Origin of the sequence: Ferdinandcohnia sp. FSL W7-1320 (assembly GCF_038050315.1) — a bacterium.
Taxonomy (GTDB): domain Bacteria; phylum Bacillota; class Bacilli; order Bacillales; family Bacillaceae_L; genus Ferdinandcohnia; species Ferdinandcohnia aciditolerans.
Window position 1 is genome coordinate 312,501 of record NZ_JBBPAM010000001.1, and the last position, 57,671, is coordinate 370,171.

Genomic DNA, 57,671 nt, shown 5'->3' on the forward strand with positions numbered 1-57,671 from the left:
AAGGCTCGTCCGCTCAGGGTTAGTCGGGACCTAAGCCGAGGCTGAAAAGCGTAGGCGATGGACAACAGGTTGATATTCCTGTACCACCTCTTTACCGTTTGAGCGATGGAGGGACGCAGGAGGATAGGGTAAGCGCACTGTTGGATATGTGCGTCCAAGCAGTTAGACTGGTAAGTAGGCAAATCCGCTTACCGTAAGGTTGAGCTGTGATGGCGAGGGAAATATAGTACCGAAGTTCCTGATTCCACACTGCCAAGAAAAGCTTCTAGCGAGGTAAATGGTGCCCGTACCGCAAACCGACACAGGTAGGCGAGGAGAGAATCCTAAGGTGATCGAGAGAACTCTCGTTAAGGAACTCGGCAAAATGACCCCGTAACTTCGGGAGAAGGGGTGCTTTTTAGGGTGCATAGCCCTGAAGAGCCGCAGTGAATAGGCCCAGGCGACTGTTTAGCAAAAACACAGGTCTCTGCGAAGCCGCAAGGCGAAGTATAGGGGCTGACACCTGCCCGGTGCTGGAAGGTTAAGAGGAGGGGTTAGCGCAAGCGAAGCTCTGAATCGAAGCCCCAGTAAACGGCGGCCGTAACTATAACGGTCCTAAGGTAGCGAAATTCCTTGTCAGGTAAGTTCTGACCCGCACGAAAGGTGTAACGATCTGGGCACTGTCTCAACGAGAGACTCGGTGAAATTATAGTACCTGTGAAGATGCAGGTTACCCGCGACAGGACGGAAAGACCCCGTGGAGCTTTACTGCAGCCTGATATTGAATTTTGGTACAGCTTGTACAGGATAGGTAGGAGCCTTGGAAGCCGGAGCGCCAGCTTCGGTGGAGGCATCGGTGGGATACTACCCTGGCTGTATTGAAATTCTAACCCGAAGGCCTTATCGGCCTTGGAGACAGTGTCAGGTGGGCAGTTTGACTGGGGCGGTCGCCTCCTAAAAAGTAACGGAGGCGCCCAAAGGTTCCCTCAGAATGGTTGGAAATCATTCGTAGAGTGTAAAGGCACAAGGGAGCTTGACTGCGAGACCTACAAGTCGAGCAGGGACGAAAGTCGGGCTTAGTGATCCGGTGGTTCCGCATGGAAGGGCCATCGCTCAACGGATAAAAGCTACCCCGGGGATAACAGGCTTATCTCCCCCAAGAGTCCACATCGACGGGGAGGTTTGGCACCTCGATGTCGGCTCATCGCATCCTGGGGCTGTAGTCGGTCCCAAGGGTTGGGCTGTTCGCCCATTAAAGCGGTACGCGAGCTGGGTTCAGAACGTCGTGAGACAGTTCGGTCCCTATCCGTCGTGGGCGTAGGAAATTTGAGAGGAGCTGTCCTTAGTACGAGAGGACCGGGATGGACACACCGCTGGTGTACCAGTTGTTCTGCCAAGGGCATAGCTGGGTAGCTATGTGTGGAAGGGATAAGTGCTGAAAGCATCTAAGCATGAAGCCCCCCTCAAGATGAGATTTCCCATAGTGTTAAACTAGTAAGATCCCTCGAAGATGACGAGGTTGATAGGTCAGAGGTGGAAGCATGGTGACATGTGCAGCTGACTGATACTAATCGATCGAGGACTTAACCAAAATACTTCGAAGATGAATGCACGTACGTTATCTAGTTTTGAAGGAATGAATCCTTCAACATAGTCTAGTGGCGATAGCGAAGAGGTCACACCCGTTCCCATACCGAACACGGAAGTTAAGCTCTTCAGCGCCGATGGTAGTTGGGACTTTGTCCCTGTGAGAGTAGGACGTCGCTAGGCTTATATATTATTATCGCGGGGTGGAGCAACGAGCGTTGCATCATCGAAGTTACTGCGAGTTGTCCCGACGGATTAAGCTTCTTGATTTAGCTTGCAGAGGAAGGGACAGTCAACAGCTAACTATGCGCATAACAAAAACTATATATTTTCTATTATCGCGGGGTGGAGCAGTCTGGTAGCTCGTCGGGCTCATAACCCGAAGGTCGTAGGTTCAAATCCTGCCCCCGCAACCAAATGGTCCCGTGGTGTAGCGGTTAACATGCCTGCCTGTCACGCAGGAGATCGCCGGTTCGATCCCGGTCGGGACCGCCATATATACAAACACACGAAACTTTGTAGTTTCGTTTTTTTTATGCGGAAATTTAAACCATTTGAGAAAACCACAGCTACTGATGCTGTGGTTTTTTCTATTTATGGTGTGAACATCTTATTACATTATTTATGTTTGATAACAACCTATAAAGTAAAACCTAATTGAAGGAGTAATGGATTTAAGAAAAAGATAAAATATAGAATTACTAGCCGGAACTTTCCGTAAAGCTTTTATCTAAAGCAATGAAAGGGAAAACTACGACTTAATACTGTTGGAATCCTCTTCATAAGGGTTATGAAGGGGAAAGTGAGCAAAGAAAACTCTGGAAATCCTCTTCATAAGGGTTATGAAGGGGAAAGTGAGCAAAGAAAATGGTGGAAATCCTTTTCATGAGGAGTATGAAGGGGATAGTAAGCAAAGAAAACGGTGGAAATCCTCTTCATAAGGGTTATGAAGGGGAAAGTGAGCAAAGAAAATGGTGGAAATCCTCTTCATAAGGGTTATGAAGGGAATAGTGAGCAAAGTAACCTATCGAAATCCCCTTCATGAGAAATGAAGGACCGAACACAGTAAGAATCCCAATCGAAAGTCCTTCATCAAGCAGATGAAAGCCCGAAAACAGTGTAACGCCCTAGGTAAAGTCCTTCATGAAGCGAATGAAAGCCCGAAAACAACGTGTAGCCCTAAGTAAAGTCCTTCATCAAGCAGATGAAAGCCCGCCCGCAGCGCAACCCCCAACGAAAAGTCCTTCATCGAGCTAATAGTCTAACCCCAATCGAAGATCCATCATCAACTCAACACCAATAATAAATATTACCATCCGATCCGTACATAACCACCTCCGCACCTATCTCACTTAACAACCAATTTTTTATTTCTTTTTTGCTGATTTTGTTGAAATACGGTAAACTTATAATGATGTACTAAGGTCCTTAGGAGTTGTCCTAAGGCTTTTTTTACTACTTGTGTTTTATAGTTTCTTTCGACTTAATAGGAGTGACTTTGATGGCTTTGCAGGACGAATTTCACTTTATTGATCAAATTAAACCAAAACGTGTTGCCCAATCCGGACTAATTGCAGGTATAGGTGACGATGCTGCGCTGTTTCGTCCAACACAAGATATGGAACAAGTCATTTGCATGGATACGATGGTAGAGGGTGTTCATTTTACTTCTCAAACAATGGACCCATTTCAAGTGGGTTATAAGGCATTGGCTGTTAATATTAGTGATATTGCAGCGATGGGTGGAATTCCAACCTACTATTTAGTGTCGATTGCAATTCCAAAAGAATGGAATGAAACAGATTTGTTATCGATTTATGAAGGTATGGCAATGCTAGCAGATAGGTACAAAATGGATTTAATCGGTGGCGATACGGTTTCGATTGCTGAGACGTTGGTTATTACGGTGACTGTTCTAGGTGAGGTTGAGAAAGATACTCATTTATTACGAAGCCATGCACAGCCAGGAGATATTGTTTTTGTCACAGGATCGGTAGGGGATTCTGCTGCTGGTTTAAATTTATTATTACATAATGGTAAGGACCATTCTTTTACTGAGCCAGAGAAAACTCTTATCCACAAACATCAGTATCCGAAACCGAGAGTGGAAATGGGGAGATTACTATCAACTTTCCAAAGAGTTTCTTTGAACGATATTAGTGATGGTCTAGCAAGTGAAACAAATGAGATTGCAAAAGCGAGTGGTGTCACTTTAACAATAGATTTTGATAAAATTCCATTCAGTGAAGCCATATTAGATCAATATAAAGACCGTGCACTTGAGTTTGCGTTATATGGTGGAGAGGACTTTGAATTGATCGGCACTATGGCTGCATCGGATTGGGCTATACTAGAGAAAAAAGCAAAAAAACATGGTTATGTCCTTTCAAAAATTGGGACTGTCTCGGAAGGTGGTCCTGCTGTATTTTTGAATCGAGGCAAGGAACTTCAAAAGCTTGAGATGAAAGGGTATAATCACTTTAACTCTATTCAGCAGAATCCCAACTCAGAGAAGTAGTATGTAAAAAGTGTACGATTTTAGGTAGGGATTTAACTCAGCTGAATAAAGTTATGGCCTCCGGCGGATGCCACGATTTTTCAAAGGAAATTTTTTGAGCTTGCTCAAAAAAAATCGGGCGCAAATACGCCAAGGCGCATTTGATGAAATAAGGTGGAATATATGGATAAATTTGAGTTTATTACAAATACACCCGATGAAACGGGGAGTTTTTCATATCGTTTGGCCGAAAAGCTTGGGCCAGGTGATGTGATAACTCTTGAGGGTGATTTAGGGGCAGGAAAAACTACGTTTACTAAGGGCCTTGCAAAAGGAGTTGGCGTGACAAGAACGGTGAACAGTCCAACATTTACGATAATCAAGGAATACCAAGGGAGAATCCCGTTGTATCATATGGATGTATATCGTTTGGAACACAGTGATGAGGACCTGGGATTTGATGAGTATTTTGAAGGTGAGGGTGTGACTGTTGTTGAATGGGCTCATCTGATTGAAGACCGATTACCTAAGGATCGACTCACTATTAGGATTGAACACCAAGGGGATACGAGACGTAAGATTACGGTGATACCAATAGGGGAAAGGTATCAACATTTATGTGAGGAGTTATTTAGCGAATGAAAGTGTTAGCTATAGATACATCCAATTATGTATTGGGAGTTGCGATTGTGGATCAGGAAAAGGTGATTGGTGAGGTGATTACAAATCTGCCAAAAAACCATTCTGTCCGCGTGATGCCTACAATTGAACAGTTAATGGAGGAATGTGGGATTAAGCCAAAGGAGCTTGATAGAATCGTTGTCGCGATGGGCCCTGGTTCTTATACGGGTGTCAGAATCGGTGTAACGATTGCGAAAACACTGGCATGGTCATTGCAAATACCTTTAGTGGGAGTTTCAAGTTTAGAAGTCGTGGCGGCCAATGGTCGGCATTTTAATGGATCCATTTCGCCAATATTTGATGCAAGACGTGGCCAAGTTTATACAGGGCTTTATAGATATGAAGAAAAAAGGCTAACCTGCGTTGAAGAAGATAAAATTATTTTATTAGCAGATTGGCTAGAAGAACTTAGAAAGAGGGAAACACCGGTTCTTTTCATCGGTAATGATCTAGTTATCCACAAAGAACAGATAGAAACAGATTTAGAGCAATTCGCATATGTTGCACCATATACAGATTGGAATCCGAGACCAAGTGAGTTGGCCATATTAGGGATGGAGAAAGCGCCTGTAGATGTTCATACATTTGTGCCAAATTATATACGTTTGGCAGAGGCGGAGGCGAATTGGTTAGGGAAGAGGCAGGGGTAAGAATGGAAGAGATCATTAAACAACAAATTTTGTTTCGTTTCATGACAATAGAAGATATTGATGGTGTGATGAAGGTTGAGAAATCAGCATTTACAGTACCTTGGAAGAGGGAAGCCTTCTATAATGAGCTTGTTCATAATCAGTTTGCCAAATATATTGTCATGACTGATAACGATCAAGTGATTGGATATTGTGGAATGTGGCTTATTTTGGATGAGGCTCATATAACCAATATCGCAGTTCTTCCTGAATACAGAGGGAAAAAGCTTGGGGAAGCCTTACTTATGCAGGCAAAGCTTTTAGCGATGCAGCACCAGGCTGCTACAATGACGCTTGAGGTTAGAGTATCTAATCATGTCGCCCAAAACCTTTATAAAAAATTAGGGTTTAAGCCTGGTGGGATCCGAAAAAATTACTATACTGATAATAACGAAGACGCGCTAGTTATGTGGGTGAATTTAAATGAGTGATAACCAAATAATCATGGGAATTGAAACAAGCTGTGATGAGACGGCTGTTTCAATCGTACAAAATGGACGAGAAATATTATCAAATGTTGTAGCATCTCAAATCGAAAGTCATAAACGCTTTGGCGGAGTCGTTCCAGAAATCGCCTCAAGGCATCATGTTGAAGCTATTACACTGGTAATTGAAGAAGCTTTAAAACAGGCAGATAAGAGTTTTGAGGATATTGATGGTATTGCAGTGACGGAGGGCCCTGGTTTAGTAGGAGCATTGTTAATAGGTGTTAATGCTGCTAAAGCAGTAGCATTTGCCCATGATATTCCGCTATTAGGAGTCCACCATATTGCAGGTCATATTTATGCAAATCGATTGGTTGAGGAGCTGGAGTTTCCATTATTGGCATTGGTTGTTTCAGGGGGCCATACAGAGCTTGTCTACATGGAGGAGCATGCATCTTTTAAAGTGATTGGGGAAACAAGGGATGATGCTGCTGGTGAGGCATATGACAAGGTGGCTAGAACTCTTAACCTTCCATATCCAGGTGGGCCACACATTGATCGACTTGCACATGAGGGAACAGCAACGATTGATTTACCGAGAGCTTGGCTAGAAGAGGATTCTTACGATTTTAGTTTTAGTGGATTAAAATCTGCTGTTATTAATACCCTTCATAATGCTGAACAACGAGGAGAAACCATTGATCCGAAGAATCTAGCAGCAAGCTTTCAGGAAAGTGTGATCGATGTCTTAGTGACTAAAACAGTGAAGGCAGCTAAAGAATATAAGGTAAAACAAGTATTACTAGCTGGTGGGGTTGCCGCAAATAAAGGGCTTCGTGCAGCTTTAGAGCATGCATTTTCTGATATGCCAGAGGTTAAACTCATTATTCCTCCATTTTCATTATGTACAGATAACGCCGCAATGATTGCTGCAGTTGGTAGTGTGTTGTACGAAAAAGGAAAGCGTTCGTCTTACGCATTGAATGCTAATCCTGGGTTAGACATTGAAAGATAGTCAAAAAGTCCTCTTTTATTAAAGAGGGCTTTTTTGTTGATAAATAATCCACATAATCACAGGTTTTGTGGAAAACTTATAAAAAGTACCGAAATAACTAATATGTATTTGTGGACATTTTTTGTGGATAAGTCTGTTGATAAGTGTGGATTATGTGGATAACGTGGATAAGATAGTGTATAACTATATTTTTTTGTGTAAGTAATCAAAAAAATTCCCCATTCTAAAAATTAGAGATGGGGATATCTTTATTTTGTTGATAGGTGTAAAGTTCTAGGATGTTAGTTATCCACTGATTTCGTGGAGAGATTCCCATTCTTCCATAAGCGCTTCAAGTTTTGCTGAGGATTTTTCGTTTTCTTCATTAATTCGTTGAACTTCCTCATGATTTTGATAGACTTCTGGATCACAGAGAAGCTGTTCATTTTCTTCGATTTTTTCTTCGATTGTTGAAATTTCCAACTCGATTTCTTCGATTCTGCGTTTTCTTTGACGCTCAAGCTTCTTTAATTGTTTTTCTTGTTCATAGGATGTCTTTTCTTGGACCACTTCACGTTTGGTGTTCTTTGACTCTTGGGCTTCTAGCCTTGCGAGTTCCTCCATTTCAAACTTCTTTTCAAGGTGGTAGTCATAATCACCTAAGTATTCTGTAAGTCCTTCATTAGATAACTCAAACACTTTTGTTGCAATGCGGTTAATAAAATATCGGTCATGGGAAACAAAAAGGATTGTACCGGGATAATCAATTAGAGCATTTTCAAGTACTTCCTTACTATCAAGGTCTAAGTGGTTGGTAGGCTCGTCAAGAATGAGAAAATTAGATTTCTCCATCATTAGCTTCGAAAGGGCAAGTCTTGCTTTCTCGCCACCACTTAAGGTTGAAACGGTTTTTAACACATCATCCCCTGAGAAGAGAAAGTTTCCAAGAACCGTACGGATTTCTTTTTCAGTTTTAAGAGGGTATTCGTCCCATAATTCATTTAAAACTCGCTTGTTCGAGTTGAGGTCCGCTTGTTGTTGATCATAGTAACCGATGGTCACATGTGAACCAAAGCGAAATGTTCCCTCTACGTTGTCGAGTTTTTCAATAATTGCTTTTAGTAAGGTTGATTTTCCGATTCCGTTTGGACCCACTAAAGCAATGCTATCTTCACGGTAAATATTGAAATTAATATTTTTGATAATCGGTTTGCCTTTTTCGTACGAAACGGTGATATCTTTTGCACTTAGTACGTCATTTCCACTTTGCCTCTCGATTTCAAATCGGAAGGAAGCTGACTTTTCATCACCTAACGGCCTGTCCATTAGCTCCATTCTTTCAAGTTGCTTTCGTCTACTTTGGGCACGCTTGGTGGTTGAAGCTCGAACTAGGTTTTTTGCGATGAAATCCTTTAGCTTTTCCACTTCTTCTTGTTGTTTTTCATATTTTTTCAACTCAAGTTCATAGTTTTCAGCCTTGAGTTTTAAATAGTTGCTATAGTTACCGACATATCTGGTGCTTGTGTGTCTTGAAATTTCATAAACTTGGTTGACCACTTTATCAAGGAAGTATCGGTCATGGGATACGATTAATAGTGCTCCAGGATATCCTTGTAGATATTGTTCTAGCCACGTAAGTGTGTTGATATCAAGGTGGTTAGTTGGCTCGTCCAAGATTAACAGATCAGGCTTGGTTAGTAATAGTTTACAAAGGGCAAGGCGTGTCTTCTGACCGCCGCTTAAGCTGGATATTTTGGTTTGGTAGTCTTCTTCTGTAAAATTAAAACCATGTAGAATGGATCGAATATCAGCTTCGTATTGATAGCCTCCCTTTTCCTTAAAATCAACCTGTAGCTGATCATATTCTTCAAGTAATTTTTGGTAGTCAACCGGATTTTCAAAGAGGGATGGGTCTCCCATTTTAACCTCTAAGTCTCTAAGGTCTTTTTCAAGCTTTTGTAAGGAGGCAAAAACAGTTAGCATTTCCTCCCAGATGGTCAAACTCGATTCAAGTCCGGTGTTTTGAGCGAGGTAATCAATGGTAACACTTTTCGGTTTGATAATTTCACCGCCATCATGAGACATATGGCCAGCAATAATTTTTAAAAGTGTTGATTTTCCAGCACCGTTTCGTCCAACGATGGCAATACGGTCGCGAGTTTGTACTTCTAACTTTATATTCGATAATATAAGATCAGCAGCAAAATACTTTTTGAGCTGATTTACTTGTAGTAAAATCATGTTATTTCACCTCTTGTTTCTATCATCAGTGTATCTTATATTGTCTAATTAGAGCAACTGCAATGATATTGTTCACAGATGTATCAAAGACAGATGTGTTAAAATAGTGTATAGTTTATGGGAGGGTTTGTTTATGTCATCATTTACCCATTTTAATGAGCAAGGTCGTGCCAAGATGGTCGACATTACGGAAAAAGCAGATACTGTCCGTACAGCAATTGCAAAATCAAGTATTACTGTAAATAAAATCATTTATGAGCAAATAATAAATAATGAGGTTAGTAAGGGTGATGTCCTTGCTGTTTCTCAGGTTGCCGGGATTATGGCAGCCAAAAAGACGTCAGAGTTAATTCCGATGTGTCATCCATTGGCATTAAAGGGCGTTGATATACGTTTTAGCTGGACAATCCAAGATGAATATATTTTAAATATCACGGTTTCAGTTAAAACAAAGGGCAGTACAGGTGTCGAAATGGAAGCACTTACTGCTGCATCTGTTTGTGCGCTAACTGTCTATGATATGTGTAAAGCGGTTGATAAAGGAATGGTCATTGGACCAACTTATTTGGCTGAAAAAACAGGTGGAAAGAACGGAGATTTTATAAGGGAGCTATAGTTAGTTCCAAGTTAGTGGAGGAATTAAGGTGAATCTTGAACAATCAAAAATACCACAAGCAACTGCCAAAAGGCTGCCACTTTACTATCGATTTTTGAAAAATTTGCATGCCTCAGGAAAACAGAGGGTTTCATCTGCAGAACTAAGTGATGCGGTTAAGGTTGATTCCGCAACAATTAGGAGAGATTTTTCTTATTTCGGAGCATTGGGAAAAAAGGGGTATGGTTATAATGTCAATTATTTATTATCCTTTTTTAGTAAGACCTTAGATCAAGACGAGTTAACGAAGGTTACTTTAATCGGTGTAGGGAATTTAGGTACAGCATTTTTACATTATAATTTTTCAAAAAATAATAATACAAAAATTGAGCTTGCGTTTGATGTGGATTATAATAAGGTAGGTAGTAGTATTGGTGGAGTAAAGGTACACCATCTTGATGACCTGGAAAAAGAATTGCCTGATGATGTAACGGTGGCTATTCTAACGGTGCCGGTTGGGGCAGCTCAGTCGATTACAGACCGCTTGGTTAATAAAGGGATCAAGGGTATTCTTAATTTTACCCCAGCACGAATCAATGTGCCTGAACATATTCGGGTTCACCATATTGATTTGGCCGTAGAACTACAAGCCCTTGTATATTTCTTAAAGCATTATTCAAATGATTCAAATGATTCAAGTGAAGAATAATAATAGATCTTATAATTGTAGGGAGGTGACTTACAGTGGGAAGTCTTGGATTCGGTAGTATTTTATTGATTGTATTTGCAGCGTTATTAATCTTTGGACCGAAGAAGTTGCCTCAACTAGGAAAAGCAGCGGGTAATACATTGCGTGAGTTTAAAAACGCAACAAAAGGTTTAGCAGACGATGACGATGATGATGTTAAGAAGAATGAAACTCAAGATGTGAAGTAATGATAGGATGAGTCACATGAATGAAAAAGAAATGTCCGTCTATGATCATATTGGAGAGTTACGAAAACGACTGATCTACGTAGTCGTTTTCTTCTTCATTGTTGCATTAGGAAGCTTTTTTCTCGCAGAGCCAGTTATTCTCTATTTGCAAAATGCAGAGGAAGCAAAAGAGCTGACAATGAATGCTTTTCGTATGACAGATCCAATTAAAATCTATATGCAATTTGCTTTTATCATTGCCCTTGTTATCTCATCTCCTTTTCTACTTTATCAACTTTGGGCCTTCATCAGTCCTGGCTTATATGAAAAGGAAAGAAAGGTAACCTTGAGTTATATTCCGCTTTCGGTAATCCTTTTTCTAATAGGAGTTTCTTTCTCCTACTTTATTTTGTTCCCGTTTGTAGTGAACTTTATGACAAGGTTAGCGGAACGCCTTGATATAAATCAGGTGATTGGAATTAACGAATATTTTCAATTCCTGTTGCAATTGACTTTACCGTTTGGCTTTTTGTTTCAACTGCCGGTTATTGTGATGTTTTTAACAAGATTGGGAATAGTAACACCAATGTTTCTATCTAAAATACGAAAGTTCGCGTATTTTATTCTATTAGTCATCGGAGGTTTAATCACACCTCCTGAAATAATCTCGCATTTAATGGTTACAGTACCGTTATTCGGATTATATGAAATCAGTATTCTTGTATCAAAAAGTGCCTACAGGAAGGCACTAAAAGCAGAAATGGAAGCGGCAAATTCGATAGAGTAGGGAAATCTATAAAAAAAATAACCTCCGTTGTAATCTGTACCCCTTGTAAAGGACATTTTAAAAAAAGCTAGGCTACTTTAAGAAGATGATCTCTGTATTGAACAGGGGTCATCTTTTTCATATTCCATTGATATCTGTAGTGATTGTAGTAGTGGATGGCAGCTTTCACTTCTTGCTTAAGTTCTTTTAAAGTTTCACATGATTTTATATCAGCCAGGTCCTTAAAATGACCAAAGAATGATTCCTGTGGGGCGTTGTCCCAACAGTTACCTCTCCTAGACATTGATTGTTCCAATTTGAATTTTTTCACCAGCTTTTGATAAACAGGGCTGGTATAGTGACCTCCCTGATCAGAATGTATATAAGCTCCTTTAGCCAGTTTGATTCTCCTGTTTTTCTTTAACTTCTTAAGTGTATCCGTAGCGATATCTAAAGTAATTCGATCAGAGACCTGATGAGCTAAGACTTCATTGGTGGAAGCGTCAATAATGGTTGATAAATAAGCTTTTTTACCTTTTCCGAAATATAGGTAGGTTATATCCGTAAGAAGGACCTTGTGTGGGATTCCTTGTTTGAATTCCCTGTTAAGTAAGTTCGGGACGACCTTGTGCTCCTGCGTAGCCTTAATGATGCGCTTGTAGGGGTTCGCTCTCCTAAAAGGGCTCTCAATCCCGTATTTCTTCATGATTCTTCTGATTCGCTTAAGATTGAAAACAACACTAAACTGACCTGCCAATACCATCTTAATTTGACGAGCCCCTTTCTTACGGTTCTTGAAATTGTATGCTTTTAAAACCAGGTCCCGAAGGGATTCATCCTTTTTCTCCCGATCCTTCCTTCTCTGAACTTGTTTAGCAGAAAAGTAGTTATAGTATCCCTGACGGGACACACCAGCTACTTTACAGAGGTGGGTTACCATCCTTGTTAGATTGTATTTCTCGATAACGGAATGAATAAGGTTAAATTTCTGGTCAGCTGACAATTTTATTTCTTCTTCATCCCCCTTTCTGCGAATCGTATCTTTTTTAATAGTTCATTCTCTGCTTTCAACAGGTTATTTTCGGCCTCTAACCTTGCATATTTTTCTTCAGTGGAAAGCTCTCTTTCCCTTGGTCTACCTGAGTTTCCTGATCTTGTATCACGAAGTCCTAGAATTCCGTGCTTACGATAAGCTTCTCGCCATCTTTTTCCAGAAGACTCAATCCGTTTCATACCTAATACCTCAGTATCGAACCCACAGTCCTCAAATATCTCTCTAGGAAACTTCCCCAGGTCATTTTGAGTTATAAAGTGCTCCTTAAACTCATCTGAATAGGTAATACCTTTGGGACTTACTGATTTTACATATGGATTTTTAGCTAGTAATTCGATCTCTTTTTCCGAGAATATTTTTTTACTCATACTATCTCTCCCGCACTATTTTTAATCTATTGTACATAAAAAGACCCTGTGCAGCAGACTTTTTTTAATGTGTCTACTACACAGGGTACAGTTTATTGTGAGGTTATTTTTTTGTTTTTGAGATCTTTTTTATTTTACTGTGAAGGACAAACATTCGGATAGCCACACCAAAGTCGAATGTTGCGACAAGTGCTAGAAGGATGGTAGAGAAGTTCCAAACGGTCTCTGTTGCACTATTAATCGCAATATAGGTAAACAGAATCCCCATTAGCGTGTAAATGATGCCCATTACAAAAGGTGAAGTTCTTCGCATAAATTAAAAGCCTCCAATAAATGTCTGTTGCAGCTTCTCGGCTTGCTTCATGATCCTTTCTATATCATCTGCAAAAATCGTTTGAACCACTACAACAAAAGTATTCATTGCAACATGTGCAAAGATTGGAACGATAATCCGTTTTGTCCGTACATAAAGGAAGGCAAAGGTAAAGCCCATCGCTGTATAAATCAGAATATGCGTAAAGTCCATATGCACTACTGCAAAGATTAACGAACTAATCAGGGCAGAAATGAAAAAGTTAAATTTTTTATATAAGGAACCAAAAATAATTTGGCGAAAGATAATTTCCTCAAGGATTGGCCCAATAATGGAAACTACGATTATAAGCAGTGGTAGGGATTTTACCAAGGCCATAATTTCTTGGGTGTTCTCAGAACCAGCCTCAATACCAAGCAAATGAATCTCAATATTAGCTGCAATAACCTGAGCAGTCATTGCCATGAATATACCTGCTATTGCCCATCCAATCGCTTCTCCTTTTGAAGAACGATGAAGATTTTGATGTCTTTCATTAATATCTTGTCTTAATAAAAATAAAACAATCGGAAGTGCCGCCACAAAACTAATAACAGTCCAAAGGGCAATAATCGTATTCGGGTCAACATCATCTCCGATGCCTAAAAGCAATAGAAGCGGGATACCTAAAATTCCAGAGAACTGCATGATAATGTAAGTTAAAATGACATACCAATAACGAGCTTTCATGAAAATCTCCTTTAGTAGTTGGAATAAATATCAAGTTTTTATACTTTTGTCCACTTTTTGTATTGTATCATATATTCGCTTATATCCATTAGTATTATGCAAATTCAAATTTTCATTGAAGAAAGTAATTTGTTGGTTTATTTTTCCTGCCAATAACATAGGATAGATAGGTGGGCCAAGTTTCGCATGATAAAATTGAACTTTTTTGTAAATTTCTATCTCAAATGACTTGCAAAATAAGTAGAGATTATTTAATATAATAATTGTGTTAGCACTCAGATGAGTTGAGTGCTAATAAGAAGACGAAACTAATTATCTATATTATTTGAGGAGGTTGTTTCACTTGTTAAAGCCATTAGGTGATCGCGTTGTTATTGAACTAGTTGAATCAGAGGAAAAAACTGCAAGCGGAATCGTATTACCAGATTCTGCAAAGGAAAAGCCTCAAGAAGGTAAAATAGTTGCTGTAGGTACAGGTCGTGTATTAGACAGCGGTGAAAGAGTAGCTTTAGAGGTTGCGGTTGGTGATCGCATTATCTTCTCAAAATATGCTGGTACTGAAGTGAAATTTGAAGGTACTGAATACTTAGTATTACGCGAAAGCGACATTTTAGCTGTAATCGGTTAATAGAAAAACAGCATTTTATATCATAGATTCTTAATTTTTTGAGGAGGGCTTAAGAATGGCAAAAGAAATTAAATTTAGTGAAGACGCTCGTCGCGCTATGCTTCGTGGTGTTGATGCTTTAGCAAACGCTGTAAAAGTAACATTAGGACCAAAAGGACGTAACGTTGTTCTTGAGAAAAAATTCGGTTCACCTCTTATCACAAATGACGGTGTAACAATCGCTAAAGAAATCGAATTAGAAGATGCATTCGAAAACATGGGTGCAAAACTAGTTGCTGAAGTTGCTAGTAAAACAAACGATGTAGCTGGTGACGGTACTACTACTGCAACAGTTCTTGCTCAAGCAATGATTCGTGAAGGCTTAAAGAACGTTACTGCTGGTGCAAACCCAATGGTAGTTCGTAGAGGCATTGAAAAAGCTGTAACAACAGCTGTTGAAGAATTAAAAGCTATTTCTAAACCAATTGAAGGTAAAGAGTCTATCGCACAAGTTGCTGCTATTTCTTCAGATGACAAAGAAGTTGGTCAATTAATCGCTGAAGCAATGGAGCGAGTTGGTAACGACGGTGTTATCACAATTGAAGAATCTAAAGGTTTCTCTACTGAACTAGAAGTAGTAGAAGGTATGCAATTTGACCGTGGATATGCTTCTCCATATATGGTAACTGATTCTGATAAAATGGAAGCAGTTCTTGAAAACCCATATGTGTTAATTACTGACAAAAAGATTTCAAGCATTCAAGAAATCCTACCAGTATTAGAGCAAGTAGTTCAACAAGGTAAGCCATTATTACTAATCGCTGAAGATGTTGAAGGTGAAGCACTTGCAACTCTAGTTGTGAACAAGCTTCGTGGTACATTCAATGCAGTAGCTGTTAAGGCTCCTGGATTTGGTGACCGTCGTAAAGCAATGCTAGAAGATATTGCTATCCTAACTGGTGGTCAAGTAATCACTGAAGATTTAGGTTTAGACCTTAAATCTGCTGACATCACTCAATTAGGTCGCGCTTCTAAGATTGTAGTAACAAAAGAAAATACGACTATCGTTGAAGGTGCTGGTGAATCTGACAAGATCGCAGCTCGCGTTAACAATATCCGTGTTCAAATGGAAGAAACTACTTCTGAATTTGACAAAGAAAAATTACAAGAGCGCCTAGCTAAATTAGCTGGTGGAGTTGCAGTTATCAAAGTTGGTGCTGCTACTGAAACTGAACTAAAAGAACGCAAACTTCGTATTGAAGATGCACTTAACGCAACTCGCGCAGCAGTTGAAGAAGGTATCGTTTCTGGTGGTGGTACTGCACTTGTGAATGTATACAATAAAGTAGCTGCTATCGAATTAGCTGGAGACGAAGCAACTGGTGTGAACATCGTACTTCGTGCTCTAGAAGAGCCAGTTCGTCAAATCGCTCACAACGCTGGTCTTGAAGGATCTGTAGTTGTTGAACGCTTGAAAAACGAAGAAATTGGTATTGGCTTCAACGCAGCAACTGGCGAGTGGGTAAACATGATCGACGCTGGTATCGTTGACCCAACTAAAGTTACTCGTTCTGCACTACAAAACGCAGCATCTGTATCAGCTATGTTCTTAACAACTGAAGCAGTAATTGCTGACCTACCAGAAAAAGATGCTCCTGCAATGCCTGACATGGGCGGCATGGGTGGAATGGGCGGCATGATGTAATCATGTCCTCCAGCCCTTGATATATAAGGGTTTTTGAGTAAGATGAGAGTGGAATGCTAACATTTTGCTAACATTGAGGCGAAATAATAGAGGCTTCTCATGAGTTCGTTGGAACTTGTGGGGGGCTTCTTTTTCATTTCTTTGGTTATATTACATAAACGTATAGGCAAAAAACGAATTCCTTGTATGGAATTCGTTTTTTATGGGGCCCTTTTGGAAAACTGGACCATGCCAGTGAGGCAAACTTTTTCTTCACCTAAATACTCCTTTGAGAGTTTATTTGTTAAAAGTAATTTCTCTTTATAAAAAGTTATACTAAAACTAAATTGCAATATAGCAGAGGAATTGCTAATTACAAAAAACATTTGACACATGCTTTTTTATGTTATATTATTATCTTGAATTCAAGATAATTAAATCTGAGATATTATCTTTTAGGAGGTGTTAGTGTGGCAAGAAAATGCACAAACCAACCATTTTTGATTTTAATGCAAACGTCAAGAGCACTCCAAGAGAGAATTAGAGACGATATGATGAAAAATAACTTAAGCATAACTGAGTTTTCAGTTCTAGAAGTTCTTTTTCACAAAGGTAAACAAACAATTCAACAGATTGGTAAGAGTGTCCTGATAACAAGTGGTTCAATGACATATGTAATAGATAGGTTAGAACAAAAAGGGTTTTTAAAGCGAAGTGCTTGTCCGGATGATCGACGTGCTATACATGTAACGTTGACTGATGCTGGATTTGAAATAATGAATAAAATAATGCCTGAACATGAGGATTTTGTAGATCGGGTTTTTGATTCACTAACCTCTCATGAGGTAGATACTCTGGTAGATTTTTTAAAAAGAGTAAAAGAAAAGGTAGAAAAGTAGTTCAAAGTAGTAAGGATATATTTTTTTGTCATATGTCTTGGGATAAAGATACTTTAATTGAAGATTATATATAAATAGAATGGTTTTATTTTATTAGTAAAACATGATAGTAAATTAGTCAAAAAACAAAAAGTAGGAGTGGTAAAAAGTGAGTAAAAAGACAATGGGGATTCACCACATTACAGCAATAGTTGGTCATCCACAAGAAAATATAGATTTCTACGCAGGAGTTTTAGGGTTACGTTTAGTAAAGCAAACAGTAAATTTCGATGATCCAGGTACGTATCACCTTTATTTTGGAAATGAAGGTGGAAAACCAGGGACAATCATTACGTTCTTCCCTTGGGCAGACGCTTATCAAGGAAAAATTGGGGACGGTCAAGTAGGTGTAACTTCTTATGTTGTTCCTAAAGGAGCATTGGATTTTTGGGAATCGAGGTTAGAAAAGTTTGATATTCCTTACACTAAAATCACACGATTTGGAGAAATATATTTGGAGTTTGATGATCCACATGGACTTCACCTAGAAATCGTTGAGAGAGAAGAAGGCGAAATCAATACGTGGACGTTCGGAGATGTAAGACCTGACGTTGCAATAAAAGGTTTTGGCGGCGCTACATTATTTTCAGCAAAGCCAGATAAAACAGCTGAAACACTCGAAAAAGTAATGGGTCTTGAAAAAGTAGATGAAGAAGGAGATTTTGTTCGTTATCGTTCTTCTGCAGATATTGGAAATATCATCGACCTTAAAGTTGTTTCAACTGGCAGAGGCCAAATGGGTGTTGGAACAGTTCACCATATCGCATGGAGAGCTAGTGATGACAAAGACCAATTAGATTGGCAAAAATATGTTGCCCAAAATGGCTACGGTGTAACTCCAGTACAAGACAGAAATTATTTCAATGCCATTTATTTTAGAGAACATGGAGAAATCCTATTCGAAATTGCAACAGATCCTCCTGGATTCGCACATGATGAATCACACGAAACAATGGGAGAACAATTAATGTTACCTGCACAATATGAGCAATATAGAGAGCAGCTCGAACACAGTTTAATTCCTATTAAGGTGAGAAAACTAGATTAATTTGAAAAGGAATGAATCCCATGCGTTCAATTGACCCTACTTCCATATCAGAAAGAGAAAATTATAAGTTTCTAATAGGAAGTATTATTCCGAGGCCTATTGCATTTGTTACAACTCTATCTGAAGAGGGAGTCTTAAATGGTGCACCTTTTAGTTATTTTAATATTGTCTCCTCAAATCCTCCGATGATTTCATTGTCAATACAACGTACAGAGGGCAGACAGAAGGATACTGCTAGAAACATTGCATCGTTAAAGGAATTTGTAGTCCATATGGTGGATGAACAAAATGTTGAAAAAATCAATAAAACAGCTGCAAGTTTACCACCAAATCAAAGTGAGATTGAATTAGCGGGATTAACATCGATTGAAAGTGTAAAGGTCTCTGTTCCTGGAGTGAAAGAAGCAAAGGTTCGATTGGAGTGCGTATTGGAACAATCTTTAGAACTGGGTGGGGTTAATTCTCCAGGTTGTGATTTTATCATAGGAAGAGTTGTTCAATATCATATTGAAGATGATATCTACGCAAAAGGGAGAATTGATCCTCGAGGGTTAGCTGCCGTGAGCCGGTTGGCTGGTGCCAACTATGCAAAAATCGGAGATCTGTTTGAGATAGAACGACCTAAGTAAAGTCTAGAGGACAGGTAAGTTTAAAACCATCGATTCTAAAAACGGGGACGAGGGACCTGTCCCTCTGTCCCTATTGAATGGAGGGAATGAGATGCAAAGAACAGCGGGCATTCATCATATAACAGCAATGGTTAACGATCCACAGAGAAATATTGATTTTTATGCAGGTGTACTTGGGCTAAGGCTTGTTAAAAAAACAATTAATTTTGATCGCCCAGAGGTTTATCATCTGTATTTTGGAAATGAAATGGGAGAACCAGGAACTGTTATTACCTTTTTTCCATGGCCTAAACAGCTAAAAGGTCGCATTGGCATGGGGCAAGTAGGGGTTACAAGCTATTCTATTCCTCCTGGCTCGTTACAATTTTGGGAAGAACGTTTGCGTAAGTTCGGTGTTGAATTTAAGTCTTCTATTCGCTTTGGAGAAAGTTATGTAACATTTAATGATCCAGATGGGCTTGAACTTGAACTAGTAGAGAGAAGCGAAGGACAAATCAACAATTGGAGTTCTGGCGGGGTTAAACCTAAGGATGCAATTAAAGGATTTGCTGGTGCAACTTTAATCTCCGCACAACCCAATAAGACTGCAGATGTACTTGAGAATGTATTAGGTCTCACATGCATTGGTGACGAAGAAGGTTTTCTTCGATTTAAGTCTGATGCATCGATTGGAAATGTCATAGATATTAAGTTAACTCCATCAGTTAGAGGTCTAATGGGAGCAGGAACTGTTCATCATATCGCATGGAGAGCAAAGGATGAAGAAGAACTTTTCAGATGGAGAAATCTTCTTCAAGAGAAAGGGTATCACCCAACTGAAGTACGGGACCGAAACTACTTTAAAGCTGTGTACTTTCATGAAGAGGGAGGAATCCTTTTCGAAATAGCGACCGACCCACCAGGTTTTTCAGTAGATGAGCCAACTAATGAGCTAGGTAAAAAGCTCATGCTTCCTACATGGTTAGAGTCAAAACGAGAAGAATTAGAAGAAAGCTTACCTTCTGTTGAGGTTCGCGTATTGGAAGGAGATAAATAATGAAGCACATATTTAATAAGGGTACAAATCCAGAAAAACCTACTTTATTAATGCTTCACGGTACAGGAGGAAATGAATTAGATTTGTTACCTCTTGCAGGAAGGATTGATGATGAGGCATCTATATTAAGTGTTCGTGGAAATGTTTTAGAAAATGGCATGCCACGTTTCTTCAGAAGATTGGCTGAAGGAGTTTTTGATATAGAAGACCTTATATTCAGAACAAAAGAATTAAATGAGTTTCTTGATGAAGCAGCTGACAAATATGAATTTAATCGCAATAACATTCTTGCAATTGGATATTCAAATGGAGCAAATATAGCAGCTAGTCTTTTATTTCATTACCAAGATGCAATAAAAGGGGCAATTCTTCATCATCCAATGGTTCCTCGTAAAGGAATTGAACTTCCTGATTTAACAGGGAAGTCCGTATTTATTGCTGCTGGAACGAATGATCCAATTTGCTCTCCTATGGAATCTACTGAGCTACAGTCTTTATTAGAAAAGGCAAATGCGAATGTAGAAATTCATTGGGAAAGTAGAGGTCATCAGTTGACAGTAACAGAAGTAGAAGCTGCTGCACAGTGGTATAAAAAATTATAATCTAAAAAATATTTTATAGGAGAAGAGAAAATGACACAAAAAAACGAAGTTGGAGCACTAATTTTACGACTTACACTGGGAATACTATTTTTTATACATGGTTTAGTAAAATTCCAAGGAGGAATTGAGAATACTGTCGGATGGTTTGAGAGTATTAATATACCTGGATTTATGGCATATGTAGTTGCTTTAATCGAACTAGTTGGAGGTATAGCACTAATTATTGGATTTGCTACTAGACTGGTATCTGTTTTAATTGCTCTAATAATGGTTGGAGCAATCATTACGGCTAAACTTCCTGTTGGTTTATTAGGAAATGGTCAAATGGCAGGATATGAATTAGATTTAGCCTTTCTAGCAATAGCTATTTATCTAGCGATTAATGGTAGTAAGTTACTATCACTAAATCGCGTACTGTTTAATCAAAATTCAAATGAACTAAAAAGTGCCGCCTAATAAGGAATGTAAATTTTAGAGAGTGGAATAATAGGAGGTGTATTAAATGGGTTTTTTATCAAAAATATTTGGTAAATCCTCAGAAAAGGAGATAGTGAATATGTCGAATGTTAAATTAGCAGTTATTTTTTACAGCATGGGTGGTACAAACTATCAATTAGCAAAATGGGCTGAAGAAGGTGCAAAAGAAGCTGGAGCAGAAGTCAAAGTTTTAAAAGTACAAGAATTAGCTCCTGAATCCGTAATCGAGGGAAATGAAGTATGGAAAGGAACTGTTGAAGCAACGAAAGACGTTCCAGTGGCAACATCGGCTGATCTAGAATGGGCAGATGCTATTATATTCAGTGTACCAACACGATTTGGTAACATGCCATCACAAATGAAACAATTCCTTGATACCCAAGGTGGACTTTGGGCTACTGGAAAAACGGTTAATAAAGTTGTAAGTGCAATGACTTCTGCACAAAATCCACACGGTGGACAAGAGGCAACACTTCTTTCGTTATACACAAGCATGATGCACTGGGGTGCTATTATTGCAACACCTGGTTATACCGATCCTGTTATATTCGGAGCAGGCGGAAATCCATACGGAACAAGTGTTACTGTGGGTCAGGATGGAAAGATGATTGAGGATGTACAGGCAGCTGTAAAACACCAGGCAAAACGTACTGTTAATGTTGCTGAATGGGTTAAAAAAGGAAATCAATAATGTAATCCTAGGAGCTAATCAGGTATAGCTGATTAGCTCTTTTTTAATCATTTTAGAAAGGAAAAAACATCTTTTGTGAGTAGGGCAGACCAGAATGAGGAATCCGTATACAAGAATGGCGATCGGCTTATATACAAATTACTTCAATTTAAAAATGATTAATATTCTTTTTTCCTCAGGTATGAGCTTTCTTACTGAGCTTTTTCACCATTTTTGCAAAAATGATGGTTATTCTTTAAGGCATTGAGACAAAAGAGGATTTGGAAATTGCACAAGTCTATTTTGAAAAGTTCATTAGATATGACTATAAGATTTTTTATGTAGGAATCACTGCAATCCCTATAGTATATAATGGTGAGCCGGTAGTAGTTCAGCTACTGATTCGAGAATGGTTTTATTTAGAGAGAAAAAGACTAAGTAATGCTAACATAAGATAATAAGGATAAACGTAGGCTTCTCTATGTAAACTAGACTTTGTGAGAGGCCTTTTTTCTTTTGATAAAGTTACTAGGTGATGCATTGGCGTAATAATGGTGGAATAAACTAGTCCATATAATTATTTTGCTAACTTATCCCATAGTTCATAAAAATAGTAGATTTCTTCTATAATTGCTTTGTCATCTTTCACTTTTATGCCACCTTTTATTCGTGAAAGGGTCTCATTTATCTGGAATATATATTCCTTTTCTACGCTAAATTGAATTCTCCGGACAATCTTTTTCCATGCAGTTTCAGCATAATTGATCTTATTATTGGCTTTATCCCAATTCTTTTCTTTTACGTCAGCTTCGATTTGCTGTATGGTTTCATATAATCGGTCATCTTCTCCTAAAGGTTTTTTTAATAACGAGCCACTATTCATAATCAAAATAAAAAGTACTAATGTTAGAAGAGGGATAAGAAATAATAAAAACTTTTTCAATGTCTTCACCTCAACTATTTTAAAATGGTCCCTCATAGTCACCAATATCTGATTTTTTACTAACATGGTCTTCGTATACATCAATATATAATTTATCATTGGGTAAAATTAACGCATAAAATACTTGTTGAACATCATCTATACCTTTTGACCGTAATTGTTGCAATAACCAATTTCGATCTTTTTTTCTCTGCAATAAATTTTGATCAATAACTATCCCATCCTGTATGACCTCGGTGGATAGACCGCTTGGAGAAACGGGAATGTTTAGATCCTTTGGAGTTACGGGAAGATAATCGGATTTTTGTAGAACCGACAGTTTTCCATTTATTTCGAATATCGCTAAATCAACCTGTGTAATATCAAAAACTCCTCGATCACGAAGGAGCATTGTTAACTCGCTAATTTTAATTCGCATTTTCACTAAATTTTTTTCTAAAATCTTTCCATCCTCGATTACTACAGTTGGCTCTCCATCAAGAACCCTTCCTATGTAGCGATTTTTTACAGTTATAAATTGTAATAGAAAAGTAAATAGGGCAAAACCGGCTAAACCGACCCAGTGTGCCCAAGCCTTTGAAGATAAGTCAGTGGCTAATGAGGCTGCAATGGAACCGATTGTAATACCGTTTACATAATCAAAAAAAGTCAATTGTCCTACTTCTTGTTTCCCGAGAATTCGAGTGAAAATTAAGAGAGTAAAAAAAGAAATAATAACTCTTACAAAGACAACAAGAGCTTCATCAAACATATATATCCTCCTCTAAAAGTACCTCCCTTATAATATTTCCAAAACTAGGAGATTTAGCATAATTGAAGAGTGTCAGTAAATCGTGCCCATGATAAATGACTCTTGTTACATTATGTAAATTATAATAATGTAAAAATGCCATCAGTGTGCTAATTTTATATTTGCTTTGGATATGCAGAGGCTTACAATAGATTGATTTATTAGGAATGGTGAAGAAAAATGCTATATATGTGGCATATCGAGAAAATAATTATAGATACGTTATTAGAACTCAATCTAAAAATAAATGTTGAATCTAGCGATAATCTCAAAGTTCCGATGAGTTATAATGTAACAACAAATACGATAAAGTTTAATTACTTACAAATTAACGGATATAAATCTAAAATTAATTTTAAAGTAAAAGAAACAGATGTTAATTTCGTAAAGCTTATTCTATATCGTCAGCTTGGTTATTACTTAGAATTTAGAAAAAATACACGAGTTTTAAAGACTCTTATTTATGGAGAGGAAAAAGAGAAGGAACAGCTTTTAGCAGAAATCGAAGAGAATGCCTGGGATTATGGGAGATCACTGGTACCTGAATATCTATCAAAAGCATATGATCAAGTACGTGAGTTAGATAAATTACTTTTAAAAGATTGAAGGATTCTAAGAATTCTCTATGAATAGTTCTTTTTTCTTTCGTATCGCTGGGCGATATAACACTTGCAAATATACTTAAAAACCTTCATATTAATAGAAAGGAGGTGCGATATGAGACGCGATATACAACCTAATGAACAAGCTTACTCTTCCAAGGAAGTGGCGGAAAAGGTGGGGATAGCAACACCTACTGTCCGAAAGTATGGTCAAATCTTAGAACAGAATGGATATGAGTTTTTAAAAGATGGCGATCGGCGTATATTTGTTCAATCTGACATCGAAGTGCTTATAGCGCTACGCGATACGGACAAGTCTCTAGACGATACAGCTAAAGACCTTGTGGAACAACAAAAAGCGAGATTAGTAGAATCCAATGAAACAAATATTGCGATAACCAATACATATGAAAATCTACCTCAAGATCCTAATCAATTAAAAGAGGTGTTAATGTTTTTAGCAAATGAACTTGCGGCCACTCGAGAAATGAATGTTCAACTGACTAATGAAATGGTAGAGCTTAAAACAAAGGTATCTCGACTTCAGCAAGATCATCATATTATAAGTTCTACGATTGGAAATTCAGCGCAAAAAACGAATGCTAAAATTGAAAAATTAACTGAACAACAAAAGAACCATTATGAAACATTGCTGGAACAAGAAAAACAAAAATCTGACCTTTTACAAAAAGAAATACAGAGTATGCGGGACGAACAGAAAAGAGAATGGAATTCACAAAGTGAATTTAATAAACGCTTGGAAGAAGCAATACATAAACCAAAAGAAAAATGGGGAGGAATCTTCTCGATATTTCGAAAATGAGTCCTCTTGAATAGCGTAATCTAGAAAGGGTTGAAGGACTCTTTTTTTTTGTATCGCTTGGCGATATATCCAACGATTTGGTCCTTCATGTATGATGTGAAATCATTTATTAAGCGATACGTTCAGTTGTAAAAAAGATTCCAGTAAATCATTAATAGTATTCAATAGGCAAGGGGGCTGTCCGCTATTCTTTTATTCATATCGCCAGGCGATATATGAGATTAGAAGAGAAGATAAATTGGAAAAAGCACCCCTAGTAATTAGCACTATATTTCAAAATTCTACAAATTCCCGGGAAATATCTACAAATTATGAGCATGTCATTGACAAATTAAGATAAATAACAACATAGAGGTGACAACATGAAAGGCCGAACACATTTAGCAATAGGGTTAGGAATAGGAGCGGTGGCGTCAGTAAACCAACCGCTTGAAATGATGCCTGTCATTTTAGTTGCATCAGGTGTAGCTTCCCTTGCTCCTGATCTAGATGGAAATAATCTATTAAATAAACGTGTAACTAAGACGGCTAAACTAATTAAGAAGAGTGGCGTATTTGTCGGTGGAATATTAATGGTCCTGGCTTTAGTTACATATTTCTTAGACGTCAATTACTTGTCCTTCATAAATGATAAATGGTTTAGTCAACAAAACAGTCTTTTACTTTTTGGATGGGGAGCGGTAATTTTAGGACTTTCCTTTAAAGGTCAAGAAACATTGAAAAATATTCTAATGAGCATTTTAAGTTTGATCTTATTGTACTATGCAGCTACGAACGAATTGTGGTGGTTGATTATGTTTGCCTTATATATAGGGGGTGCGGGGTGGTTCGCTCATAGAGGGCCAACACATACGATATGGGCATTGATTTATTGGTGGTATATGTCGCATCTATTGGAAGTTAACACGAAGGTAGACGGTTTGGCTCTAATTTCAACGATTGCTTATCTTTCACATATCTTAGGAGATATGCTAACAAAAAAAGGGGTTAAATTTCTCTATCCGGTAATTAATAAAGTATTCCGATTCCGGTTCTAATAGTTGGACTAAGTAAGTAATTTATATTTTTTAACTAAGTAAGCCAAAAACATGAAATAAAATATGGGATTAGGTATACTAGAAGTATAAGTAATTCTAATATTTCTTAGACTGTTTTTTCTATAAAAACTAATGTCTAAGATTTAAAGCTTAACAGAAAGGTGGAAATGAAAATGAGTATGCTAGTAGCAGAAAAAAGGAAAGAAACTAAAAAAACAATCTTGAAAAAATTGAGGAGTGAAGGGAAAATCCCTGCAGTTGTATATGGTAGGTCCATACATACAGAGTCAATCTTGATTAATAACTCTGATTTAAGGAATGTAATCAAGGAAGTTGGTAGAAATGGTATTTTCTCTTTAAATGTTGATGGTAATTCAAAAAACGTTATTTTAAGAGATTACCAAAATAACCCTGTGACTAAGGAAATTATTCACGTAGATTTGCTTCAAGTAGATCAGAATACAGAAATTGATACAAGAGTAAGTGTAATCCTAAAAGGAATTTCTAATGGCGAGAAAGTCGGTGGAGTTGCTAAACAATTTGTTCATGAATTAGATATAACTGCTAAGGTGAATGATCTCCCTGATTTTATTGAAATTGACATTACTGAATTTGAAATCGGACACTCTGTTCGCGTAGCAGATATTAGAAAAGAGTACAGTAACTGTACAATCAAACATGAAGATGATGAAACGATTTTGTCAATCGACTATGTAAAAGCACAAGCCAATGAAGAGGAAGAAAGTGAAGTTGAAGTTTCGGGCGTCTAATCCTGCGATCTAACCTGGTAAGTTGAAAATAGGAATATAAGACAACCCAAAACTGCGTTTATAAGTGTAAAATAAATAGAATATAGATAGCAATACTTTTTTTAAAAAAATTTTAGTGAGTCTATAGTAGAAGCATTTATTTCTTCACTATAGGCTTTTTTTGTTAAGGGAATTATTTTCGTTTATCTGTTCGGATGAAGCTGAATCTAAAAAAATAATCAATAATTCGGGTAAAACGCAATTCCCTTTATCCTTTATTTGTTAACACTTCTTGCAACATCATTTCCAAACAATCTAATCGGTCGATAATCGGTTGAAGGGCTTCCTCGAGTTGCGACCGCAAACGATCTGCTTTTTCATTTTCCATGCTTTATTTCCTCCGTTTTATCATTTTGTTAAGGACCTCTTTCATATAGGATGTGTTACAATGTGGATATATAATCACTCTTTTGTTCTAAGAAATTATAGTGATATGAGGGCGAGGGATTAGGTGAAATGCAATTAGTTTTTACATATGTAGTGACCCTTATTGCGATAGGGATCTCAGTGTTTATTTCGCTTTTTTTCAAAGCTGAACTAGAGCGAATGTTTCGCGAAAAAACGAGCGTGATTGCGTTCCATATATGTAATGTGCTTATTGTGTTAATGGTGTCGTTTGCTTTTCATATCGTATTTACAATTTATATATTTGAGAATGAAATAAACTTGCTGCTACAAATGCTTATTAACTTGTTTATCATCCTGCCGATTTATGTTGTCGGGAATATCATATTTGAAAAAAATAAATTTAGGTTTCGAAAATACAGACCTGTTGAAGATGGAAAAGTGCTCGTAATCAATGAAAAGTACTTGCAGAAGAAAAAAAGGTAAATTGAATAGTAGGAAAGACTACAACCAGGCTCTCGAAGAACGAGACCTGGTTTTCTTTGTCTTATCGTCATGTGAAGAGAGAAGTTAGGTCGTATCGAGTTATACTTCCCAAATACGGTACGAAGGCACTATAAGGATACTACATATAGTATATTTTGATAAAAAAACTGAAAATTTCAGCACATCCGGAGGATATTAGAGGATTTGGGAGTATCTTGGAAGGATAAACCACTTTTCCCACTCAAATTTTTCGAAAGAACGAAATATGCTAGTTTATCATGAGATATGCTAGATTATCAGGTTTGTCCGAAATTTATTATTCCTCTATACTTTTAATGTAGCCCTAAAAAGTTATCGCTGTTAAACAAATAGTGCATATTCCCTCTAAGAACAATAGTTCAAAAGATATATCCTCAAACGTCCTGAAAAATGTAGCCTTTACAAATCCTCTGCATTTTTCGCCTGGCTGAATAATGAATTATACCTATCTATTATTCTAATCAACCATAAAATTCAATAGGGAAGTTTTTTATAAACATAAGGAGGAATTTGTTATCGCTTGAAAATGAATATGTATTCATTTTGGGGTTATTCTTGATATAAACTCAGTAAGTTTATAGGTTTACTTACAAATTAAAAAAGGGGAGAAAATTATTTATGAAACGAAAGTTATTTACATTACTAACCGTTTTATTACTAGCCTTAGTAGGTTGTAGTAGTGAAGGCTCTTCAGGAGATGGAGAACCAGAAAAGTTAGACAAAATTGTGTTAGCTGATGCTGGTTGGGATAGTATTCGCTTCCATAACAGCATAGCGCAAAGAATCCTTGAAGAAGGATACGGTTATGACACAGAGGTGACTGTGGGTTCAACACCTGCAACATTAGAAGGTCTACGTCAAGGTGACATTAATGTCTATATGGAAGTATGGACGGATAATGTCAAAGAGCTTTATAAAGAAATGACAGATGCTGGAGATATTGAAGAAGTATCTACAAACTTTAATGATAATAGCCAAGGGCTGTATGTTCCGACTTATGTCATTGAAGGGGACGAAGAAAGAGGAATTGAGCCGTTAGCTCCAGATTTAAAAACGGTTGAAGATTTGAAAAAATACCCTGAGGTTTTCCCAGACCCTGAGGATTCAAGCAAAGGACGAATTGTAGGGGCTCCTACTGGTTGGGCAGTTAACGAAACAATGACAGCAAAATACGAAACCTATGGATTAGATGAAACATTTAGTTATATTAGTCCTGGTTCAGATTCAAGTGCAGTTGCAACGCTTGTTGATGCTTATGAGAAAGGTGAAGGTTGGGTTGGATACTATTGGTCTCCAACATGGGTAACAGCAAAATATGATCTAACTCTTTTAGAAGAACCAGAATATAACGAAGAACAATGGAACAAAGATTTTGGTACTGCATTCCCACCGAACGATGTTGTTGTAGCAGTTCATAAGGACATGCCTGAACAAGCACCAGAGGTTGTGGAGTTCCTAAAAAATTATGAAACGAGTAACGACTTAACTGAAGAAGCACTTAACTATATGAATGAGAATGATGCTTCCGCCGAAGAGGCTGCTGATTGGTGGATGAAGCAGCACGAAGACATCTGGACTCCTTGGGTTCCGGAAGATATTGCAGAAAAAGTAAAAAGTTCATTAGAATAATATATTTGTAGTAGTTGGTGCTGCCAACTACTACATTTTTCAAAGATTTTTGTCGAAAAAAAGTGAGGTGAATGGTTACATCAAGTAACCTGTTTATGGGTAGTTTTCCAGATATACGATGGGATTTTCTAGGTAAATACGTTGAAAAATTTATAAAGTGGATAGATACAACATTCGAAGGTTTTTTTGATTTCATACATCTTATCTCCTCTCAAACAATCAATGGAATTGATAGTTTTCTTAGCTTCATTCCGTGGTGGCTCTTCTTAATCATTATTTTCCTTTTAGGATGGCGCTTTAAATCTGCTCTTTCCGGTGTTTTATATGCATTCTTTATCTTCTTAATAGGAACATTTGGACTTTGGGATGTATTGATGATTACGATTGCCATCGTCTTAACCTCCGTAGTCATTTCGTTGATCATCGGGATTCCAGTTGGGGTATGGATGGCGTTTAGTAAAAAGTTCTCCATCATCATGAGACCAATCCTTGATGCCATGCAAACCATGCCAAGTTTTGTTTATTTGATTCCGGCCATTTTCTTCTTCAGTCTAGGAAATGTTTCGGCTGTATTTGCTACGTTAATTTATGCATTGCCACCAGTTATTCGATTAACTGAGCTCGCCATACGGAATGTTGATGAAGACGTCATTGAATCTGCTCAATCATTTGGTTCTTCGAGATGGCAAATGCTCACAAAGGTCCAATTACCACAGGCACTTCCGACGATTATGGCAGGGGTAAACCAAACAACGATGATGGCACTTGCAATGGTTGTTATTGCGTCAATGGTAGGTGCAAAGGGATTAGGTGAACAGGTTCTAATTGCGATTAACCGTATTGATATGGCACTCGGATTTGAAGCAGGAATTAGTATTGTGTTTCTAGCTATCATTATTGACCGCGTAACATCAGGAGTAGCGAATTCCTTCCAGAAACACAGGGGGTCTTAACTATGGAAACAAAAATTAAAATAGAAAACGTCTCAAAAATATTTGGATCGAAACCAAAATCTATCATTCCGATGGTGGAAAAAGGAATGAGTAAAAAAGAAATATTAGAAAAAACAAATCATACCGTTGGTGTTTATAACGCATCAATGGAGATCGAAAAAGGTGAAATTTTTGTCATTATGGGGCTGTCCGGTAGTGGTAAGTCTACCTTAATTCGCTGCTTTAACCTTTTAAATAAACCAACCTCTGGGTCTATCTATGTAGATGGCGAAGATGTTGTTCGCTACAATTCATCCCAATTGAAAAAATTCAGGCAGGAAAAAATTGCAATGGTATTCCAGCACTTCGGCTTATTCAGCCACCGAACAGTCTTAGCAAATGTTGAATATGGCCTTGAAATTAAAAATATCTCAAAAGAAGAACGTAGAGACATTGCCTTGAACAATATTGAAAGTGTAGGGTTAAAAGGATATGAAGATAAATATCCAGGTGAACTCTCTGGTGGGATGCAGCAGCGTGTTGGATTGGCGCGTGCGTTAGCGAATGATCCGGATATTCTATTAATGGATGAGCCTTTCAGTGCTCTTGATCCACTCATCCGTAGAGAAATGCAACTCGAACTTTTAGAACTTCAGGACAAGCTTCAAAAGACAATCATCTTTATTACACATGATATCAATGAAGCTTTTAAACTTGGAGATCGAGTAGCTGTTATGAAGGATGGTGTCGTTGAGCAAATTGGTACACCAGAGGAAATCATTGAGACACCCGCGAATGACTATATCACTGAATTTATAAAGGATATTGATCGCTCAAAAGTATTACAAGCTGAGCATGTCATGATTAAGTCAAGTGCAATGGTTTCTTTAAAAGATGGGTTACAGGTTGCTGTAAAAGAAATGCAGAAGAATGGTATATCTAGTGTATTCGTTGTAAACAAGCATCGACAACTACAAGGAATAGTGACGATTGACGATTGCATTGAAGGCATAAAGGAAAAGAAGACACTGACCGATGTGCTTCGAGATGATATCTTTAAAGTATCGAAGGATGAATATATCCAAGATATTATTCCGAAGGCATTGGAGACAAAGTTCCCTCTAGCTGTAGTAGACGAGGATTCTCGACTATTAGGGATTATCCTTCGGGTTCATGTTTTATCAAGTTTAGTCTAATAGATAACTAACTTACTATGACTCAGATTATTTTATGAATCTGAGTCATTTTTTTTTTTAGTAACCTCTAATTATAAAGGGAATTGTTGGTTCCCCATAGAAATCATAATATGGTCGATAGTATAATGGTTACATATATTGTAAGAAGATGCTAGGTAAATAGGGGGACGGAAAATGGCGCAGCTTGATATATTACATCCTGTTTTAGGAAAAGTAATTGAAAACATTGAAAAAGTAATGATCGGAAAAAGAGATGTAGCCACACTGAGTTTGGTTGCATTATTGTCAGAGGGACATGTCTTATTAGAGGATGTACCAGGTGTCGGGAAGACGATGATGGTACGTTCACTCGCAAAATCAGTAAGTGCGGAATTCAAGCGGATTCAGTTTACGCCCGACCTATTGCCGTCTGATGTAACTGGAACGTCCATCTATAATCCGAAAGAACTTCAATTTGAGTTCAGACCTGGTCCAATTATTGGCCATATTGTACTTGCGGACGAAATCAACAGAACTTCTCCGAAGACACAATCGGCCCTACTTGAGGGAATGGAAGAAAGCAGTATTACTGTTGACGGAGTAACCCGTATGTTACCTAAGCCTTTCTTTGTTATGGCAACCCAAAACCCAATTGAATATGAAGGAACATACCCACTGCCAGAAGCACAGCTCGATCGTTTTCTATTAAAAATGAAAATGGGGTATCCATCTGTTAATGAGGAAATTGAGGTATTGAATCGAGCGGAAAAGTCCAAGCCAATTGAAAAACTCGAAGCGGTAATTACACTTGAAGAACTAATTTCTCTTCAAAATGAAGCAAAAGAAGTTTATGTTGACCAAACAATTAAAGAATATATTGTAGATTTAGTAAGTCGAACGAGAGAGCATAGTTCCGTTTATTTAGGAGCTAGTCCGCGTGGGTCGATTGCATTAATGCGGGCATCTCAGGCCTATGCTTTGATACACGGTAGGGATTTTGTGATACCGGATGATATTCAATATCTTGCGTTATATGTTCTTCCACATCGAATCATATTAAAATCAGAAGCAAGATTTGAAGGAATGACAACTGAAAAAGTAGTATCGAAAATCATTGAAAGAACACCAATTCCAGTACAAAGGTCGTTGAATCGTTAATGAGGAGACTATTTCGAAAACTTAAAGAAATGGGGAAACTCGTCAATATTTTTCTTCTGATTGTAGCTACATTTGTATATGCGATGTTTCAAGGTGGGTTCGTAAGCTGGTTTCTATTTTATAGTTTTATCCCATTTGGATTGTATTCTTTTGTTCTATCAATCTATCCTATTAAAGATTTTAAACTGGAACGTCACATCAGAAAGGGTGAGTATGTAGCAGGAGAGGAATTTGAAGCAACAATCTTGATTCGGAGAAAAATTCCTTTCCCACTTATGTATCTAATTATTGAGGAGCTTCTTCCACCTCAATTGAAAAAATATGAAGAATCGAAACAATCAAAGGTGATCCTGTTCCCTTGGTTTAAGCGGGAGTTAACTTACAAATACAAGTTTAGCTCAGTCCCGCGGGGGGAGCATCTCTTAGAGGGAATCCGAATTAAGACAGGAGATTTATTCGGACTTATTGAAAAAGAAGCCAATATGCCGGTACGTGACCAGTTTTTAGTATATCCACAGTACGTAGATATGCTTTACCGACAACAGGAAAGTCGCTTTGAACAGGGTATGACTTCCTCAAACGTAAGATTACAGCGGGATACAGCAATTGCAATCGGTGTGCGGGAATATATCCCTGGTGACCGATTCTCATGGATTGATTGGAAGGCTTCGGCTAGACGAAATGGAATTATGACGAAAGAATTTGAGCAGCAGCAAAGTCATGATGTTGTTTTATTCATGGATCGATCAGAATCAGCCCATTTTGAACAGATTGTATCCTTTACAGCCTCACTAACGAAAGCGATATTAAGAAAAGGGGCACAGGTTTCATTTATCTCGATTGGGGAAGACCAAGCTATCTTCCCGTTAAAAAGTGGAGAATCCCAGCAACAAGCAATTTATCACCACCTTGCGAAAGTAAAAGACAATAGTCCGCTATCATTTTCGCAAATTGTGGAATCAGAAATCAAAAAAAATTACCAGCCTGTAACTTTCATGGTGGTCACAAGTGAATTAAGTCAGGATACGATTCATTTAGTAGGCAGGTTTTCGATGCGAAACGCTGACTTACAGCTTTTTGTGGTCAAAGAAAGAGGAATACAGCTGACGCAGGCTGAATTTGGTGTCCTCGAAGCAATCAGAAAGCATCATGTATTTACAAAAGTCGTCTATGAAGGACATTTTACCGAAGTATTTAACTCTATTCAGCAAAATTCGAAACTTCAATAGGTGGGGATAAATGAAATGAAATTTTCAATTTTGTAGAGATTCAAATCTTGGCTGAATATAGTTAAGCCTCCGGTGAATGCCACAGATTTTCAAAGGAAATTTCACGATCATAAGATCAAAGACTAAGTACGCCTCGTCCTGTGGCAACGTCTTTGTGACCCACCTTGTGTGGGCCAAAAAATCTGGGCGCAAATACGCCAAGGCGCATTTGATTCAGGAGGGAGGAAATCATGAAGCCTAAAATTCCAGCAAAACGAGATGTTCGAAACCTATTGTTAAATATATTTGGTTTTCTCTTACTTTGGGAATGGTTGAGGCCACTTGAAACGGTGACAGATACAAAGGAAACTGCAGGGTTTGTCATTTTCATTGGTGTCAGCTTTCTATTATTATTTCTGCGGGTGCCTTTTGTGTTTAGTGCATTGATTAAAATATTCCTTATTTTCTATATGATTCATTCTTTGTATTTTAAATATGATTTTTTAGATTCAACATGGTTAGGTATATTTATTAGTGATTTTATGAAGAACATTGGGCTTATGTTCCAAGCGAATTGGTTAGGGATGACGCCGATCTTTCGGACGATTCTCTTTTTCATTTTACTTTGGTTAATGAGTTATTTGCTACATTATTGGTTTACTCATCAAAAAAGAATACTGCTGTTTTTCGTATTAACTATCGTTTATATCACGGTGATTGATACATTTAGCCCATATGATGCAAAAGCAGCTATTATTCGAACGGTCTTTATTGGATTTTTTATGCTTGGGATTTTACAATTTGAGCGTTTAAAGGATAAAGAGCTTTCTAATCATGTAAACATCGGGAAAAAATGGGCAATACCATTAGTCCTATTTATTTTATTTTCAACATTTATTGGTTATGTTTCACCGAAAGCATCTCCTCAATGGCCAGACCCGGTTCCATTTTTAAAGGGATATGGGCAAGAAAATACGAACGGCTCCATCAATGGGATAAAGAAAATCGGATATGGAACCAATGATCAAAGTCTAGGTGGGCCATTTATCGCGGATGATACAGTTGTGTTCACTGCAGAGACAGAAAAACGCCATTATTGGCGAGTTGAATCTAAGGATACCTACACAGGGAAGGGTTGGAAATTATCTGGTTCAGCTGATAGGGAAACCTTTAATGTTGAAAATACCGTGTTGAATTGGTATGAGCCAAAAACAGAGGTTGAGGAATTCGAAACGGAGATTCAAATGGATCTAAAGTATTCCCATATCGTGTATCCATTAGGGTTAACTTCAGTTGAGACAGACCCGGATATCTATTTTAGCGTTAACCCACTATCCGAAAAAATTTCGACTTTAAGAGGCGAAGATGAAGTCAAATTGGATAAGTATAAGCTAAATTATCAGTATCCGAAATACTATATTAACCATTTAAAAGAGGTCGTACAGTCAGGTGGCCTTGAGCAGGATAACAATTTTAAAGAAAGATATACTCAATTACCTGTTGACCTCCCTGAACGTGTAAAAGAACTTGCAGTAGAAATCACGAGCTCACAGACGAATCGATACGATAAAGTAAAGGCAGTCGAGGGCTATTTTCAAGTCAATGGCTTTGCATATGATACGCAAAATGTGGCCATTCCAACAGTGGATGAGGACTATGTCGATCAGTTCTTGTTTGATACAAAAATAGGCTATTGTGATAACTTTTCAACTTCAATGGTTGTCCTATTACGTGCAGTGGACATACCGGCAAGATGGGTAAAAGGCTATACAGAAGGGCAGCGAGTGGAATTAAATTCATATGAAATCACAAACAATAATGCACACTCCTGGGTTGAGGTATATTTTCCGGAATTTGGATGGGTTCCATTTGAGCCAACAAAAGGATTTAGTAACTCAAATTTATTTTCTTATGATTTATCAATGACAGGTAATGCAAACAGCCAAACGCCACAAACTGCACCAGAGGTAGTCCCTGAAGAAGAAGAGGTTGAAGAAACTATTGCTACACCAACGTCAGAAGAGAATGAAACGAGCATCTTTGAAACGATAGTAGACACTTTCTCATGGAAATATGTTCTGATGTTCCTATTAAGCATCTCCTTGATGGGGTATCTTGTATTTCGTACTCGAAAAAAATGGATTCCATATCTTTATATCTGGTTATACAAAAATGCGAAAGATGAAGAGACATATTTTAAAGCCTATAATGCCTTGCTAAAACAATTGTCACGAGTAGGCTTCCCGAGAAGAGAAGGGCAAACATTAAGGGAATACTCTGTTCAAGTTGATAAGTTTTATAAAGGACATGAAATGGAACAATTAACATTAAACTATGAACGTGCCCTATACCGCAAAGACAATGCTGCTGTTGAGTGGGTAAAATCAGTTGAATTATGGGAAAATTTAATTAAAAAGATATCATCTTGACCAATAAGTACCTGGTTGGTAGAATTAAACCACAATTTTTAATAGAAGTATCCTTCGTATATCCTCGATAATATGGATCGAAAGTTTCTACCGGGCCACCGTAAATGGTCTGACTATGAAGGCAGCTATTCTATAGGGTACGTGACCTAGAATTCTGCCTTTTTATTAGGTGGAATTCTTTTTTTTTACCTTTACTCAGTACCATACTAAATAAAGGTAAAAAAAGCCTCCGGCGGAGACATACGATTTTCAAAGGTAAGTTTTCGAACTTAGGATCAAAGACTAAAGGCGCCACTTCCTGTGGCAACGTCTTTGTGACCCACTCCGTGTGGGCCTAAAAAATCTTGGCGCAAATTCGCCAAGGCGAATTTGATATGCATAATATCTGGTGGGTATATTACAAAATATAATGAGGTGATTTTGTGGATAACGTTCAAGAAATGATCGTTGTTTTAGATTTCGGTAGTCAATACAATCAATTAATTACTCGCAGAATCCGTGAATTTGGTGTTTATAGTGAACTCCATCCTCACACTTTGACAGTTGAAGAAATTAAAGCAATGCAACCAAAGGGAATTATCTTATCTGGTGGACCGAATAGTGTGTATGATGAAAACTCATTCAGATGCGATGAGAAAATTTTTGATTTAGGTATTCCTGTGTTAGGAATCTGCTACGGAATGCAACTTATGACACAACACTTCGGCGGCCGTGTAGAAAAAGCACATAATCGCGAGTACGGAAAAGCAACAATTACTGTTCAAAATGAATCAGCGCTTTTTACAAATCTCCCAAATGATCAAGTAGTATGGATGAGCCATGGGGATTTAGTAGTTGAAACGCCAGAAGGCTTTACAGTTGATGCAGTTAGCCCATCTTGCCCAATTTCAGCGATGAGTGATGAAGCACGTAAATTATATGGTGTTCAGTTCCATCCAGAGGTACGCCATTCAGTGTACGGAAATGATCTTCTTAAAAACTTTGTTTTCGGAACTTGTGGATGTTCAGAAAGCTGGTCAATGGAAAACTTCATTGAAATTGAAATGGAGAAAATCCGTCAAACAGTGGGCGATAAGAAAGTTCTTTGCGCACTTAGTGGTGGTGTAGATTCTTCAGTTGTCGCTGTTTTAATTCATAAAGCAATAGGCGACCAATTAACATGTATGTTTGTTGATCATGGCTTGCTTCGTAAGGGAGAGGCCGAAAGTGTAATGAAGACTTTTAGTGAAGGCTTCCATATGAATGTCATTAAAATCGATGCAAAGGATCGCTTCTTAAATAAACTAAAAGGTGTAAGCGACCCAGAGCAAAAACGTAAAATCATTGGTAATGAGTTTATCTATGTATTTGATGATGAAGCTGCAAAGCTAGAAGGGATCGACTTCCTAGCACAAGGTACTCTTTACACAGACATTATTGAAAGTGGAACTGCTACTGCACAAACAATCAAATCACATCATAATGTTGGTGGATTACCAGAAGACATGCAGTTCAAATTAATCGAACCACTTAATACTTTATTTAAAGATGAAGTACGTGCACTTGGAACGGAACTTGGTATTCCAGATGAAATCGTATGGCGCCAACCATTCCCAGGACCTGGATTAGGTATTCGTGTTTTAGGCGAAATATCAGATGAAAAACTGGAGATTGTTCGTGAATCAGATTACATCTTACGTGAAGAGATCCGAAAAGCAGGGTTAGAGCGTGAAATTTGGCAATACTTTACTGTCCTTCCTGATATCCGAAGTGTTGGTGTAATGGGTGATGCAAGAACTTATGATTACACAATTGGTATTCGTGCAGTGACTTCAATTGATGGAATGACATCAGACTGGGCTCGTATCCCATGGGACGTTCTCGAAGTCATTTCGACAAGAATCGTAAATGAAGTAAATCATGTAAACAGAGTTGTGTATGATATTACAAGCAAGCCACCAGCAACAATTGAGTGGGAATAATACACGAACGATATAAAATAAATTTAAATTAATGTTCGTTTTTAGGTTGACTCTCTAGGTATATTGTCATATAATAAAATCGAAATCAGATTTTGTTGAAATACGTCGTATAATCTTGGGGATATGGCCCAAAAGTTTCTACCAGGCTACCGTAAATTAGCTTGACTACGAGGTATAACTGATAATGAAGAGTGTCAATTAACTATGATTCTCCTTTTCTATCGTTATCCTTGATGTCAAGCGCTTCAGATATTAATCTGAGGCGCTTTTATGCGCTTATTATCAAATCGAAGCTCTTAAGTACGACGATATGGATCAAAGGGAGAGGGAATCTATTTATGAAAAAGTATTTTCAATTCGATGAGCTTGGAACTACTTACAAACGAGAAATCATTGGTGGACTAACAACGTTTTTATCCATGGCTTATATCTTATTCGTTAACCCATCAATTTTATCATTAAGTGATGTACCCGATTTACCGTCAGAGTTAAGAATGGATGCTAACGCAGTATTTGTTGCAACAGCACTTGCAGCTGCGATTGGTACACTTATTATGGGGGTTGTTGCAAAATACCCTGTTGCTTTAGCTCCTGGTATGGGACTAAACGCATTCTTCGCTTATTCAGTTGTATTAGGAATGGGAATTTCATGGCAAACTGCTTTAACGGGTGTATTAGTATCAGGAATCTTTTTGGTTCTCCTAACGTTAACACGCATCCGTGAAAAGATTATCGATGCTATCCCACAAAACCTAAAGCTCGCAGTTGGAGCGGGGATTGGATTATTTATAACATTTATAGGATTTAAAAACGCAGGGATTGTAATTGCAGATCCAGCTACTCTAGTAGCGTTGGGTGATCTATCAAACGGAAACACTTTATTAACTATTTTTGGTCTTGTTATTACAGTAATATTAATGGTTCGTAAAGTAAACGGAGCTGTATTTATCGGTATGGTAATCACAGCTATTGTTGGAATGATTGTTAATTTAATTGAGGTACCAGATAAAGTTGTTAGCTCTGTACCAAGTCTAGCTCCTACATTCGGAGCAGCATTTGCTAACTTCGGAGATATTTTTACAATGGACATGCTGATTGTTATTCTTACATTAATGTTCGTTGACTTCTTTGATACAGCTGGAACATTAGTAGGGGTAGCGAATCAAGCGGGTATCATGAAAAATAATAAACTTCCTCGTGCAGGAAGAGCGTTAGTATCAGATTCTACTGGTACAGTAATTGGAGCAATCTTAGGAACTTCTTCAACAACTTCTTACGTTGAATCAACAGCAGGTGTTGCTGCTGGTGCAAGATCAGGATTTGCTTCAGTTGTGACAGCATTATTTTTCTTACTAGCATTATTCTTCTCTCCATTATTAGGTATTGTAACACCAGCTGTTACATCACCAGCTTTAATTATTGTTGGAGTCTTAATGGTTGCAACATTAGGCGATATTGAATGGAAAAAGTTCGAGATTGCTGTTCCGGCATTCTTAACAATCCTGACAATGCCTTTAACTTCAAGTATTGCAACTGGTATTGCAATTGGATTTATCTTTTACCCTATCACTATGATAGTTAAAGGAAGAACAAAAGAAATCCACCCTATTATGTACGGTTTATTCATTGTCTTTATCTTATATTTTATCTTCTTAGTTTAAAATAAATGAAGGGATACCAGATTTAAAAGTCTGGTATCTTTTTTTATTTTGTCCTATCTTTTATGATTAGTATTTGTCGAGATGTGTAATAACTAGGATGATATAGTAAAATATTCTAGAAAAAAATAGGTTGACGGTAAACCTTAAACTTGGTATATTAAGTAGGTCGCTGTTGCAGCACCTCGAAAAATGAAACACTTTTTAAAAGGTGTTGACATAGACTTTTAAAGATGATATATTATAAAAGTCGCTGATGAACAGCTGATTAAAAAGTTCTTTGAAAACTGAACACAATACAAGCGTCAACGTTTAATTCAAAAGTAACAAACTATTGAGCAATCAATACTCTTATTGGAGAGTTTGATCCTGGCTCAGGATGAACGCTGGCGGCGTGCCTAATACATGCAAGTCGAGCGAACCTTTGGGAGCTTGCTCCCAAAGGTTAGCGGCGGACGGGTGAGTAACACGTGGGCAACCTGCCTATAAGACTGGGATAACTTCGGGAAACCGGAGCTAATACCGGATAACATATGAGACCACATGGTCTCATATTGAAAGATGGCTTTTAGCTATCACTTATAGATGGGCCCGCGGCGCATTAGCTAGTTGGTGAGGTAATGGCTCACCAAGGCGACGATGCGTAGCCGACCTGAGAGGGTGATCGGCCACACTGGGACTGAGACACGGCCCAGACTCCTACGGGAGGCAGCAGTAGGGAATCTTCCGCAATGGACGAAAGTCTGACGGAGCAACGCCGCGTGAGCGAAGAAGGTCTTCGGATCGTAAAGCTCTGTTGTTAGGGAAGAACAAGTACCGTTCGAATAGGGCGGTACCTTGACGGTACCTAACCAGAAAGCCACGGCTAACTACGTGCCAGCAGCCGCGGTAATACGTAGGTGGCAAGCGTTATCCGGAATTATTGGGCGTAAAGCGCGCGCAGGCGGTCCTTTAAGTCTGATGTGAAAGCCCACGGCTCAACCGTGGAGGGTCATTGGAAACTGGGGGACTTGAGTGCAGAAGAGGAGAGCGGAATTCCACGTGTAGCGGTGAAATGCGTAGAGATGTGGAGGAACACCAGTGGCGAAGGCGGCTCTCTGGTCTGTAACTGACGCTGAGGCGCGAAAGCGTGGGGAGCGAACAGGATTAGATACCCTGGTAGTCCACGCCGTAAACGATGAGTGCTAAGTGTTAGAGGGTTTCCGCCCTTTAGTGCTGCAGCAAACGCATTAAGCACTCCGCCTGGGGAGTACGGTCGCAAGACTGAAACTCAAAGGAATTGACGGGGGCCCGCACAAGCGGTGGAGCATGTGGTTTAATTCGAAGCAACGCGAAGAACCTTACCAGGTCTTGACATCCCGTGACAACTCTAGAGATAGGGCTTTCCCCTTCGGGGGACACGGTGACAGGTGGTGCATGGTTGTCGTCAGCTCGTGTCGTGAGATGTTGGGTTAAGTCCCGCAACGAGCGCAACCCTTGATCTTAGTTGCCAGCATTCAGTTGGGCACTCTAAGGTGACTGCCGGTGACAAACCGGAGGAAGGTGGGGATGACGTCAAATCATCATGCCCCTTATGACCTGGGCTACACACGTGCTACAATGGATGGTACAAAGGGCAGCGAAACCGCGAGGTTAAGCCAATCCCATAAAACCATTCTCAGTTCGGATTGCAGGCTGCAACTCGCCTGCATGAAGCCGGAATCGCTAGTAATCGCGGATCAGCATGCCGCGGTGAATACGTTCCCGGGCCTTGTACACACCGCCCGTCACACCACGAGAGTTTGTAACACCCGAAGTCGGTGGGGTAACCGCAAGGAGCCAGCCGCCTAAGGTGGGACAGATGATTGGGGTGAAGTCGTAACAAGGTAGCCGTATCGGAAGGTGCGGCTGGATCACCTCCTTTCTAAGGAAACTGAAGTTCTACGAACTTCATAAAAAGACGTTTTGTATTGTGGTCAGTTTTGAGAGTGCTTTTTTTGTGCTTTCAAAATGTCGTTCCTTGAAAACTAGATAACGTAACAAAACATTCATTGAAGTAGTAAAAGTTCTTTAAAACTTAAAGGCGCACGAGAAGCAAGAATTTCGAGGCGACGAGTTTTCGAGCAGCGGAGTGCACTTTAGGGTGCATGAGCAGCGGAGGAAGCGAGTCAACGAAGAAATTTGCAGCTTATCGAAGCCGAAATAGGTTAAGTTATGAAGGGCGCACGGTGGATGCCTTGGCACTAGGAGCCGATGAAGGACGGTACTAACACCGATATGCTTCGGGGAGCTGTAAGTAAGCATTGATCCGAAGATTTCCGAATGGGGAAACCCACTGCTCGTAATGGGGCAGTATCCTTACCTGAATACATAGGGTAAGAGAAGGTAGACCCGGGGAACTGAAACATCTTAGTACCCGGAGGAAGAGAAAGCAAACGCGATTTCCTGAGTAGCGGCGAGCGAAACGGAAGATAGCCCAAACCAAGAGGCTTGCCTCTTGGGGTTGTAGGACACTCTATACGGAGTTACAAAAGAGCGAAGTAGACGAAGTGACCTGGAAAGGTCCGTCAGAGAAGGTAACAACCCTGTAGTCGAAACTTCGTTCTCTCTTGAGTGGATCCTGAGTACGGCGGGACACGAGAAATCCCGTCGGAAGCTGGGAGGACCATCTCCCAAGGCTAAATACTCCCTAGTGACCGATAGTGAACCAGTACCGTGAGGGAAAGGTGAAAAGCACCCCGGGAGGGGAGTGAAATAGAACCTGAAACCGTGTGCCTACAAGTAGTCAAAGCACATTTATGTGTGATGGCGTGCCTTTTGTAGAATGAACCGGCGAGTTACGATCCCGTGCAAGGTTAAGTTGAAGAGACGGAGCCGCAGCGAAAGCGAGTCTGAATAGGGCGAAATAGTACGTGGTCGTAGACCCGAAACCAGGTGATCTACCCATGTCCAGGGTGAAGTTCAGGTAACACTGAATGGAGGCCCGAACCCACGCACGTTGAAAAGTGCGGGGATGAGGTGTGGGTAGCGGAGAAATTCCAATCGAACTTGGAGATAGCTGGTTCTCTCCGAAATAGCTTTAGGGCTAGCCTCGAGTATAGAGTCTTGGAGGTAGAGCACTGATTGGACTAGGGGCCCTCATCGGGTTACCGAATTCAGTCAAACTCCGAATGCCAAAGACTTGATTCTCGGGAGTCAGACTGCGAGTGATAAGATCCGTAGTCAAGAGGGAAACAGCCCAGACCACCAGCTAAGGTCCCAAAGTATACGTTAAGTGGAAAAGGATGTGGAGTTGCTTAGACAACCAGGATGTTGGCTTAGAAGCAGCCACCATTTAAAGAGTGCGTAATAGCTCACTGGTCGAGTGACTCTGCGCCGAAAATGTACCGGGGCTAAACGTATCACCGAAGCTGTGGATTGTTCTTACGAACAATGGTAGGAGAGCGTTCTAAGTGCCGTGAAGTCAGACCGTGAGGACTGGTGGAGCGCTTAGAAGTGAGAATGCCGGTATGAGTAGCGAAAGATGGGTGAGAATCCCATCCACCGAATGCCTAAGGTTTCCTGAGGAAGGCTCGTCCGCTCAGGGTTAGTCGGGACCTAAGCCGAGGCTGAAAAGCGTAGGCGATGGACAACAGGTTGATATTCCTGTACCACCTCTTTACCGTTTGAGCGATGGAGGGACGCAGGAGGATAGGGTAAGCGCACTGTTGGATATGTGCGTCCAAGCAGTTAGACTGGTAAGTAGGCAAATCCGCTTACCGTAAGGTTGAGCTGTGATGGCGAGGGAAATATAGTACCGAAGTTCCTGATTCCACACTGCCAAGAAAAGCTTCTAGCGAGGTAAATGGTGCCCGTACCGCAAACCGACACAGGTAGGCGAGGAGAGAATCCTAAGGTGATCGAGAGAACTCTCGTTAAGGAACTCGGCAAAATGACCCCGTAACTTCGGGAGAAGGGGTGCTTTTTAGGGTGCATAGCCCTGAAGAGCCGCAGTGAATAGGCCCAGGCGACTGTTTAGCAAAAACACAGGTCTCTGCGAAGCCGCAAGGCGAAGTATAGGGGCTGACACCTGCCCGGTGCTGGAAGGTTAAGAGGAGGGGTTAGCGCAAGCGAAGCTCTGAATCGAAGCCCCAGTAAACGGCGGCCGTAACTATAACGGTCCTAAGGTAGCGAAATTCCTTGTCAGGTAAGTTCTGACCCGCACGAAAGGTGTAACGATCTGGGCACTGTCTCAACGAGAGACTCGGTGAAATTATAGTACCTGTGAAGATGCAGGTTACCCGCGACAGGACGGAAAGACCCCGTGGAGCTTTACTGCAGCCTGATATTGAATTTTGGTACAGCTTGTACAGGATAGGTAGGAGCCTTGGAAGCCGGAGCGCCAGCTTCGGTGGAGGCATCGGTGGGATACTACCCTGGCTGTATTGAAATTCTAACCCGAAGGCCTTATCGGCCTTGGAGACAGTGTCAGGTGGGCAGTTTGACTGGGGCGGTCGCCTCCTAAAAAGTAACGGAGGCGCCCAAAGGTTCCCTCAGAATGGTTGGAAATCATTCGTAGAGTGTAAAGGCACAAGGGAGCTTGACTGCGAGACCTACAAGTCGAGCAGGGACGAAAGTCGGGCTTAGTGATCCGGTGGTTCCGCATGGAAGGGCCATCGCTCAACGGATAAAAGCTACCCCGGGGATAACAGGCTTATCTCCCCCAAGAGTCCACATCGACGGGGAGGTTTGGCACCTCGATGTCGGCTCATCGCATCCTGGGGCTGTAGTCGGTCCCAAGGGTTGGGCTGTTCGCCCATTAAAGCGGTACGCGAGCTGGGTTCAGAACGTCGTGAGACAGTTCGGTCCCTATCCGTCGTGGGCGTAGGAAATTTGAGAGGAGCTGTCCTTAGTACGAGAGGACCGGGATGGACACACCGCTGGTGTACCAGTTGTTCTGCCAAGGGCATAGCTGGGTAGCTATGTGTGGAAGGGATAAGTGCTGAAAGCATCTAAGCATGAAGCCCCCCTCAAGATGAGATTTCCCATAGTGTTAAACTAGTAAGATCCCTCGAAGATGACGAGGTTGATAGGTCAGAGGTGGAAGCATGGTGACATGTGCAGCTGACTGATACTAATCGATCGAGGACTTAACCAAAATACTTTGAAGATGAATGTACGTACGTTATCTAGTTTTGAAGGAATGAATCCTTCATATAGTCTAGTGGCGATAGCGAAGAGGTCACACCCGTTCCCATACCGAACACGGAAGTTAAGCTCTTCAGCGCCGATGGTAGTTGGGGCATTGCCCCTGTGAGAGTAGGACGTCGCTAGGCAATTAAGAGATCAACCGTTATGGTTGGTCTTTTTTTATTTTTCAAAACCGAAAGGTTTTGTGGAGTAAAAGAAGCGATTTACAGAAATAAGAATAAAAAATAGAATAGGTCGGGTTTCGAGGAGCAAAGAGTTCAAGGAAACAAGGGAGCGACAACCGGAATGTACTGTGTACATGAGGATTGGAGTGAGCGCAGCTGACGCAGAAATCTGCCGCTCATCGGAAGCCGACCACCGAACACGGAAGTTAAGCTCTTGCGCCGATGGTAGTTGGGACTTTGTCCCTGTGAGAGTAGGACGTCGCTAGGCAAACGAAAGATCAACTGTTATGGTTGGTCTTTTTTTGTTTTTCAAAACCGAAAGGTTTTGTGGAGTAAAAGAAGCTATTTACAAAAATAAGAATAAAAAATAGAATAAGTCGGGTTTCGAGGAGCAAAGAGTTCAAGGAAGCAAGGGAGCGACAACCGGAATGTACTGTGTACATGAGGATTGGAGTGAGCGCAGCTGACGCAGAAATCTGCCGCTCATCGGAAGCTGACCACCGAACACGGAAGTTAAGCTCTTGCGCCGATGGTAGTTGGGACTTTGTCCCTGTGAGAGTAGGACGTCGCTAGGCAAACGAAAGATCAACCGTTATGGTTGGTCTTTTTTGTTTTTCAAAACCGAAAGGTTTTGTGGAGTAAAAGAAGCGATTTACAGAAATAAGAATAAAAAATAGAATAGGTCGGGTTTCGAGGAGCAAAGAGTTCAAGGAAGCAAGGGAGCGACAACCGGAATGTACTGTGTACATGAGGATTGGAGTGAGCGCAGCTGACGCAGAAATCTGCCGCTCATCGGAAGCCGACCACCGGACACGGAAGTTAAGCTCTTGCGCCGATGGTAGTTGGGGCATTGCCCCTGTGAGAGTAGGACGTCGCTAGGCAATTAAGAGATCAACCGTTATGGTTGGTCTTTTTTGTTTTTTCAAAACCGTAAGGTTTTGTGGTGTAAAAGAAGTTTTTACGGAAATAAGGCTATCAAATAGAATAGGTCGGGTTTCGAGGAGCAAAGAGTTCAAGGAAGCAAGGGAGCGACAACCGGAATGTACTATGTACATGAGGATTGGAGTGAGCGCAGCTGACGCAGAAATCTGCCGCACATCGGAAGCCGACCACTGAACACGGAAGTTAAGCTCTTGCGCCGATGGTAGTTGGGGCATTGCCCCTGTGAGAGTAGGACGTCGCTAGGCAATTTAAAGATCAACCGTTATGGTTGGTCTTTTTTGTTTGAAAGAATAATGTAACAAACGCTTTTTCTCAAATGTTCTATAAAAAGAGAAACATGATAGACAAACACGGAAAGAGCTGCAAATTGAATAAAGTGAAATCAAATTGAACTGAAAAGCATTTTATATATGTAAATCAGCAAGCCTTGGAAAGAGTTCTACAACTGGATAAAATTAGTGAACCCCGAACCAGTAAGTCTCATAAAGAGGCTCGCAAATGGATGAAATTAGGATACTCCGAACCAGCAAGCCTCGGAAAGAGGCAAGCAGTTGGATAAAATTAGTGAACCCCGAACCAGTAAGTCTCATAAAGAGGCTCGCAAATGGATGAAATTAGGATACTCCGAACCAGCAAGCCTCGGAAAGAGGCAAGCAGTTGGATAAAATTAGTGAACCCCGAACCAGTAAGTCTCATAAAGAGGCTCGCAAATGGATGAAATTAGGATACTCCGAACCAGTAAGTCTCATAAAGAGGCTCGCAAATGGATAAATTCAGGAAACTCCAAACCAGTTAGCTTTATAAGAAAGCGAACAATTAGAAAAAATAAAGAAATCCCAACCACATATAGGTAAAGATATCAATCCTTATGCCAAAAAAACACTCATCCCCCAAATTTGCCTAACCAACTCCGCCCTATCTCACCAACTTATTTTAATATCCCATACCAACTCCCCAAAAAATATAATCCTGAAACCTCCGACACCATTAATCCGTAATACCAATATAAACATCAAATAACAGAGGAGGACCTCAAATGCTTGCTGGATTCATCATCTGTTTTATTGTCGGGCTTTTATGTATTTTTATGGGGTATTTGACATGGAAGAAGAAGATTCTTTCTTTAATCGCCGGATATAATGAAGAAACGTTTAAAGGAGATAAGGAGAAGTTAGCAAAAGCAGTAGGTGTGTTTACGATTATTATCGGTGTTCTTACCATATTGCTTCCATTTGGTTTAGAATTTATAAGTGAATGGGTAGGACTTCTTTTCGGAGCAATTACTTTTGTTGGAACTATACTCCTAATTATTTATGTAAATCAACTCAATCGCCCAAAATAATCGAATCCCCCACTGAATCGTGAGGGATTTTCCCATTTATTTGTCTCTATCTACTACCTCTATTTTTTTACGGGAGTCATCGGGGATTTGCTTATGAAGGTGTACGAGTAGGAGTCCTCTTTTATAGCTTGCTTTAATCCGATCTTCTTTTACCGTGTAGGGGAGTTGTATTTCTCGTTGAAAGCTTCCTTGGAAAATACCTTCTTGAATGATATCAAAGCCTTTAAAGTTCAAATTGATTTTTCCTTGTACTTCGAGTGTTTGATGGTTTACATAAATGTCGACATCCTCAACTTTTGTTAACCCTGGTAGGCTTAGGACGACCAGTAGCTCATTATCTCCTTGGTAAAGGTTTAGTTGAGAATGGGCGTTATCGAAAAATGGGGTAAATTCATTCCAAAATTCATCACCAAAAAAATGGTCCCATTGCTTTCTCCAATTATTCATATTTTTAAATTGGTCCATTTTCATGGGCTGTTGTTCCCTCCTCAAAAATACATAATTCAACTAAAGTAGTATATGAGATTTCAATTAGGTATGTGCCTACTAGGAAATTTCGTGGAAAAATATGTTTCGGGTAGTATTCTTTAGGGAAAATGTTTAGTAAAATGAATACTTTGGTAAGCTAAGAGAAGGAAAGTTTCCGAAGGGGGAGTAAATTTGTTATCGAATGCATATGTAATGGTCCTCATTATTTTAGTGATTAATATTGTGTATGTGTCTTTTTTTACGATTCGGATGATCTTGACGTTGAAGGGGCAGCGGTATTTAGCTGCATTAATTAGTACGGTTGAGGTTGTTATTTATGTCGTGGGTCTTGGTTTGGTACTAGATAATTTAAATCAAATTCAAAATTTAGTGGCGTATGCAGTAGGTTACGGAATCGGTGTTATTGTTGGGATGAAGATTGAAGAGAAGCTTGCGCTCGGATATATTACAGTAAATGTAATTACTAAGGAATATGAGATGGATTTGCCGAAAAAACTGCGCGATGAGGGATACGGAGTTACGACATGGCAAACCCAGGGTAGAGAGGGAGACAGATTGTCGATGACGATTTTAACTCCTCGCAAATATGAGATGAAATTATATAAAACCATTACTGATATGGATCCGAAGGCGTTTGTGATTACGTATGAACCAAAGGCCATTCATGGCGGATTCTGGGTGAAGGCTGTTAGGAGAGGAAAGCTTGAAACATGAGTAAACCAAAAAAGCAAAAATTTGAAGTCAAACAAAATGAAACGATTGATCAATGCCTCGACCGAATGAAGGCAGAAGGGTATTTGCCTGTTAGGAGAATGGAAGAACCTGTCTTTCAGGAGGTGACGCGTAATGGGGGGATTGTCGTCGAACCTTGTGGGAGAAAGATAGTTTTTGAAGGGATATTGCAGTAAAACACGAACATTAAAAATGAAATTTTTGTAAAACGTTCGATATTAATTGACAATTGAGCCACTATGTTGATAAGATTAGGTTAGAAAAAATACCTCATATAATCTTGGGAATATGGCCCATAAGTTTCTACCCGATAACCGTAAATTATTGGACTATGAGGGAAAAGTATAATTTTACCTATTCTTGATATAGAATGCCCAGGTAGGATTGCTTTCCCTTTTTGGAAATCAGTCTTTTTCCTGGGCATTTTTATTTTAACTTTTATCTTATACTAACGGCTATTTTTATTGAAATAATGGAAGGCTCAGATTTTTAAAGGAAATTATTCGAGCGAACTCGAATAACAATCTGGGCGAAAATACGCCAAGGTGTATTTGATTTATGACAATTTAGGAGGATCTTATGAATCCAGTAGTTGGTGTAATTATGGGAAGTACTTCTGATTGGGAAACGATGAAAGAAGCGTGCAATGTTTTAGAGGATATTGGAATTCCTTATGAAAAAAAGGTAGTTTCTGCTCACCGTACTCCAGACCTTATGTTTGAATATGCAGAAAAAGCAAAAGAACGAGGCATTAAGGTCATCATTGCGGGAGCTGGTGGTGCTGCGCATTTACCGGGTATGGTTGCAGCAAAAACAACTCTACCAGTAATCGGGGTTCCGGTTCAATCACGTGCATTAAATGGACTTGATTCATTATTGTCAATTGTTCAAATGCCAGGTGGAGTACCAGTTGCAACGGTTGCGATTGGTAAAGCAGGCGCAACAAATGCAGGATTACTAGCAGCTTCGATTCTTGGGACATCTAATCCAGAGTGGGATCAGAAGCTCGTTGATATAAGAGAAAACAAAAAAATTCAAGTACTTGAAAGTAGTGATGAACTTGAATAAGCAAATTTTACCGGGCCAAACGATTGGAATTATTGGTGGTGGTCAGCTTGGACGAATGATGGCCATTTCGGCTAAGGAAATGGGTTTTCTTGTGGCCGTTTTGGACCCAACGCCAAATTCCCCGTGTGGACAGGTGGCTGATATTGAAATTACGGCTAATTATGATGACCTAGAGGCTATCAAGGAATTGGCAAGCGTTAGTGATGTCATTACGTATGAATTTGAAAATATAGATTATGAGGCTCTTACATGGCTTGAGGAAAATGCAAACCTACCACAAGGGAGCCACCTTTTAAGAATTACACAAGATCGTGGTACTGAAAAGAGTGCGATTCAGGAAATTGGCTTACAAGTTGCACCGTTTCGACTTGTGGAGAATCAAGAGCAATTAGCTGAGGCAGTCGAGGAAATTGGATTTCCTTCCGTGTTAAAAACATGCCGTGGAGGCTATGACGGAAAAGGTCAATTTGTTTTAAAACAGAAGGAAGATATAGAATTAGCAGGAAAACTTCTGGATTCTGGGGGTTGCATCTTGGAAGCATGGGTTCCGTTTCAGAAAGAAGTTTCTGTCATTGTTACACGAAATCCAGCAGGAGAGGTAAAGGCTTTCCCAGTAGCAGAAAACATTCACGTTGAGAATATCCTACACCAATCAATTGTTCCGGCTAGAATTTCTGAAATAAGAGAAACTAAGGCAAAAGAAATGGCGATGAAGCTTGCTTCCGAATTTCAATTAGTAGGAACATTAGCGGTTGAAATGTTTGTGACTGAGGATGGCGAAATCTATATCAATGAATTGGCACCACGTCCACATAACTCTGGTCACTATTCAATCGATGCATGTGAAACTTCACAATTTGAGCAGCATGTTCGCTCAGTATGTAATTGGCCGCTTGGAGAAACAACTCTGTTACGTCCTGTTGTGATGACAAACATTCTTGGTGAGCATGTACAGCCATTACTTGAGAAAGTATCACAATTATCAAGTGTGAAGGTTCATTTATATGGTAAAGCCGAAGCAAAAGTGAAGAGAAAGATGGGGCATGTTACCGTCTTAGGACAAACAGTGGAAGAGGCTTTGAAAAAGTCAGATATCTTACAAATTTGGCATGATTCACATATCCGCATTTAAGGAGGATTTTATATGATTGGTCGTTATACACGTGAGGAAATGGGGGCTATTTGGACGGAGGAGAATCGGTTCCGTGCTTGGCTTGAAGTGGAAATTTTAGCTTGTGAGGCTTGGGCAGAGCTGGGTGATATTCCAAAAGAAGATGTTGCCCTTATTCGCAAAAATGCATCCTTTGATGTGAATCGAATTAAAGAAATCGAAGAGGAAACAAGACATGATGTTGTGGCGTTTACACGTGCCGTATCAGAAACATTAGGTGAAGAAAGAAAATGGGTTCATTATGGATTAACATCCACCGATGTTGTGGATACAGCCCTATCTTATTTGTTAAAACAAGCCAATGACATTTTACAAAAAGACATAGAACGATTTATCAATATTTTAGCGGAAAAAGCGAAGGAACATAAACACACTGTTATGATGGGACGTACGCATGGAGTTCATGCCGAACCAACAACATTTGGTTTAAAGCTTGCTTTATGGCATGAGGAAATGAAACGTAATCTTGAACGCTTCAAGCAAGCTGCGGAGGGTGTTCAGTTTGGGAAGATTTCAGGAGCGGTTGGAACTTATGCGAATATCGATCCGTTTGTTGAGCAGTATGTGTGTGAAAAGCTTGGTATTACGGCTGCACCGATCTCGACACAGACGTTACAGCGTGACCGTCATGCGGCATATATTTCCGCATTAGCACTTGTCGCAACTTCAATTGAAAAATTTGCGGTAGAGGTTCGTGGCTTACAAAAGAGTGAAACAAGAGAAGTAGAAGAATTTTTTGCGAAAGGTCAAAAAGGTTCATCAGCAATGCCACATAAACGAAACCCAATTGGGTCTGAGAATATGACAGGATTGGCTCGTGTAATTCGTGGGTATATGATGACAGCATATGAAAATGTGCCACTTTGGCATGAACGTGATATTTCACATTCTTCTGCAGAGCGCATTATTTTACCAGATGCTACGATTGCGTTGAATTATATGCTTAATCGTTTTGGAAATATTGTAAAGAACCTAACTGTGTTCCCAGAGAACATGAAACGTAATATGGACCGTACACTTGGATTGATTTATTCGCAACGTGTGTTGTTAGCATTGATTGACTCAGGTTTAACAAGAGAAGAGGCATACGATACTGTACAGCCTAAGGCAATGGAAGCATGGGAAAAACAAGTTCCGTTCCGCGGGTTAATTGAAGCTGAAGAAAAAATTACGAGCCGTTTATCTCCAGCACAAATTGACGATTGCTTTGATTATAATTACCACCTTAAGCACGTAGACATGATTTTTGAACGCTTAGGCTTATAAAAATATAGAGTCGCTTAATCTGAATCTTTTAGGGGGAGTCAAGATGGACGTGAAAAAGCTTCGTTTACTGTATGAAGGAAAGGCTAAGAAACTCTATCAAACAGCTGAAGATTCCATCGTTTTAGTGGAGTACAAGGATGACGCCACAGCGTTTAATGGGGAAAAGAAAGCACAAATTGTTGGCAAGGGTCGATTGAATAACGAAATTACAAGCCTGATTTTTTCAAAACTTCATACGGCAGGAATCAAAACACATTTTATCGGCAAGCTTTCAGAAAACGAACAACTCGTCAAGCATGTATCAATCATACCGCTGGAGGTTGTTGTGCGGAACGTAGTTGCTGGCGGTTTTTCAAAGCGAGTTGGAATTGAGGAAGGAACGGACTTAGTAAAACCGATTGTTGAATTTTACTATAAAAATGACGACCTAGGTGATCCACTTGTGAACGAGGACCACATTGAAGTTCTAGATCTTGCAACTAAAAATCAAGTCCTAGAACTTAAAGAACAGGCGCTAAAAATCAATGATGTATTACGTGCTTTCTTTTTAGACCTTCAAATCAGATTAATAGATTTTAAACTCGAATTTGGTGTCACAAAAGACGGAGAGGTTTTATTAGCTGATGAGATTTCACCTGATACCTGCCGCTTCTGGGATATTGAAACAAATGAAAAATTGGATAAAGACGTATTCCGTAGAGACCTCGGAAATGTAACAGACGCTTATACGGAAATTTTAAATCGACTAGGGGGACAAATTGCATGATGTACAAAGTAAAGGTTTATGTAACATTACGTGAAAGTGTTTTAGATCCACAAGGCAGTGCTGTGAAAGGTTCATTGCACCAATTAAATTATAAAGAAGTATCGGATGTTCGTATTGGAAAATATATGGAGTTAATGATTGATGAAACAGTAGCTGACCTTGATAAAACGGTTAAGGAGATTTGTGAAAAGCTTTTAGCGAATACGGTAATTGAGGATTATCGTTATGAGGTTGAGGAGGTTGTCACACAGTGAAATTTGCCGTAATCGTGTTTCCAGGCTCTAACTGCGATGTTGATATGTATCATGCTGTAAAAGATGCGCTTGGTGAAGAAGTGGAGTATGTATCACATACTGCAACAAACCTTGAAGAATTCGATGGTATTTTACTTCCTGGAGGCTTCTCTTATGGAGATTACCTACGTACAGGAGCACTTGCTCGTTTTTCAAATGTCATGGATGAGGTAGTAAAAGCAGCTGAGGCTGGTAAACCAATCCTGGGTGTATGCAATGGCTTCCAAATTTTATTAGAAGCAGGGCTTCTGCCAGGTGCGATGCGTCGAAATGAAAAACTAAAATTCATGTGTCGTCCGGTTGAGCTGCGAGTTGATAATAATAAAACAATGTTTACATCTGAATATGAAGTGGGCGAAGTCATCACAGTTCCGATTGCCCATGGTGAAGGAAATTATTATTGTGATGAGCAAACACTTGCTAGATTACAAGAGAATAATCAGATCGCGTTCACATATAACGGAACAAACCCAAATGGTAGTGTTGCGGATATCGCAGGTATTACAAATGAACGGGGAAATGTTCTTGGGATGATGCCTCATCCAGAAAGAGCGGTTGAGGAATTATTGGGTAGTGCAGATGGAATCAAATTATTTCAATCAATTGTGAAAAATTGGAGGTTGGCAGCACATGTCGTTACTTCTTGAACCAAGTCCGCAGGAAATTAAAGAACAAAAGATATATAGTGAAATGGGTTTAAGTGATTCAGAGTTTGAATTAATCGAAAAGATTATTGGTAGACTTCCAAACTATACAGAGACAGGTTTATTCTCAGTTATGTGGTCTGAGCACTGTAGCTATAAAAACTCTAAGCCAGTGTTACGAAAGTTTCCGACAACTGGTGAGCGAGTTCTTCAAGGACCAGGTGAAGGTGCTGGGATTGTTGATATCGGTGATAATCAAGCGGTTGTTTTTAAAATCGAAAGTCATAACCATCCTTCTGCAATTGAGCCTTATCAAGGGGCGGCGACGGGTGTTGGTGGAATAATCCGTGACGTGTTTTCTATGGGAGCAAGACCGATTGCTCTATTAAACTCTCTTCGTTTCGGAGAGCTAACTTCACCGAGAGTAAAGTATTTGTTCGAAGAAGTTGTAGCAGGTATTGCGGGTTACGGAAACTGTATCGGAATTCCGACAGTTGGTGGAGAAATTCAATTTGATGCTTCTTATGAAGGAAATCCACTCGTAAACGCAATGTGTGTTGGACTGATCAATCATGAAGATATTCAAAAGGGTCAGGCAAAGGGTGTTGGCAATACAGTCATGTATATTGGGGCCAAAACTGGTCGTGACGGAATTCACGGTGCAACCTTTGCTTCTGAGGAACTTACTGAGGATTCAGATGCAAAGCGCCCTGCAGTACAGGTTGGCGATCCATTTATGGAAAAATTGTTGCTTGAAGCTTGCTTAGAACTAGTAAAATCTGATGCACTAGTTGGAATTCAGGACATGGGCGCAGCAGGACTAACTAGTTCATCTGCAGAAATGGCGAGTAAAGCTGGCTCTGGTATTGAAATGAATCTTGACCTAGTCCCACAACGTGAAACAGGTATGACAGGTTATGAAATGATGCTTTCTGAATCACAGGAGCGGATGTTAATCGTTGTTGAAAAAGGAAGAGAGCAAGAAATCCAAGATATCGTAAATAAATATGATCTTGAAGCTGTGGCGATCGGTAAAGTTACAGATGACAAACAACTTCGCTTAGTACACAAGGGAGAAGTAATCGCTGATGTTCCTGTTGATGCATTAGCTGAAGAAGCTCCTGTCTATCATAAGCCTTCAAGCGAACCTGCTTCTTATCGTGAATTTAAAGAAATGAAGATTGAAGCTCCTAAGCTTGAAGATGTAAGTCAAACACTTGTAGATTTACTTGCACAGCCTACAATTGCAAGTAAAGAATGGGTTTATGACCAATATGATTATATGGTTCGCACTAATACAGTTGTTGCTCCTGGTTCGGATGCAGCGGTTGTAAGAATTCGCGACACACAGAAAGCACTCGCGATGACTACAGACTGTAATTCTAGGTATCTCTATTTAGACCCTGAGGTTGGGGGACAAATCGCAGTTAGTGAAGCTGCTAGAAATATTGTCTGCTCAGGTGGTGCACCTCTTGCAATCACAGATAACCTTAACTTTGGAAATCCAGAGAAGCCAGAGATTTTTTGGCAGATTGAAAAAGCAGCTGACGGAATTAGCGAAGCATGCCGTGTGCTAAATACACCAGTTATTGGTGGAAATGTGTCTCTTTATAATGAAACGAACGGTGAAGCAATTTACCCAACACCAGTTATTGGAATGGTTGGTTTGATTGACAATGTTTCTCATATTACAACTCAAGAATTCAAAGAAGTGGGCGACCTTGTGTATGTAATCGGTGAGGCGAAAGAAGAATTCGCAGGCAGCGAGCTACAAAAATTAATTCATGGCGAGATTTTCGGTCCGGTTCCTGAATTAGATTTAGAGATTGAAAAAAGAAGACAACAACAAGTATTAACTGCCATTCGTGCAGGCGTTATTGCTTCTGCACATGATGTGGCAGAGGGTGGCTTTGCAGTTGCATTAGCAGAAAAGACATTTGGGGCAAAGGGCTTAGGTGTAAAAGTACAAATTCAAGGAGATGCGGTAACTGAGTTATTCAGTGAAACACAATCTCGTTTTATCGTATCTGTGAAGAAGGAAAACAAAGAGAAGTTTGAACAGCTAGTAAGAGCTAATCTGGTCGGAGAAGTAACAGGCGATGGATTATTTATCGTTGAGGATCAAACTGGAAAGGAAATTATTAATCTACCAGTCGATGATCTAAAACGCACATGGAAAGGAGCAATCCCATGCTTGCTGAACTCAAAGGCTTAAACGAGGAATGTGGTGTATTCGGTATCTGGGGACATCCAGATGCAGCAAAACTAACTTATTATGGATTACACAGCTTACAGCATCGTGGTCAAGAGGGTGCCGGCATTGTTGTCAGTAATGGTGAAAAGCTTCGAATTGTAAAAGGAGAAGGCCTTGTGAATGAAGTGTTTGGCAATGGCCAACTTGAACAATTAGAAGGAAGTGCAGCAATTGGGCATGTTCGTTATGCAACAGCTGGGGGTGGGGGCATTCAAAATGTTCAGCCCCTCCTCTTTCATTCTCAAGTAGGTGGGCTAGCGATTGCTCATAACGGAAACCTTGTAAATGCAAATGACTTGAAGCATCAGTTGGAAAACCAAGGTAGTATCTTTCAAACTTCTTCTGATACTGAAGTTCTTGCACACCTAACTAGAAAAAGCGGCTATACAAAAATTAAAGATCGTGTCAAAAATGCCTTAACCATGTTAAAAGGGGCTTATGCCTTTTTGATCATGACGGAAAAGAAAATGATAGTTGCTCTGGATCCAAATGGTCTTCGTCCGTTATCACTTGGTAAACTTGGAGATGCTTGGGTAGTAGCTTCTGAGACTTGTGCGTTTGATATAATTGGTGCTAAATTCGAAAGAGATGTCGAGCCTGGTGAATTGATTGTGATCAATGATGAAGGCATTCAATCAGAGCGTTTCTCCTTAATGAATAATCGTGCAATGTGCAGTATGGAATATATTTATTTTTCACGCCCGGATAGTAATATTAACGGAGTGAATGTTCATACAGCCCGAAAAAATTTAGGTAAACAGCTTGCTATAGAGGCACCAATTGATGCCGATATAGTAACCGGTGTGCCAGATTCTAGTATTTCGGCAGCGATTGGTTACGCAGAGGAATCTGGAATTCCTTATGAGCTCGGTCTCATTAAGAATCGATATGTCGGCAGAACGTTTATTAAGCCGACCCAATCATTACGTGAACAAGGTGTGAAAATGAAACTTTCACCTGTTAATGGTGTTGTAGAAGGCAAGCGCGTTGTCATGGTGGATGACTCTATTGTTCGTGGAACAACAAGCCGAAGAATTGTAAAAATGCTTCGCGATGCAGGTGCATTAGAAGTGCATGTATGCATTAGTTCACCGCCAATTAAGAATCCATGCTTTTACGGAATTGATACCTCCACACATGAAGAATTGATTGCATCTTCACATTCAATTGAAGAAATGCGTCAAATCATTGGGGCGGACACATTAACATTTTTAAGTCCTGAGGGGCTTGTAAAAGCAATTGCAAGACCGTTTGAAGGGGAAACTCGCGGACAATGTATGGCTTGTTTTACAGGGAAATATCCGACGGAGATCTTCCCGGATACGGTATTACCGCATGAAAAAGTATTCAGCTAAAAAAAGTAGAGGTGTTCATAACGATGGCAAATGCTTATAAGCAAGCTGGAGTAGACATTGAAGCAGGCTATGAGGCTGTTTCCAGAATGAAAAAGCATGTTGCAAAAACAGTTCGCCCAGAAGTGATGGGTGGACTTGGCAGCTTTGGTGGAATGTTTGACCTATCAAAGGTAAACGTAAAAGAGCCTGTGTTGGTTTCTGGCACAGACGGTGTTGGCACTAAGTTGATGTTGGCTTTTATGATGGATAAGCATGACACAATTGGGATTGATGCGGTTGCAATGTGTGTGAATGATATTGTGGTTCAGGGAGCTGAGCCTTTATACTTTTTAGATTATATTGCATGCGGAAAAGCACAGCCCGAAAAAATCGAGCAAATTGTAAAAGGAATTGCTGATGGTTGTGAACAAGCGGGTTGTGCATTAATTGGCGGTGAAACTGCTGAAATGCCAGGAATGTATAGTGAGG

Annotated in this window: 50 protein-coding genes, 2 tRNA genes, 5 rRNA genes, 1 pseudogene and 3 riboswitches (2 of these 61 cut by a window edge); of the genes and pseudogenes, 51 read left to right on the top strand and 7 right to left on the bottom strand. The window is 39.6% G+C overall.

Annotation, left to right across the window (positions count from 1 at the left end):
* From NST91_RS01590 to tsaD, 9 genes are all read left to right on the top strand, one after another.
* Positions 1 to 1,570: ribosomal RNA gene (locus NST91_RS01590) — 23S ribosomal RNA — on the top strand; it begins 1,362 nt to the left of the window's first position.
* A 63-nt stretch (positions 1,571 to 1,633) separates the two neighbouring features.
* A 5S ribosomal RNA gene (gene rrf / locus NST91_RS01595) occupies positions 1,634 to 1,749 on the top strand.
* A gap of 156 nt (positions 1,750 to 1,905) precedes the next feature.
* Positions 1,906 to 1,982 (top strand) — tRNA-Met (locus tag NST91_RS01600).
* Between the two features lie 3 nt (positions 1,983 to 1,985).
* Positions 1,986 to 2,061 (top strand) — tRNA-Asp (locus NST91_RS01605).
* 1,006 nt (positions 2,062 to 3,067) lie between these two features.
* A complete protein-coding gene (gene thiL, locus NST91_RS01610; RefSeq protein WP_341329722.1) occupies positions 3,068 to 4,084 on the top strand; it encodes a thiamine-phosphate kinase in 1,017 nt (338 codons plus the stop codon).
* Positions 4,085 to 4,246: 162 nt separating this feature from the next.
* Positions 4,247 to 4,705, top strand: a complete 459-nt coding sequence (gene tsaE, locus NST91_RS01615) for a tRNA (adenosine(37)-N6)-threonylcarbamoyltransferase complex ATPase subunit type 1 TsaE (RefSeq protein ID WP_341329723.1) — start codon at positions 4,247 to 4,249, stop codon at positions 4,703 to 4,705.
* On the top strand, positions 4,702 to 5,394 hold the full coding sequence (tsaB, locus tag NST91_RS01620) for a tRNA (adenosine(37)-N6)-threonylcarbamoyltransferase complex dimerization subunit type 1 TsaB (RefSeq protein WP_341329724.1): 693 nt from the start codon (positions 4,702 to 4,704) through the stop codon (positions 5,392 to 5,394). The genes tsaE and tsaB overlap by 4 nt, the downstream gene beginning before the upstream one ends.
* Before the next feature lie 2 nt (positions 5,395 to 5,396).
* On the top strand, positions 5,397 to 5,864 hold the full coding sequence (rimI, locus tag NST91_RS01625) for a ribosomal protein S18-alanine N-acetyltransferase (RefSeq protein WP_445724473.1): 468 nt from the start codon (positions 5,397 to 5,399) through the stop codon (positions 5,862 to 5,864).
* Positions 5,857 to 6,873 (top strand): tRNA (adenosine(37)-N6)-threonylcarbamoyltransferase complex transferase subunit TsaD, encoded by a 1,017-nt coding sequence (gene tsaD, locus NST91_RS01630; RefSeq protein WP_341329725.1) that lies wholly within the window; start codon positions 5,857 to 5,859, stop codon positions 6,871 to 6,873. The genes rimI and tsaD overlap by 8 nt, the downstream gene beginning before the upstream one ends.
* Positions 6,874 to 7,158: 285 nt before the next feature.
* On the opposite strand, the gene NST91_RS01635 is transcribed toward tsaD, so the two are convergent.
* On the bottom strand, positions 7,159 to 9,093 hold the full coding sequence (locus NST91_RS01635) for an ABC-F family ATP-binding cassette domain-containing protein (RefSeq protein WP_341329726.1): 1,935 nt from the start codon (positions 9,091 to 9,093) through the stop codon (positions 7,159 to 7,161).
* A 133-nt stretch (positions 9,094 to 9,226) separates the two neighbouring features.
* Here NST91_RS01635 and moaC point away from each other — a divergent pair, with 133 nt between their 5' ends.
* The 4 genes from moaC to tatC are packed head-to-tail and all read left to right on the top strand — an operon-like array spanning position 9,227 to position 11,390.
* Positions 9,227 to 9,709: a cyclic pyranopterin monophosphate synthase MoaC gene (gene moaC / locus NST91_RS01640; protein WP_341329727.1), complete on the top strand. Its 483-nt coding sequence runs from the start codon at positions 9,227 to 9,229 to the stop codon at positions 9,707 to 9,709.
* A gap of 28 nt (positions 9,710 to 9,737) precedes the next feature.
* The gene (locus NST91_RS01645; protein WP_121449575.1) at positions 9,738 to 10,397 is read left to right on the top strand and encodes a redox-sensing transcriptional repressor Rex; all 660 of its coding nucleotides are present in this window, start codon (positions 9,738 to 9,740) and stop codon (positions 10,395 to 10,397) included.
* 35 nt (positions 10,398 to 10,432) lie between these two features.
* The gene (locus NST91_RS01650; protein WP_010285546.1) at positions 10,433 to 10,624 is read left to right on the top strand and encodes a twin-arginine translocase TatA/TatE family subunit; all 192 of its coding nucleotides are present in this window, start codon (positions 10,433 to 10,435) and stop codon (positions 10,622 to 10,624) included.
* Between the two features lie 16 nt (positions 10,625 to 10,640).
* On the top strand, positions 10,641 to 11,390 hold the full coding sequence (tatC, locus tag NST91_RS01655) for a twin-arginine translocase subunit TatC (RefSeq protein WP_341329728.1): 750 nt from the start codon (positions 10,641 to 10,643) through the stop codon (positions 11,388 to 11,390).
* Positions 11,391 to 11,457: 67 nt separating this feature from the next.
* Here the strand turns inward: tatC and NST91_RS01660 are convergent.
* The 3 genes from NST91_RS01660 to NST91_RS01670 all read right to left on the bottom strand — a co-directional run bounded on the left by NST91_RS01660 (position 11,458) and on the right by NST91_RS01670 (position 13,833).
* Positions 11,458 to 12,791 (bottom strand): IS3 family transposase gene (locus tag NST91_RS01660; RefSeq protein WP_445724474.1). Its coding sequence is split into 2 segments (ribosomal slippage): positions 11,458 to 12,378 and positions 12,381 to 12,791, totalling 1,332 coding nucleotides; the frame shifts between segments, so codons are not numbered across the junction.
* A gap of 103 nt (positions 12,792 to 12,894) precedes the next feature.
* Positions 12,895 to 13,104, bottom strand: a complete 210-nt coding sequence (locus NST91_RS01665; RefSeq protein ID WP_341329730.1) for a YdiK family protein — start codon at positions 13,102 to 13,104, stop codon at positions 12,895 to 12,897.
* A 3-nt stretch (positions 13,105 to 13,107) separates the two neighbouring features.
* Positions 13,108 to 13,833 carry a CPBP family intramembrane glutamic endopeptidase gene (locus tag NST91_RS01670; protein WP_341329731.1) on the bottom strand — a complete coding sequence of 242 codons (726 nt, stop codon included), beginning with the start codon at positions 13,831 to 13,833 and terminating at the stop codon, positions 13,108 to 13,110.
* Between the two features lie 343 nt (positions 13,834 to 14,176).
* Here NST91_RS01670 and groES point away from each other — a divergent pair, with 343 nt between their 5' ends.
* The 9 genes from groES to wrbA all read left to right on the top strand — a co-directional run bounded on the left by groES (position 14,177) and on the right by wrbA (position 21,545).
* The gene (groES, locus tag NST91_RS01675) at positions 14,177 to 14,461 is read left to right on the top strand and encodes a co-chaperone GroES (protein ID WP_341329732.1); all 285 of its coding nucleotides are present in this window, start codon (positions 14,177 to 14,179) and stop codon (positions 14,459 to 14,461) included.
* Positions 14,462 to 14,516: 55 nt separating this feature from the next.
* Positions 14,517 to 16,145, top strand: coding sequence for a chaperonin GroEL (gene groL / locus NST91_RS01680; protein ID WP_121449571.1), 1,629 nt, complete (start codon positions 14,517 to 14,519; stop codon positions 16,143 to 16,145).
* 449 nt (positions 16,146 to 16,594) lie between these two features.
* Entirely contained in the window at positions 16,595 to 17,023 is a 429-nt protein-coding gene (locus NST91_RS01685) for a MarR family winged helix-turn-helix transcriptional regulator (RefSeq protein WP_341329733.1), read from the top strand.
* A gap of 148 nt (positions 17,024 to 17,171) precedes the next feature.
* Positions 17,172 to 18,110, top strand: coding sequence for a ring-cleaving dioxygenase (locus NST91_RS01690; protein WP_341329734.1), 939 nt, complete (start codon positions 17,172 to 17,174; stop codon positions 18,108 to 18,110).
* Between the two features lie 20 nt (positions 18,111 to 18,130).
* Complete coding sequence (locus tag NST91_RS01695) at positions 18,131 to 18,739, top strand: flavin reductase family protein (protein ID WP_341329735.1); 609 nt, start codon at positions 18,131 to 18,133, stop codon at positions 18,737 to 18,739.
* A 91-nt stretch (positions 18,740 to 18,830) separates the two neighbouring features.
* Entirely contained in the window at positions 18,831 to 19,775 is a 945-nt protein-coding gene (locus tag NST91_RS01700) for a ring-cleaving dioxygenase (RefSeq protein WP_341329736.1), read from the top strand.
* The gene (locus NST91_RS01705) at positions 19,775 to 20,377 is read left to right on the top strand and encodes an alpha/beta hydrolase (RefSeq protein ID WP_341329737.1); all 603 of its coding nucleotides are present in this window, start codon (positions 19,775 to 19,777) and stop codon (positions 20,375 to 20,377) included. The genes NST91_RS01700 and NST91_RS01705 overlap by 1 nt, the downstream gene beginning before the upstream one ends.
* A gap of 30 nt (positions 20,378 to 20,407) precedes the next feature.
* Positions 20,408 to 20,833, top strand: a complete 426-nt coding sequence (locus tag NST91_RS01710; RefSeq protein WP_341329738.1) for a DoxX family protein — start codon at positions 20,408 to 20,410, stop codon at positions 20,831 to 20,833.
* Positions 20,834 to 20,933: 100 nt separating this feature from the next.
* The gene (gene wrbA / locus NST91_RS01715) at positions 20,934 to 21,545 is read left to right on the top strand and encodes an NAD(P)H:quinone oxidoreductase (RefSeq protein ID WP_341329739.1); all 612 of its coding nucleotides are present in this window, start codon (positions 20,934 to 20,936) and stop codon (positions 21,543 to 21,545) included.
* A gap of 556 nt (positions 21,546 to 22,101) precedes the next feature.
* Here wrbA and NST91_RS01720 read toward each other — a convergent pair.
* Both NST91_RS01720 and NST91_RS01725 read right to left on the bottom strand, forming a co-directional pair.
* Positions 22,102 to 22,476, bottom strand: coding sequence for a DUF4363 family protein (locus tag NST91_RS01720; RefSeq protein ID WP_341333467.1), 375 nt, complete (start codon positions 22,474 to 22,476; stop codon positions 22,102 to 22,104).
* A 10-nt stretch (positions 22,477 to 22,486) separates the two neighbouring features.
* The gene (locus NST91_RS01725) at positions 22,487 to 23,218 is read right to left on the bottom strand and encodes a YetF domain-containing protein (protein ID WP_341329740.1); all 732 of its coding nucleotides are present in this window, start codon (positions 23,216 to 23,218) and stop codon (positions 22,487 to 22,489) included.
* Positions 23,219 to 23,437: 219 nt separating this feature from the next.
* Here NST91_RS01725 and NST91_RS01730 point away from each other — a divergent pair, with 219 nt between their 5' ends.
* The 18 genes and pseudogenes from NST91_RS01730 to NST91_RS01810 all read left to right on the top strand — a co-directional run bounded on the left by NST91_RS01730 (position 23,438) and on the right by NST91_RS01810 (position 47,165).
* Positions 23,438 to 23,863, top strand: coding sequence for a hypothetical protein (locus tag NST91_RS01730; RefSeq protein WP_341329741.1), 426 nt, complete (start codon positions 23,438 to 23,440; stop codon positions 23,861 to 23,863).
* 111 nt (positions 23,864 to 23,974) lie between these two features.
* Positions 23,975 to 24,682: a hypothetical protein gene (locus NST91_RS01735; protein WP_341329742.1), complete on the top strand. Its 708-nt coding sequence runs from the start codon at positions 23,975 to 23,977 to the stop codon at positions 24,680 to 24,682.
* A gap of 362 nt (positions 24,683 to 25,044) precedes the next feature.
* Positions 25,045 to 25,719, top strand: a complete 675-nt coding sequence (locus NST91_RS01740; protein ID WP_341329743.1) for a metal-dependent hydrolase — start codon at positions 25,045 to 25,047, stop codon at positions 25,717 to 25,719.
* 173 nt (positions 25,720 to 25,892) lie between these two features.
* Positions 25,893 to 26,489 (top strand): 50S ribosomal protein L25, encoded by a 597-nt coding sequence (locus NST91_RS01745; protein ID WP_341329744.1) that lies wholly within the window; start codon positions 25,893 to 25,895, stop codon positions 26,487 to 26,489.
* Between the two features lie 495 nt (positions 26,490 to 26,984).
* On the top strand, positions 26,985 to 27,359 hold the full coding sequence (locus NST91_RS01750; protein WP_341329745.1) for a hypothetical protein: 375 nt from the start codon (positions 26,985 to 26,987) through the stop codon (positions 27,357 to 27,359).
* A gap of 657 nt (positions 27,360 to 28,016) precedes the next feature.
* Positions 28,017 to 29,027: an ABC transporter substrate-binding protein gene (locus NST91_RS01755; RefSeq protein WP_341329746.1), complete on the top strand. Its 1,011-nt coding sequence runs from the start codon at positions 28,017 to 28,019 to the stop codon at positions 29,025 to 29,027.
* 95 nt (positions 29,028 to 29,122) lie between these two features.
* Entirely contained in the window at positions 29,123 to 29,980 is an 858-nt protein-coding gene (locus NST91_RS01760) for an ABC transporter permease subunit (RefSeq protein ID WP_121449556.1), read from the top strand.
* A gap of 2 nt (positions 29,981 to 29,982) precedes the next feature.
* A complete protein-coding gene (locus NST91_RS01765) occupies positions 29,983 to 31,155 on the top strand; it encodes a quaternary amine ABC transporter ATP-binding protein (protein WP_341329747.1) in 1,173 nt (390 codons plus the stop codon).
* Positions 31,156 to 31,329: 174 nt separating this feature from the next.
* Entirely contained in the window at positions 31,330 to 32,292 is a 963-nt protein-coding gene (locus tag NST91_RS01770) for an AAA family ATPase (RefSeq protein ID WP_341329748.1), read from the top strand.
* Positions 32,292 to 33,521, top strand: coding sequence for a DUF58 domain-containing protein (locus NST91_RS01775; protein ID WP_341329749.1), 1,230 nt, complete (start codon positions 32,292 to 32,294; stop codon positions 33,519 to 33,521). Before NST91_RS01770 ends, NST91_RS01775 begins: the two co-directional genes overlap by 1 nt.
* 230 nt (positions 33,522 to 33,751) lie before the next feature.
* Positions 33,752 to 35,365 (top strand): annotated as a pseudogene (locus NST91_RS01780) (transglutaminase TgpA family protein); the annotation flags it as partial.
* A gap of 240 nt (positions 35,366 to 35,605) precedes the next feature.
* Positions 35,606 to 35,929: a DUF4129 domain-containing protein gene (locus NST91_RS26265; RefSeq protein ID WP_440274818.1), complete on the top strand. Its 324-nt coding sequence runs from the start codon at positions 35,606 to 35,608 to the stop codon at positions 35,927 to 35,929.
* A gap of 34 nt (positions 35,930 to 35,963) precedes the next feature.
* A riboswitch (purine riboswitch) is annotated at positions 35,964 to 36,065 on the top strand.
* A gap of 304 nt (positions 36,066 to 36,369) precedes the next feature.
* A complete protein-coding gene (gene guaA, locus NST91_RS01785; RefSeq protein ID WP_341333468.1) occupies positions 36,370 to 37,890 on the top strand; it encodes a glutamine-hydrolyzing GMP synthase in 1,521 nt (506 codons plus the stop codon).
* Positions 37,891 to 37,975: 85 nt separating this feature from the next.
* Positions 37,976 to 38,078: riboswitch (purine riboswitch) on the top strand.
* Positions 38,079 to 38,228: 150 nt separating this feature from the next.
* Complete coding sequence (locus NST91_RS01790) at positions 38,229 to 39,551, top strand: NCS2 family permease (protein ID WP_341329751.1); 1,323 nt, start codon at positions 38,229 to 38,231, stop codon at positions 39,549 to 39,551.
* Between the two features lie 348 nt (positions 39,552 to 39,899).
* Positions 39,900 to 41,451, top strand: a 16S ribosomal RNA gene (locus NST91_RS01795).
* A gap of 281 nt (positions 41,452 to 41,732) precedes the next feature.
* Positions 41,733 to 44,664, top strand: a 23S ribosomal RNA gene (locus tag NST91_RS01800).
* Between the two features lie 62 nt (positions 44,665 to 44,726).
* Positions 44,727 to 44,842: ribosomal RNA gene (gene rrf, locus NST91_RS01805) — 5S ribosomal RNA — on the top strand.
* Together the 16S, 23S and 5S rRNA genes form the textbook arrangement of a ribosomal RNA operon.
* A 2,017-nt stretch (positions 44,843 to 46,859) precedes the next feature.
* Positions 46,860 to 47,165: a DUF3784 domain-containing protein gene (locus tag NST91_RS01810; RefSeq protein ID WP_341329752.1), complete on the top strand. Its 306-nt coding sequence runs from the start codon at positions 46,860 to 46,862 to the stop codon at positions 47,163 to 47,165.
* Positions 47,166 to 47,201: 36 nt separating this feature from the next.
* Here NST91_RS01810 and NST91_RS01815 read toward each other — a convergent pair whose 3' ends face one another.
* Complete coding sequence (locus tag NST91_RS01815) at positions 47,202 to 47,636, bottom strand: Hsp20/alpha crystallin family protein (protein ID WP_341329753.1); 435 nt, start codon at positions 47,634 to 47,636, stop codon at positions 47,202 to 47,204.
* A 189-nt stretch (positions 47,637 to 47,825) separates the two neighbouring features.
* Between NST91_RS01815 and NST91_RS01820 the strand changes: the two genes are divergently transcribed.
* The 11 genes from NST91_RS01820 to purM all read left to right on the top strand — a co-directional run.
* A complete protein-coding gene (locus tag NST91_RS01820; RefSeq protein WP_341329754.1) occupies positions 47,826 to 48,368 on the top strand; it encodes a DUF2179 domain-containing protein in 543 nt (180 codons plus the stop codon).
* On the top strand, positions 48,365 to 48,562 hold the full coding sequence (locus NST91_RS01825; RefSeq protein WP_341329755.1) for an NETI motif-containing protein: 198 nt from the start codon (positions 48,365 to 48,367) through the stop codon (positions 48,560 to 48,562). The genes NST91_RS01820 and NST91_RS01825 overlap by 4 nt, the downstream gene beginning before the upstream one ends.
* Before the next feature lie 74 nt (positions 48,563 to 48,636).
* A riboswitch (purine riboswitch) is annotated at positions 48,637 to 48,738 on the top strand.
* 227 nt (positions 48,739 to 48,965) lie between these two features.
* On the top strand, positions 48,966 to 49,454 hold the full coding sequence (purE, locus tag NST91_RS01830) for a 5-(carboxyamino)imidazole ribonucleotide mutase (protein ID WP_341329756.1): 489 nt from the start codon (positions 48,966 to 48,968) through the stop codon (positions 49,452 to 49,454).
* Positions 49,441 to 50,586 (top strand): 5-(carboxyamino)imidazole ribonucleotide synthase, encoded by a 1,146-nt coding sequence (purK, locus tag NST91_RS01835; RefSeq protein WP_445724475.1) that lies wholly within the window; start codon positions 49,441 to 49,443, stop codon positions 50,584 to 50,586. Before purE ends, purK begins: the two co-directional genes overlap by 14 nt.
* Positions 50,587 to 50,598: 12 nt before the next feature.
* Entirely contained in the window at positions 50,599 to 51,891 is a 1,293-nt protein-coding gene (purB, locus tag NST91_RS01840) for an adenylosuccinate lyase (protein ID WP_341329758.1), read from the top strand.
* A gap of 49 nt (positions 51,892 to 51,940) precedes the next feature.
* On the top strand, positions 51,941 to 52,657 hold the full coding sequence (gene purC, locus NST91_RS01845; protein WP_341333469.1) for a phosphoribosylaminoimidazolesuccinocarboxamide synthase: 717 nt from the start codon (positions 51,941 to 51,943) through the stop codon (positions 52,655 to 52,657).
* Positions 52,657 to 52,911, top strand: a complete 255-nt coding sequence (gene purS / locus NST91_RS01850) for a phosphoribosylformylglycinamidine synthase subunit PurS (protein ID WP_099362645.1) — start codon at positions 52,657 to 52,659, stop codon at positions 52,909 to 52,911. Before purC ends, purS begins: the two co-directional genes overlap by 1 nt.
* Positions 52,908 to 53,597: a phosphoribosylformylglycinamidine synthase subunit PurQ gene (purQ, locus tag NST91_RS01855; protein WP_341329759.1), complete on the top strand. Its 690-nt coding sequence runs from the start codon at positions 52,908 to 52,910 to the stop codon at positions 53,595 to 53,597. Before purS ends, purQ begins: the two co-directional genes overlap by 4 nt.
* Positions 53,581 to 55,809, top strand: a complete 2,229-nt coding sequence (gene purL / locus NST91_RS01860) for a phosphoribosylformylglycinamidine synthase subunit PurL (protein WP_341329760.1) — start codon at positions 53,581 to 53,583, stop codon at positions 55,807 to 55,809. Before purQ ends, purL begins: the two co-directional genes overlap by 17 nt.
* Positions 55,785 to 57,203 (top strand): amidophosphoribosyltransferase, encoded by a 1,419-nt coding sequence (purF, locus tag NST91_RS01865; RefSeq protein ID WP_121449513.1) that lies wholly within the window; start codon positions 55,785 to 55,787, stop codon positions 57,201 to 57,203. The genes purL and purF overlap by 25 nt, the downstream gene beginning before the upstream one ends.
* A gap of 23 nt (positions 57,204 to 57,226) precedes the next feature.
* Positions 57,227 to 57,671, top strand: partial view of a phosphoribosylformylglycinamidine cyclo-ligase gene (gene purM / locus NST91_RS01870; RefSeq protein ID WP_341329761.1) — the beginning only. Its footprint extends 596 nt past the window's final position; only the first 445 of its 1,041 coding nucleotides appear in the window; its start codon is at positions 57,227 to 57,229; its stop codon lies off the right edge, out of view.

What these genes read in the sequence shown, in the direction of transcription:
- purK (WP_445724475.1), top strand. Translation starts at nt 49,441, where the DNA reads ATGAACTTGAATAAGCAAATTTTACCGGGCCAAACGATTGGAATTATT.
- NST91_RS01730 (WP_341329741.1), top strand. Translation starts at nt 23,438, where the DNA reads ATGCTATATATGTGGCATATCGAGAAAATAATTATAGATACGTTATTA.
- NST91_RS01665 (WP_341329730.1), bottom strand. Translation starts at nt 13,104, where the DNA reads ATGCGAAGAACTTCACCTTTTGTAATGGGCATCATTTACACGCTAATG.
- tatC (WP_341329728.1), top strand. Translation starts at nt 10,641, where the DNA reads ATGAATGAAAAAGAAATGTCCGTCTATGATCATATTGGAGAGTTACGA.
- tsaD (WP_341329725.1), top strand. Translation starts at nt 5,857, where the DNA reads ATGAGTGATAACCAAATAATCATGGGAATTGAAACAAGCTGTGATGAG.
- tsaB (WP_341329724.1), top strand. Translation starts at nt 4,702, where the DNA reads ATGAAAGTGTTAGCTATAGATACATCCAATTATGTATTGGGAGTTGCG.
- NST91_RS01635 (WP_341329726.1), bottom strand. Translation starts at nt 9,093, where the DNA reads ATGATTTTACTACAAGTAAATCAGCTCAAAAAGTATTTTGCTGCTGAT.
- NST91_RS01765 (WP_341329747.1), top strand. Translation starts at nt 29,983, where the DNA reads ATGGAAACAAAAATTAAAATAGAAAACGTCTCAAAAATATTTGGATCG.
- NST91_RS01670 (WP_341329731.1), bottom strand. Translation starts at nt 13,833, where the DNA reads ATGAAAGCTCGTTATTGGTATGTCATTTTAACTTACATTATCATGCAG.
- NST91_RS01760 (WP_121449556.1), top strand. Translation starts at nt 29,123, where the DNA reads ATGGGTAGTTTTCCAGATATACGATGGGATTTTCTAGGTAAATACGTT.
- purE (WP_341329756.1), top strand. Translation starts at nt 48,966, where the DNA reads ATGAATCCAGTAGTTGGTGTAATTATGGGAAGTACTTCTGATTGGGAA.
- NST91_RS01815 (WP_341329753.1), bottom strand. Translation starts at nt 47,636, where the DNA reads ATGAAAATGGACCAATTTAAAAATATGAATAATTGGAGAAAGCAATGG.
- thiL (WP_341329722.1), top strand. Translation starts at nt 3,068, where the DNA reads ATGGCTTTGCAGGACGAATTTCACTTTATTGATCAAATTAAACCAAAA.
- NST91_RS26265 (WP_440274818.1), top strand. Translation starts at nt 35,606, where the DNA reads ATGGGGTATCTTGTATTTCGTACTCGAAAAAAATGGATTCCATATCTT.
- NST91_RS01810 (WP_341329752.1), top strand. Translation starts at nt 46,860, where the DNA reads ATGCTTGCTGGATTCATCATCTGTTTTATTGTCGGGCTTTTATGTATT.
- NST91_RS01775 (WP_341329749.1), top strand. Translation starts at nt 32,292, where the DNA reads ATGAGGAGACTATTTCGAAAACTTAAAGAAATGGGGAAACTCGTCAAT.
- NST91_RS01825 (WP_341329755.1), top strand. Translation starts at nt 48,365, where the DNA reads ATGAGTAAACCAAAAAAGCAAAAATTTGAAGTCAAACAAAATGAAACG.
- NST91_RS01750 (WP_341329745.1), top strand. Translation starts at nt 26,985, where the DNA reads ATGCAATTAGTTTTTACATATGTAGTGACCCTTATTGCGATAGGGATC.
- NST91_RS01790 (WP_341329751.1), top strand. Translation starts at nt 38,229, where the DNA reads ATGAAAAAGTATTTTCAATTCGATGAGCTTGGAACTACTTACAAACGA.
- NST91_RS01695 (WP_341329735.1), top strand. Translation starts at nt 18,131, where the DNA reads ATGCGTTCAATTGACCCTACTTCCATATCAGAAAGAGAAAATTATAAG.
- rimI (WP_445724473.1), top strand. Translation starts at nt 5,397, where the DNA reads ATGGAAGAGATCATTAAACAACAAATTTTGTTTCGTTTCATGACAATA.
- wrbA (WP_341329739.1), top strand. Translation starts at nt 20,934, where the DNA reads ATGTCGAATGTTAAATTAGCAGTTATTTTTTACAGCATGGGTGGTACA.
- NST91_RS01740 (WP_341329743.1), top strand. Translation starts at nt 25,045, where the DNA reads ATGAAAGGCCGAACACATTTAGCAATAGGGTTAGGAATAGGAGCGGTG.
- purB (WP_341329758.1), top strand. Translation starts at nt 50,599, where the DNA reads ATGATTGGTCGTTATACACGTGAGGAAATGGGGGCTATTTGGACGGAG.
- purF (WP_121449513.1), top strand. Translation starts at nt 55,785, where the DNA reads ATGCTTGCTGAACTCAAAGGCTTAAACGAGGAATGTGGTGTATTCGGT.
- purS (WP_099362645.1), top strand. Translation starts at nt 52,657, where the DNA reads ATGTACAAAGTAAAGGTTTATGTAACATTACGTGAAAGTGTTTTAGAT.
- NST91_RS01710 (WP_341329738.1), top strand. Translation starts at nt 20,408, where the DNA reads ATGACACAAAAAAACGAAGTTGGAGCACTAATTTTACGACTTACACTG.
- NST91_RS01700 (WP_341329736.1), top strand. Translation starts at nt 18,831, where the DNA reads ATGCAAAGAACAGCGGGCATTCATCATATAACAGCAATGGTTAACGAT.
- NST91_RS01745 (WP_341329744.1), top strand. Translation starts at nt 25,893, where the DNA reads ATGAGTATGCTAGTAGCAGAAAAAAGGAAAGAAACTAAAAAAACAATC.
- NST91_RS01755 (WP_341329746.1), top strand. Translation starts at nt 28,017, where the DNA reads ATGAAACGAAAGTTATTTACATTACTAACCGTTTTATTACTAGCCTTA.
- NST91_RS01735 (WP_341329742.1), top strand. Translation starts at nt 23,975, where the DNA reads ATGAGACGCGATATACAACCTAATGAACAAGCTTACTCTTCCAAGGAA.
- purL (WP_341329760.1), top strand. Translation starts at nt 53,581, where the DNA reads ATGTCGTTACTTCTTGAACCAAGTCCGCAGGAAATTAAAGAACAAAAG.
- tsaE (WP_341329723.1), top strand. Translation starts at nt 4,247, where the DNA reads ATGGATAAATTTGAGTTTATTACAAATACACCCGATGAAACGGGGAGT.
- NST91_RS01770 (WP_341329748.1), top strand. Translation starts at nt 31,330, where the DNA reads ATGGCGCAGCTTGATATATTACATCCTGTTTTAGGAAAAGTAATTGAA.
- NST91_RS01725 (WP_341329740.1), bottom strand. Translation starts at nt 23,218, where the DNA reads ATGTTTGATGAAGCTCTTGTTGTCTTTGTAAGAGTTATTATTTCTTTT.
- NST91_RS01705 (WP_341329737.1), top strand. Translation starts at nt 19,775, where the DNA reads ATGAAGCACATATTTAATAAGGGTACAAATCCAGAAAAACCTACTTTA.
- groL (WP_121449571.1), top strand. Translation starts at nt 14,517, where the DNA reads ATGGCAAAAGAAATTAAATTTAGTGAAGACGCTCGTCGCGCTATGCTT.
- moaC (WP_341329727.1), top strand. Translation starts at nt 9,227, where the DNA reads ATGTCATCATTTACCCATTTTAATGAGCAAGGTCGTGCCAAGATGGTC.
- guaA (WP_341333468.1), top strand. Translation starts at nt 36,370, where the DNA reads ATGATCGTTGTTTTAGATTTCGGTAGTCAATACAATCAATTAATTACT.